55 protein-coding genes and 1 tRNA gene (1 of these 56 only partly in view) are annotated in these 56,592 nt (G+C 71.7%); 16 read left to right on the top strand and 40 right to left on the bottom strand.

Annotated features, from left to right (window positions below; all coding sequences use genetic code 11):
- Positions 1-1,446 carry the 5' portion of a chaperonin GroEL gene (gene groL / locus EUA98_RS09555; RefSeq protein WP_130102451.1) on the bottom strand. It extends 195 nt beyond the left edge of the window, so 1,446 of the gene's 1,641 nt are visible here — the first part of the coding sequence; the start codon lies at positions 1,444-1,446; its stop codon lies off the left edge, out of view.
- Between the two features lie 254 nt (positions 1,447-1,700).
- Between groL and EUA98_RS09550 the strand changes: the two genes are divergently transcribed.
- The gene (locus EUA98_RS09550; protein WP_130102450.1) at positions 1,701-3,233 is read left to right on the top strand and encodes a glycoside hydrolase family 15 protein; all 1,533 of its coding nucleotides are present in this window, start codon (positions 1,701-1,703) and stop codon (positions 3,231-3,233) included.
- Here EUA98_RS09550 and EUA98_RS09545 read toward each other — a convergent pair.
- On the bottom strand, positions 3,221-3,814 hold the full coding sequence (locus tag EUA98_RS09545) for a LytR C-terminal domain-containing protein (protein ID WP_130102449.1): 594 nt from the start codon (positions 3,812-3,814) through the stop codon (positions 3,221-3,223). The genes EUA98_RS09550 and EUA98_RS09545 overlap by 13 nt on opposite strands.
- Positions 3,815-3,845: 31 nt before the next feature.
- Positions 3,846-4,148, bottom strand: a complete 303-nt coding sequence (locus tag EUA98_RS09540; protein ID WP_130102448.1) for a DUF3263 domain-containing protein — start codon at positions 4,146-4,148, stop codon at positions 3,846-3,848.
- A 118-nt stretch (positions 4,149-4,266) separates the two neighbouring features.
- On the opposite strand from EUA98_RS09540, the gene EUA98_RS09535 reads away from it, so the two are divergent.
- Complete coding sequence (locus tag EUA98_RS09535; protein ID WP_130102447.1) at positions 4,267-4,965, top strand: uracil-DNA glycosylase; 699 nt, start codon at positions 4,267-4,269, stop codon at positions 4,963-4,965.
- A 47-nt stretch (positions 4,966-5,012) separates the two neighbouring features.
- Positions 5,013-5,879 carry an SGNH/GDSL hydrolase family protein gene (locus EUA98_RS09530; protein WP_242511373.1) on the top strand — a complete coding sequence of 289 codons (867 nt, stop codon included), beginning with the start codon at positions 5,013-5,015 and terminating at the stop codon, positions 5,877-5,879.
- 94 nt (positions 5,880-5,973) lie between these two features.
- Here EUA98_RS09530 and EUA98_RS09525 read toward each other — a convergent pair whose 3' ends face one another.
- The 6 genes from EUA98_RS09525 to EUA98_RS09500 all read right to left on the bottom strand — a co-directional run bounded on the left by EUA98_RS09525 (position 5,974) and on the right by EUA98_RS09500 (position 10,327).
- The gene (locus EUA98_RS09525; RefSeq protein WP_130102446.1) at positions 5,974-6,360 is read right to left on the bottom strand and encodes a hypothetical protein; all 387 of its coding nucleotides are present in this window, start codon (positions 6,358-6,360) and stop codon (positions 5,974-5,976) included.
- Between the two features lie 122 nt (positions 6,361-6,482).
- Positions 6,483-6,887 carry a hypothetical protein gene (locus EUA98_RS09520; protein ID WP_130102445.1) on the bottom strand — a complete coding sequence of 135 codons (405 nt, stop codon included), beginning with the start codon at positions 6,885-6,887 and terminating at the stop codon, positions 6,483-6,485.
- 129 nt (positions 6,888-7,016) lie between these two features.
- Complete coding sequence (locus EUA98_RS09515) at positions 7,017-7,835, bottom strand: hypothetical protein (protein ID WP_130102444.1); 819 nt, start codon at positions 7,833-7,835, stop codon at positions 7,017-7,019.
- The gene (locus EUA98_RS09510; RefSeq protein ID WP_242511372.1) at positions 7,832-8,197 is read right to left on the bottom strand and encodes a S24/S26 family peptidase; all 366 of its coding nucleotides are present in this window, start codon (positions 8,195-8,197) and stop codon (positions 7,832-7,834) included. Before EUA98_RS09510 ends, EUA98_RS09515 begins: the two co-directional genes overlap by 4 nt.
- Before the next feature lie 262 nt (positions 8,198-8,459).
- The gene (locus EUA98_RS09505; RefSeq protein WP_130102442.1) at positions 8,460-8,906 is read right to left on the bottom strand and encodes a hypothetical protein; all 447 of its coding nucleotides are present in this window, start codon (positions 8,904-8,906) and stop codon (positions 8,460-8,462) included.
- Positions 8,907-9,127: 221 nt separating this feature from the next.
- Positions 9,128-10,327: a sensor histidine kinase gene (locus tag EUA98_RS09500; RefSeq protein WP_130102441.1), complete on the bottom strand. Its 1,200-nt coding sequence runs from the start codon at positions 10,325-10,327 to the stop codon at positions 9,128-9,130.
- 144 nt (positions 10,328-10,471) lie between these two features.
- Between EUA98_RS09500 and EUA98_RS09495 the strand changes: the two genes are divergently transcribed.
- Complete coding sequence (locus EUA98_RS09495; RefSeq protein WP_242511371.1) at positions 10,472-11,140, top strand: response regulator transcription factor; 669 nt, start codon at positions 10,472-10,474, stop codon at positions 11,138-11,140.
- A 7-nt stretch (positions 11,141-11,147) separates the two neighbouring features.
- Here EUA98_RS09495 and EUA98_RS19725 read toward each other — a convergent pair whose 3' ends face one another.
- The 5 genes from EUA98_RS19725 to EUA98_RS09475 form a co-directional block, all read right to left on the bottom strand.
- Complete coding sequence (locus EUA98_RS19725; RefSeq protein ID WP_165372781.1) at positions 11,148-11,291, bottom strand: hypothetical protein; 144 nt, start codon at positions 11,289-11,291, stop codon at positions 11,148-11,150.
- A gap of 250 nt (positions 11,292-11,541) precedes the next feature.
- Positions 11,542-11,618 (bottom strand) — tRNA-Thr (locus EUA98_RS09490).
- Positions 11,619-11,691: 73 nt separating this feature from the next.
- Entirely contained in the window at positions 11,692-12,519 is an 828-nt protein-coding gene (locus tag EUA98_RS09485) for a DsbA family protein (RefSeq protein ID WP_130102439.1), read from the bottom strand.
- 49 nt (positions 12,520-12,568) lie between these two features.
- On the bottom strand, positions 12,569-13,081 hold the full coding sequence (locus EUA98_RS09480) for a hypothetical protein (protein ID WP_130102438.1): 513 nt from the start codon (positions 13,079-13,081) through the stop codon (positions 12,569-12,571).
- 48 nt (positions 13,082-13,129) lie between these two features.
- Positions 13,130-14,890 (bottom strand): serine/threonine-protein kinase, encoded by a 1,761-nt coding sequence (locus tag EUA98_RS09475; RefSeq protein ID WP_130102437.1) that lies wholly within the window; start codon positions 14,888-14,890, stop codon positions 13,130-13,132.
- A 93-nt stretch (positions 14,891-14,983) separates the two neighbouring features.
- Between EUA98_RS09475 and EUA98_RS09470 the strand changes: the two genes are divergently transcribed.
- The 5 genes from EUA98_RS09470 (at position 14,984) to EUA98_RS09450 (ending at position 21,195) form a co-directional block, all read left to right on the top strand.
- The gene (locus tag EUA98_RS09470; RefSeq protein ID WP_130102436.1) at positions 14,984-16,411 is read left to right on the top strand and encodes an alpha,alpha-trehalose-phosphate synthase (UDP-forming); all 1,428 of its coding nucleotides are present in this window, start codon (positions 14,984-14,986) and stop codon (positions 16,409-16,411) included.
- A complete protein-coding gene (gene otsB, locus EUA98_RS09465) occupies positions 16,408-17,205 on the top strand; it encodes a trehalose-phosphatase (RefSeq protein WP_130102435.1) in 798 nt (265 codons plus the stop codon). The genes EUA98_RS09470 and otsB overlap by 4 nt, the downstream gene beginning before the upstream one ends.
- 209 nt (positions 17,206-17,414) lie before the next feature.
- Complete coding sequence (locus EUA98_RS09460) at positions 17,415-18,542, top strand: ABC transporter ATP-binding protein (RefSeq protein ID WP_130102434.1); 1,128 nt, start codon at positions 17,415-17,417, stop codon at positions 18,540-18,542.
- Positions 18,543-18,644: 102 nt separating this feature from the next.
- On the top strand, positions 18,645-19,880 hold the full coding sequence (locus EUA98_RS09455) for a DUF4032 domain-containing protein (RefSeq protein ID WP_130102433.1): 1,236 nt from the start codon (positions 18,645-18,647) through the stop codon (positions 19,878-19,880).
- A gap of 58 nt (positions 19,881-19,938) precedes the next feature.
- The gene (locus tag EUA98_RS09450; RefSeq protein ID WP_130102432.1) at positions 19,939-21,195 is read left to right on the top strand and encodes an alpha/beta hydrolase family protein; all 1,257 of its coding nucleotides are present in this window, start codon (positions 19,939-19,941) and stop codon (positions 21,193-21,195) included.
- 20 nt (positions 21,196-21,215) lie between these two features.
- Here EUA98_RS09450 and rlmB read toward each other — a convergent pair whose 3' ends face one another.
- The 4 genes from rlmB to EUA98_RS09430 all read right to left on the bottom strand — a co-directional run bounded on the left by rlmB (position 21,216) and on the right by EUA98_RS09430 (position 25,747).
- Positions 21,216-22,250 carry a 23S rRNA (guanosine(2251)-2'-O)-methyltransferase RlmB gene (gene rlmB / locus EUA98_RS09445; protein ID WP_130102431.1) on the bottom strand — a complete coding sequence of 345 codons (1,035 nt, stop codon included), beginning with the start codon at positions 22,248-22,250 and terminating at the stop codon, positions 21,216-21,218.
- Positions 22,250-23,698 (bottom strand): cysteine--tRNA ligase, encoded by a 1,449-nt coding sequence (cysS, locus tag EUA98_RS09440; RefSeq protein ID WP_130102430.1) that lies wholly within the window; start codon positions 23,696-23,698, stop codon positions 22,250-22,252. The genes rlmB and cysS overlap by 1 nt, the downstream gene beginning before the upstream one ends.
- 126 nt (positions 23,699-23,824) lie before the next feature.
- Complete coding sequence (locus tag EUA98_RS09435; protein ID WP_130102469.1) at positions 23,825-25,054, bottom strand: alanine racemase; 1,230 nt, start codon at positions 25,052-25,054, stop codon at positions 23,825-23,827.
- Positions 25,055-25,123: 69 nt separating this feature from the next.
- A complete protein-coding gene (locus tag EUA98_RS09430) occupies positions 25,124-25,747 on the bottom strand; it encodes a TetR/AcrR family transcriptional regulator (protein WP_130102429.1) in 624 nt (207 codons plus the stop codon).
- Between the two features lie 97 nt (positions 25,748-25,844).
- Here EUA98_RS09430 and EUA98_RS09425 point away from each other — a divergent pair, with 97 nt between their 5' ends.
- Together EUA98_RS09425 and EUA98_RS09420 are read left to right on the top strand one after the other, a co-directional pair.
- Positions 25,845-27,215: a D-arabinono-1,4-lactone oxidase gene (locus EUA98_RS09425; RefSeq protein WP_130102428.1), complete on the top strand. Its 1,371-nt coding sequence runs from the start codon at positions 25,845-25,847 to the stop codon at positions 27,213-27,215.
- 56 nt (positions 27,216-27,271) lie between these two features.
- Positions 27,272-28,207 carry a quinone oxidoreductase family protein gene (locus EUA98_RS09420; RefSeq protein ID WP_130102427.1) on the top strand — a complete coding sequence of 312 codons (936 nt, stop codon included), beginning with the start codon at positions 27,272-27,274 and terminating at the stop codon, positions 28,205-28,207.
- 63 nt (positions 28,208-28,270) lie between these two features.
- Here the strand turns inward: EUA98_RS09420 and ispF are convergent, their stop codons facing one another.
- From ispF to EUA98_RS09405, 3 genes are all read right to left on the bottom strand, one after another.
- On the bottom strand, positions 28,271-28,765 hold the full coding sequence (gene ispF, locus EUA98_RS09415; protein ID WP_130102426.1) for a 2-C-methyl-D-erythritol 2,4-cyclodiphosphate synthase: 495 nt from the start codon (positions 28,763-28,765) through the stop codon (positions 28,271-28,273).
- Positions 28,762-29,583, bottom strand: coding sequence for a 2-C-methyl-D-erythritol 4-phosphate cytidylyltransferase (ispD, locus tag EUA98_RS09410; RefSeq protein ID WP_130102425.1), 822 nt, complete (start codon positions 29,581-29,583; stop codon positions 28,762-28,764). The genes ispF and ispD overlap by 4 nt, the downstream gene beginning before the upstream one ends.
- Before the next feature lie 79 nt (positions 29,584-29,662).
- The gene (locus EUA98_RS09405) at positions 29,663-30,145 is read right to left on the bottom strand and encodes a CarD family transcriptional regulator (RefSeq protein ID WP_130102424.1); all 483 of its coding nucleotides are present in this window, start codon (positions 30,143-30,145) and stop codon (positions 29,663-29,665) included.
- A gap of 231 nt (positions 30,146-30,376) precedes the next feature.
- Here EUA98_RS09405 and EUA98_RS09400 point away from each other — a divergent pair, with 231 nt between their 5' ends.
- Positions 30,377-30,871, top strand: coding sequence for a hypothetical protein (locus EUA98_RS09400; RefSeq protein WP_130102423.1), 495 nt, complete (start codon positions 30,377-30,379; stop codon positions 30,869-30,871).
- A gap of 46 nt (positions 30,872-30,917) precedes the next feature.
- Here EUA98_RS09400 and pstB read toward each other — a convergent pair whose 3' ends face one another.
- The 6 genes from pstB to EUA98_RS09370 form a co-directional block, all read right to left on the bottom strand.
- Positions 30,918-31,697 (bottom strand): phosphate ABC transporter ATP-binding protein PstB, encoded by a 780-nt coding sequence (gene pstB / locus EUA98_RS09395; protein WP_130102422.1) that lies wholly within the window; start codon positions 31,695-31,697, stop codon positions 30,918-30,920.
- A gap of 52 nt (positions 31,698-31,749) precedes the next feature.
- Positions 31,750-32,727 (bottom strand): phosphate ABC transporter permease PstA, encoded by a 978-nt coding sequence (pstA, locus tag EUA98_RS09390; RefSeq protein ID WP_130102421.1) that lies wholly within the window; start codon positions 32,725-32,727, stop codon positions 31,750-31,752.
- A 1-nt stretch (position 32,728) separates the two neighbouring features.
- Positions 32,729-33,727 (bottom strand): phosphate ABC transporter permease subunit PstC, encoded by a 999-nt coding sequence (gene pstC / locus EUA98_RS09385; protein WP_434063489.1) that lies wholly within the window; start codon positions 33,725-33,727, stop codon positions 32,729-32,731.
- Positions 33,728-33,866: 139 nt separating this feature from the next.
- On the bottom strand, positions 33,867-34,985 hold the full coding sequence (locus EUA98_RS09380; protein ID WP_242511370.1) for a phosphate ABC transporter substrate-binding protein PstS: 1,119 nt from the start codon (positions 34,983-34,985) through the stop codon (positions 33,867-33,869).
- A 199-nt stretch (positions 34,986-35,184) separates the two neighbouring features.
- Complete coding sequence (locus EUA98_RS09375; RefSeq protein ID WP_130102419.1) at positions 35,185-35,883, bottom strand: response regulator transcription factor; 699 nt, start codon at positions 35,881-35,883, stop codon at positions 35,185-35,187.
- Positions 35,880-37,061 carry a sensor histidine kinase gene (locus tag EUA98_RS09370; RefSeq protein WP_130102418.1) on the bottom strand — a complete coding sequence of 394 codons (1,182 nt, stop codon included), beginning with the start codon at positions 37,059-37,061 and terminating at the stop codon, positions 35,880-35,882. Before EUA98_RS09370 ends, EUA98_RS09375 begins: the two co-directional genes overlap by 4 nt.
- 142 nt (positions 37,062-37,203) lie before the next feature.
- Between EUA98_RS09370 and phoU the strand changes: the two genes are divergently transcribed.
- Both phoU and EUA98_RS09360 read left to right on the top strand, forming a co-directional pair.
- The gene (gene phoU / locus EUA98_RS09365) at positions 37,204-37,866 is read left to right on the top strand and encodes a phosphate signaling complex protein PhoU (RefSeq protein ID WP_130102417.1); all 663 of its coding nucleotides are present in this window, start codon (positions 37,204-37,206) and stop codon (positions 37,864-37,866) included.
- A 15-nt stretch (positions 37,867-37,881) separates the two neighbouring features.
- Positions 37,882-38,322, top strand: coding sequence for a VOC family protein (locus tag EUA98_RS09360; RefSeq protein WP_130102416.1), 441 nt, complete (start codon positions 37,882-37,884; stop codon positions 38,320-38,322).
- A 75-nt stretch (positions 38,323-38,397) separates the two neighbouring features.
- Here EUA98_RS09360 and EUA98_RS09355 read toward each other — a convergent pair whose 3' ends face one another.
- The 7 genes from EUA98_RS09355 to EUA98_RS09325 all read right to left on the bottom strand — a co-directional run bounded on the left by EUA98_RS09355 (position 38,398) and on the right by EUA98_RS09325 (position 48,135).
- On the bottom strand, positions 38,398-39,135 hold the full coding sequence (locus EUA98_RS09355) for a phosphoglyceromutase (RefSeq protein ID WP_130102415.1): 738 nt from the start codon (positions 39,133-39,135) through the stop codon (positions 38,398-38,400).
- 86 nt (positions 39,136-39,221) lie between these two features.
- Positions 39,222-40,460, bottom strand: coding sequence for a D-inositol-3-phosphate glycosyltransferase (gene mshA / locus EUA98_RS09350; protein ID WP_130102467.1), 1,239 nt, complete (start codon positions 40,458-40,460; stop codon positions 39,222-39,224).
- Between the two features lie 588 nt (positions 40,461-41,048).
- Complete coding sequence (locus EUA98_RS09345; RefSeq protein ID WP_130102414.1) at positions 41,049-42,446, bottom strand: lactonase family protein; 1,398 nt, start codon at positions 42,444-42,446, stop codon at positions 41,049-41,051.
- Positions 42,447-42,571: 125 nt separating this feature from the next.
- The gene (gene mmsB, locus EUA98_RS09340; RefSeq protein ID WP_130102413.1) at positions 42,572-43,804 is read right to left on the bottom strand and encodes a multiple monosaccharide ABC transporter permease; all 1,233 of its coding nucleotides are present in this window, start codon (positions 43,802-43,804) and stop codon (positions 42,572-42,574) included.
- Complete coding sequence (gene mmsA, locus EUA98_RS09335) at positions 43,801-45,321, bottom strand: multiple monosaccharide ABC transporter ATP-binding protein (RefSeq protein WP_305038283.1); 1,521 nt, start codon at positions 45,319-45,321, stop codon at positions 43,801-43,803. Before mmsA ends, mmsB begins: the two co-directional genes overlap by 4 nt.
- A gap of 138 nt (positions 45,322-45,459) precedes the next feature.
- Positions 45,460-46,599: a multiple monosaccharide ABC transporter substrate-binding protein gene (chvE, locus tag EUA98_RS09330; RefSeq protein ID WP_130102411.1), complete on the bottom strand. Its 1,140-nt coding sequence runs from the start codon at positions 46,597-46,599 to the stop codon at positions 45,460-45,462.
- A 231-nt stretch (positions 46,600-46,830) separates the two neighbouring features.
- Positions 46,831-48,135: an ROK family protein gene (locus EUA98_RS09325; RefSeq protein WP_130102410.1), complete on the bottom strand. Its 1,305-nt coding sequence runs from the start codon at positions 48,133-48,135 to the stop codon at positions 46,831-46,833.
- Between the two features lie 66 nt (positions 48,136-48,201).
- On the opposite strand from EUA98_RS09325, the gene xylA reads away from it, so the two are divergent.
- Complete coding sequence (gene xylA / locus EUA98_RS09320; protein WP_130102409.1) at positions 48,202-49,389, top strand: xylose isomerase; 1,188 nt, start codon at positions 48,202-48,204, stop codon at positions 49,387-49,389.
- Between the two features lie 111 nt (positions 49,390-49,500).
- A complete protein-coding gene (gene xylB, locus EUA98_RS09315; protein ID WP_130102408.1) occupies positions 49,501-50,964 on the top strand; it encodes a xylulokinase in 1,464 nt (487 codons plus the stop codon).
- A 131-nt stretch (positions 50,965-51,095) separates the two neighbouring features.
- On the opposite strand, the gene EUA98_RS09310 is transcribed toward xylB, so the two are convergent.
- The 6 genes from EUA98_RS09310 to EUA98_RS09290 form a co-directional block, all read right to left on the bottom strand.
- Positions 51,096-51,431 carry a histone-like nucleoid-structuring protein Lsr2 gene (locus tag EUA98_RS09310; protein ID WP_130102407.1) on the bottom strand — a complete coding sequence of 112 codons (336 nt, stop codon included), beginning with the start codon at positions 51,429-51,431 and terminating at the stop codon, positions 51,096-51,098.
- 155 nt (positions 51,432-51,586) lie between these two features.
- Positions 51,587-51,760, bottom strand: coding sequence for a hypothetical protein (locus EUA98_RS19720; RefSeq protein WP_165372780.1), 174 nt, complete (start codon positions 51,758-51,760; stop codon positions 51,587-51,589).
- Positions 51,761-51,781: 21 nt separating this feature from the next.
- On the bottom strand, positions 51,782-53,242 hold the full coding sequence (gene lysS / locus EUA98_RS09305; RefSeq protein ID WP_130102466.1) for a lysine--tRNA ligase: 1,461 nt from the start codon (positions 53,240-53,242) through the stop codon (positions 51,782-51,784).
- Positions 53,243-53,403: 161 nt separating this feature from the next.
- Positions 53,404-54,345, bottom strand: a complete 942-nt coding sequence (gene nadC, locus EUA98_RS09300; protein WP_242511369.1) for a carboxylating nicotinate-nucleotide diphosphorylase — start codon at positions 54,343-54,345, stop codon at positions 53,404-53,406.
- The gene (locus tag EUA98_RS09295; RefSeq protein WP_130102406.1) at positions 54,342-55,655 is read right to left on the bottom strand and encodes an MFS transporter; all 1,314 of its coding nucleotides are present in this window, start codon (positions 55,653-55,655) and stop codon (positions 54,342-54,344) included. Before EUA98_RS09295 ends, nadC begins: the two co-directional genes overlap by 4 nt.
- On the bottom strand, positions 55,652-56,329 hold the full coding sequence (locus tag EUA98_RS09290; RefSeq protein ID WP_130102405.1) for a helix-turn-helix domain-containing protein: 678 nt from the start codon (positions 56,327-56,329) through the stop codon (positions 55,652-55,654). Before EUA98_RS09290 ends, EUA98_RS09295 begins: the two co-directional genes overlap by 4 nt.
- Positions 56,330-56,592 lie beyond the last annotated feature (263 nt).

Genomic DNA, 56,592 nt, shown 5'->3' with positions numbered 1-56,592 from the left:
CGCGGCGTTCAGGCCGTGCCCGGTCGGCAGGTTGCGCACGCGCTCAGCCACGACGCCACCCTCGAGGCCGGCGTTGATCGCGATCTGCTTGAGCGGAGCGTCGATCGCCAGCGCCACGATGCGAGCACCGGTGGCCTCGTCGCCCTCGAGGGCGAGGATCTCCGGAAGCTCGAACGCGAGCTTGCCGGCCTGGATGAGAGCAACGCCACCACCGGCGACGATGCCCTCTTCGACGGCGGCCTTCGCGTTGCGAACGGCGTCCTCGATGCGGTGCTTGCGCTCCTTGAGCTCAACCTCGGTGGCCGCACCGGCCTTGATGACGGCGACGCCACCGGCCAGCTTGGCGAGGCGCTCCTGGAGCTTCTCGCGGTCGTAGTCCGAGTCCGAGTTCTCGATCTCGGCACGGATCTGGCTGACGCGACCGGCGATCTGGTCCGGCTCGCCGCCACCCTCGACGAGAGTGGTCTCGTCCTTGGTGATGACTGCCTTGCGGACGGTGCCGAGCACCTCGAGGCCGACGGTGTCGAGCTTGAGCCCGACGGTCTCGGAGACGACCTGGGCACCCGTGAGGATGGCCATGTCCTGCAGCATCGCCTTGCGGCGGTCGCCGAAGCCGGGCGCCTTGACGGCGACCGAGCGGAACGTCCCGCGGATCTTGTTCACGACGAGCGTGGCCAGGGCCTCACCGTCGACGTCCTCGGCGATGATGACCAGCGGCTTGCCGGACTGGATGACCTTCTCCAGGAGGGGCAGCAGGTCCTTGACGGAGCTGATCTTCGACTCGACGAGCAGGACGTACGCGTCCTCGAGGACGGCTTCCTGACGCTCCGGGTCGGTGACGAAGTAACCGGCGAGGAAGCCCTTGTCGAAGCGCATCCCCTCGGTCAGCTCGAGCTCCAGGCCGAGAGCGTTGGACTCCTCGACCGTGATGACGCCTTCCTTGCCGACCTTGTCCATCGCCTCGGCGATGAGGTCACCGATGGAGGAGTCGCCGGCCGAGATCCCCGCGGTCGCGGCGATCTCTTCCTTGGTCTCGATCTCCTTGGCGGCCTTGAGCAGCTCCGAGGTGACGGCCTCGACGGCCTTCTCGATGCCGCGCTTGAGCGCGATCGGGTTGGCGCCGGCGGCGACGTTGCGCAGGCCCTCGCGCACGAGCGCCTGGGCGAGAACGGTGGCGGTGGTGGTTCCGTCACCGGCGACGTCGTCGGTCTTCTTGGCGACCTCCTTGACGAGCTCGGCCCCGATCTTCTCGAGCGGGTCCTCCAGCTCGATCTCCTTGGCGATGCTCACACCATCGTTGGTGATGGTGGGCGCGCCCCACTTCTTCTCGAGGACGACGTTGCGGCCTTTCGGGCCGAGCGTGACCTTGACGGCGTCGGCGAGGGCATTCATGCCCCGCTCCATGCCGCGACGTGCCTCCTCGTCGAACGCAATGATCTTGGCCATCGGTGATGTACCTCCGCTGTGCTGGGGGTGGGGCCGGCTGATGCCCGCGACGGACGGCCCGCGCGACGACGGTCATGTCCCGTTGTCGCGCGCACCTCACCGGACGGCCCGATGATTCTGTCACTCTCATGCCGAGAGTGCTAAGTCCATGGTTAGCACTCGACCACGGCGAGTGCAAGGGAGGACCCCTCCCGAGCCCCGCTGGACGGCCACATTTCGCTGCGGGTGGACGCCTCGGGCTACGCTCGCACGTGATGACCGCACCGACGCGCGACCTCGTCGAGGCGACCGATCCCTCGACCCCGCTCAGGCCCGTCGGGCCCCAGCGCCCCGGGTCGGAAGCCCGACCCTCGGCTGCGGTCGCGGCCGCCCGGGCGGCGGCCCGACGGCGCGGGGCGGCCCGCTGGACGCGGCGCTCGGTGACCGCGATGGTGACGATCACCATGCTCGCCTACCCGTTCCTGCTCACCGACCCCCGGTCGCCCTGGGCGAACCTGGACCGCTCGGAGACCATCGCGCTGTACTCGGACGGCGTCTCGGGCAGCGGCTCCGTCCTGCCGACCCTCGTGCCGGCCGGGACCACCGCCGACTACCTGCCGGGCAGCCGGGTGCTCGACCCCGGACCGGCCGATCCGGACGCGCTCGCCGTGGCGGAGGCGGCCGCCGCGGAGTCGCGCGCGTGGCTCGCGTCGGGCACCGTCCCCGGCGGTGACGGCCCGTACGCCGACATGGCCGAGGGCGCCCTGCTGGACATGCGCGCGCTGCTGCTCAACGACGGCGCGTCCGTCGCCGGCTGGTCCGCCCGGTGGCGGTACGTCTGGCCGCGGGACGCCTCGTTCGTCGCCGTCGCGATGGCGACCACGGGCCACCCGGACGAGGCGATCGAGATCCTCTCGTTCCTCCAGCGGGTCCAGCACCGCAACGGCTCGTTCGAGGCCCGCTACCTGCCCGACGGTTCCGGCCCGCCCGACGATCGCGGCATCCAGGCGGACGGCACCGGCTGGGCCCTGTGGGCCACGCAGAGCGTGCTCGCGTCGATGCCCGACGCCGACCGCCTCGCCGCCGCCCGCGCGCTGCGCCCCCTGATCGACCGGTCGACCGAGCACCTGCTCGACCTCACCGACCGGCGCGACTCGCTCCCGCGTGCCTCGAGCGACTTCTGGGAGGTCGGGGAGTCGCGCCTGACGCTCGGGACCGCGGCCCCCATCCTCAGCGGCCTCGAGGCGGCCGCTCGCCTGAACGGCGCGCTCGGCCAGCGGCTCCCGGCCGAAGCCGCCGCGGAGCGCGCGAGCGATCTGCACGGCGCGATCGTGGACCGGTTCGGCCCCCGGTTCGCCCGCTACACCGACGGCCTCCAGCGGGACGCCGCCGGCGCCTTCCTGCTGCCGCCGTTCCAGCCGGAGCCGGTCCCCGGCGCCCTCGCGTCGTGGCGCGCCTCCGCGCGCGAGATGTCTCGCCCCGCGGGCGGGCTGGCCCCGGGCGCCGGCTGGAAGAAGGACGGCATCTCCTGGACCCCGCAGACCTCGCTCTACGGGCTCACGGCCGCGTGGGCGGGCGACACCGCGGCGGCGCGGTCCTGGCTGACCTGGCTCGACGCGCACCGCACGTCGTCGGGCGCGATCCCGGAGAAGGTGCTCGGCGACGGCTCTCCCGCCGCGGTCGCACCCTTGTCGTGGAGCGCGGCGTGCGTGGTGCTCGCCGTCGCGCAGCTGGACGAGGTCGAGGCGGCGCAGGCGCTCGCTCGGCCCGAGTCGCCGCTACGGCTGCCGGTGAGTCAGGGCCGGTAGTCGTTCTCGAGCACGATCTCGAGACCCTCGACCGTCTCGTCGAGCGCGATCGTGGTGATGCCCAGCACGTCGGCGGCCGCTTGCGCGGTGACCTCGAGCTCGGCCGATGCGAACAGCACGGTCGAGGAGTCGAGGGAGCCCCCGGTGTAGTTCTCCGAGGTGGCCGACTCCCAGCCCGCCTCGGTGAGTGCGGCCGCCGCGTCGCCGGCCAGCCCGCTCGTGGAGGTCGCGTTGAAGACCACGACGGGCGTGGCCAGGTCGGCGACGGGTGCGACCGTCTCAGCCGGGGTCTCGGCCGGCGTCTCGGCGGGGGTCTCCGCCGGAGTCTCTTCCTCGACGGGGGCCTCCTCGGCGACCGTGCCGTCGGTCACGCTCTCAGCCGCGGTCGTCGCGCCGTCACGCTCGCTCGACCAGTACGTCACCGCACCGTAGGCGAGCGTCGGGAACAGCACGATCACGAGGAGGAAGGGCCAGATCCGCTTCCATCTCGACCGTGTGGCCCGGTGCACGCCACGGGGTACGGATCCGCGCTCGACAGTGTCGAACTCGTCCGGAGGGTACGGGTACTCGCCCTTGGTCACGGCCGACAGATTAGCCGGTCCAGCAGTGAGCTCAGCCGTCGACGCCCAGGCGGCGAGCCGTACGGGCACGCTGACGCGACGCGCGCATCCGGCGAAGACGCTTCACGAGCATCGGATCGTGCTCGAGCGCGACCGGAGAGTCGATCAGGGCGTTGAGCACCTGGTAGTACCGGGTGGCGGACATGTCGAAGAGCTCGCGGACCGCCTGCTCCTTGGCCCCGGCGTACTTCCACCACTGCCGTTCGAAAGCCAGGACCTGCTGGTCGCGCTCGGAGAGTTCCCGTTCGAGCTCTGCCTCGGGCAGCTCGCGCACCGCCGTCGCTCTGGCTTCCATCGGTCCTCCTTCATCGAGCGGTCCTGACCACTGCGGCCCATCGTAGAGGCGAACCACACCGGTGTCATTCCCCTCGGCGCGCCGTCCCCCGGCGCGCCGGATCGGTAGCCTCGCGTGGGTGCCCCCGACTCCCCCGCGCCCGTCCGCCGCCGACTGGACGAGCGTCGTCGCCGCCGACTGGCGGGCGGAGCTGGCCCCCGTCGGCCCGCAGCTCGACGCGCTGGCCGGCTGGCTGGACACCGAGGCGGACGCCGGCCGCGCCTACCTGCCGCCGGCGCACAGCGTGCTGCGGGCGTTCGCGCGACCGCTCGCCGAGGTGCGCGTCCTCGTCGTCGGGCAGGATCCCTACCCGACGCCTGGGCACTCGATGGGGCTCGCGTTCTCGGTCGGGCCCGACGTGCACCCGCTGCCGCGCTCGCTCGCCAACATCTTCACCGAGCTGACGGCCGACGTCGGCGTCCCCGCGCCCGGCAGCGGGGATCTGAGCCCCTGGGCGGACCGCGGGGTCATGCTGCTCAACCGCGTCTTGACCGTCCAGGAGGGACGCAGCGCCGCCCACCGGCGTCGGGGCTGGGAAACGGTCACCGACCGCGCGATCGAGGCCCTGGTGGCCCGCGGCGGCCCGCTCGTGGCTGTCCTGTGGGGGCGGGACGCGCAGGCGCTGACCCCGGCCCTCGGTACGACCCCGGTGGTCGCCTCCGCGCATCCGAGCCCGCTGTCGGCCCGTCGGGGCTTCGTCGGGTCCAGGCCGTTCTCGCGGGTCAACGCGCTGCTCGTCGCGCAGGGCGCAGCCCCCATCGACTGGTCCTTGCCCTGATCCGTCATCGGCGAGCGCACCCCCGCCGCGGGGTCCATGCTGGGCGGGTGACCGACCTGAGCACCCCCGCCCCGACCTGGACCCGCTACGTCGCGATCGGCGACTCGTTCACCGAGGGCCTGTGGGACGTGAACCCCGACGACGACGCCCGCTGCCGCGGCTGGGCGGACATCCTCGCGGTGCGGCTGTCGAGCCGCCGCACCGCCGCCGGCGTCGACCCGCTCGAGTACGCCAACCTGGCGATCCGGGGCCGCCTGCTCGGCCCGATCCTCACCGATCAGCTCCCCACGGCGCTCGCGCTCGAGCCCAACCTGGTCTCGCTCGTCGGTGGCGGGAACGACATCCTGCGCCCCACGATCGACGTCGACCACCTCGCCGATCGCCTCGAGGCCGCGGTCGTCGAGCTGCGGGCATCGGGCGCCGACGTGCTGCTCTCCACCGGGATGAACCCGGTCGACAGCGCCCTGATGCGGCGCACCCGCCACCGGGTGGGGATCTTCAACTCCTACGTCTGGTCGATCGCGCGCCGTCATGACGCGCAGGTGCTGGACCTGTGGGGGATGCAGTCGTTGCGCGACTGGCGGATGTGGTCCGAGGACCGCATCCACCTCACGACCGAGGGTCACGCGCGGGTCGCGCAGGCGGCCCTGGTCGGACTGGGCCTCGAGCCCGACGACGCCGCCTGGGACGACCCGCTCACGCCGCTGCCGCCCGTGCCCCGGTTGGAGAAAGCGATGTCCGACGCCGTCTGGCTGCGCGAGCACGTCTACCCGTGGGCGACCCGCCGCCTGCGCCACCGCTCGTCCGGGGACCTGCGCACGCCCAAGCGCCCCGAGCTCGGGCCGGTCGAAGGGCCCTTCGCGGGCCCGACGCCGGTCGACGGCGGGTCACGGGCGACGGGGTCGGCCGGGTAGCTCGTTCGGCCGGGCGCGCAGCGAGATCTGCGCTCGGGCACGCTCGACGCTCGAGCCCGCTCAACGCTCGAGCGCGCTCAGCTCACCAGGACGCTCAGCTCTCGAGGACCACGTCGAACCGCTCTATGCGGTCGGTTGCCAGCGTCTCGGCGACCGGCAGCTCGAGGACGGTCAGTGGGGCCTGGATACGGGTAGCGGCCGCTGCGAGCGGCGACCCGTCTGCGGCGACGAACGTGAGCCGGATGATGCGACCCGCACACACGGGTGCGACGCCCGAGATCTCGGCGCCCGTGACCCCGCGCCCACCCAGGGCCGCCGCATGGCCGTAGGTGTAGTCCACGGACTCGAAGGTGCACGGGATCTCCTGGGCGCGTGCCTGCGCGCCCCGCCCGAGCTGTTCTTCGACCCCGAGCAGGCCGACGACGACGACGATCGCGACGATGAGCCAGCGCGGCAGGCTGAGCAAGTGGTAGATCGACACGGAGAGCTCCTCACGCCCCCCGCGACCAAGGCACCCGAATGGGGGACCTGTTCACCCGTTCGGCCGAGGCCGAGAATTGAACGAGAGAAGCGTACGCGAGGTAGCGGGGTGCCCCGATCGGCTCAGCCGACGACGGCCACCGAGACCCCGGCGACCTGGGACGCGTCGATCGCTGCCGGTTCCGCCAGTACGACGGCCGTGCGGGGCGTCGAGATGAGCGCGCTGGCCTTGGCGAGGAGCGCGCCGTCGTCCGCGGTGAAGCTCACCTGGACGGTGCGGCCCTCGCACTCGGCCCCCATCCCGGTGAGCTCGGCGCCCGTGACGCCGTAGCCGTCCAGGTCGGTCACGTAGTCCACGACGTAGCCGACTGTGAACTCACCGACCAGGCAGCCCGTGGTGCTCGAACCGTTCAGGCCGACCAGAAGTCCGCCGCCCTCACCCGCCGCAACGCTGCGGAAGCCGAGCGCGGCCAGCGCGACGAAGGCGCTCGAAAGAAGCCTCCGGCCCCAAATCTGTGTGCGATCCATCGCCACGGTGATCCCCTCATCCCCGCTGCTGCACTTCCTGTGCGTAAGCGGGGCACCTGAGGATCTGATCGGCCGTGGCGGCGGGGGTGTGAGAAGTCCTGGGTCCGACCCACCCGAACGAACGAACGATCATGCGCAGTTGAGAACGTCGCCGCCTGCCGACTGGAAGGCACGCATGTTGAGCTGCCGGGGGCTCCCATTGGTGACGCCGTCATGGTGAGGAAGATCGCCACCGATCCGCACGACAGGGAGGGCAGAGCAGGTCGAGCTGACGTGGAAGTTCGACCACGACGTGAGGCCGACGGGCACGAAGGGGAACACCGGATCAGCGAAGTTCATCGTCAGTTCCCACTGGATACTGTCGTCACCCGTGGTCGTGCTTGTCGTGGCGATCAGTACTGAGACGTCGGAGTATGGGGACCCCGGCCTCGGTGTGGTCGGGGTACCGACCAGGGCTGCAGTGCAGGTCTCACCAGCCGGCGCAGTCACCCAGCGCGTCCACCTGGGGTTGTTTCCCCAATGGACGATTCCGGTGACGGTACAGGTCACGGCGGGAAGGACAGCTTCCCAGGTGGCAGGGACCCCCCAAGAGCCGACTGTCACGAATGCCGTGAGACCTGCGCCGGCGCTGCTCAGCTTCCCCGGGAGCGTGATGGTCAGCGTTCCGCCGAGAGCGGGCACGATCCCGCCGCCAGAGAGCTCTTTCTGGCTGTTCGAATCCCATACCCAGAGTCGCAGGTTCGCGCTTCCACAGGCGGGAGCCAGGTCCTTGACCTGAACGGACGTACGACTCGCGCTCGTCAGCAGGACGACCGCGTCGTCGCACCGGGAGAACGACGCCGCGTGGAACGTCCTGCTGCCGACGATCGTGAGCTGCGCAGCGCTCGCGCCGTTGGGCGTCAGGAGGATCGCGACGACCAAGGCAAGAACGGCCGCGATTCGCCTCATTGCTCTGCCTCGACCGGGCGCGCGGACTCGTGGACGCCCACCCCGTTCTTGGGGTCGGGAGCCTCGCTGTCCGAGTGATCGTCCTCCCGTGCCGTCCTGGGCCAGAGCAGCAGGGCGAGGGCCAGTGCGATCACCGAGAGCCAGATGAGCGGGCTCGTCAGCGCGGCCGCAGCGCGTCCAACCTTGGGAAGATGAAGCTTCGCTGTCCCGAGGATCTCGGCGCCCTTCGGGGTGAACTGATCGACGAAGTCGTTGTTGTCACCCTTCATCTCCCAGCCTGCTGCCGCATCTCCACCGACGGCACGGTGGATGATGCGGGCACCGCCGATCGATTCCGGTTGATAGACGACGACGTCGCCCACGCTCGGCTCCCCGCACCGTGACACCACCAGGTCGCCCGTGTAGTAGATCGGCTCCATCGAGTGCCCGGTCACGATCGTCAGGGTCGTACAGCCCCCCAGGCTCGTCGGCCAGAGAAGCCATCCCGCAACCAGAGCCCCCACGATGAGCAGCACGTTCGAGGCAACGCCGAGCACCCGACGCCACGAACGGGCGTCGGGTGCTCGGCGCACCGCGGAGGGCGCGTGGGTCTCGGAGATGGTCAGCTCTGAAGTGGCGGAGCGGTCAGCTGTAGATGGTCAGCGCTACAGACTTGATGGTGTCGACCGACGTCGCCGTGAGGCCGGAAATGTTCACGGAAAGAGCGCTCTTCGCGGGAGCCACGACGGTCGCGACCGTTCCGCCCTGCTCCGGAGTGATCACCAGGACGTCCGAACCGTTGAGCACGGAGAGCTTGTAGTTCTTCCCGCTGCAGGCCGCATCGATGCCCGTGATGTCGATCGACTCGGACTTGTACACCTTTCCGGTGCGCACCGGCGCAGCGAAGGTGACGCTGATCGGGGAGGTCTGGCAGTCGGCGTTCACGATGGTGGCTACGCCCGCCTGAAGCGTCCCGGTCGTCGGGCCGGTCAGGTTCAGCTGCGCTGCGGAGGCCAGCGACAGCCCAGCGATGCCAACGACGGCCAGCCCGATCGCGAGGCCCTTGCGGGTGGTCGAGAGCTTCTTCGCCATGGTGTTCTCCTGGGATGTGAGTATCGGAACCGCGGGGTTCTCGCGCCAGCGCGGAACCTCCCCAGCCCGAGTTGTACGAGCCGTGGCGAATAGTAGGGACGCCACTTGCTGTCACACCGTCCTGACTTGGGTGCTAGCACCCATACGTCAGTGGGAGTCCGAATTGGGCACATTGGAACTCCCGCAAAGGGGACGAACCCCGCACCCGGTCTCGACGGTCGTCAGCGACCATCACTCGAACGGGTTAACCCGAGCGGCCCTGTGACAGGGGCCATGACGGGGAACGAGGCCGCGATGACTGAGCCGGTTCCCAGGTCGGACCGCATCTCGAGGCGGCCGCCGGCGAGCGAGAGCCGGTCGGCGAGCCGGGCCGTCCCCGACCGCGGGACCGCCCCGACGTCGAAGCCGCACCCGTTGTCATGCACCTCAACGATCAAGTCGCCCGCACGCTCGGCGAGCCGCACCTCGATCCGCGTCGCCGCGCCGTGCCGCAGCGCGTTGGTGACCGCCTCCTCCACGACCCGGACCGCGAGCAGCCGCTCGCCCTGGGCGAGCAGGGGCGAGGCGGGGTCGTCGAGGCGCCGGACGGCGTCGGAGACGACGAGGTTCGTCGCGATCGACGCGGGCAGGCGCACGAGCAAGCTCCGGACCGCAGGCACCATGCCGACCTCGAGCCCGTCGGGGTAGAGCATCCGGCTCATCTCGCGGACGTCGCCCTGCCGGATCCGGTCGAGCGTCAGGCTGATCTCACGCAGGCTGGCGACGTCGCCGGCCGTGGCGGGGCCGGCGGCGAGCCGGTCGACAAGGGCGTCGATCCGGGCGGTGACCAGCACGAGCCGCTGCTGGAGGCTGCCGTGCAGACCCTCCGCGACCTCCCGGCGCACCCGGATCTCCTCGCCCTGCAACGCGCTCACCGCAAGCTTGAACTGGATCGCATCGAGAGCGGTGGCGCGCGCCTGCCGACGGACCCGCTGCCGCGAGATCAGGAAGCCCATCCCGAGGAGGTTCGCCGCCATCGCGATGAGGAACCCGCTCGCGAACTCGGCCAGCCGGGTGCCGGGCGTCGCGACCGCATAGACCCCCAGGAGGGTGTGCGCCGCGACGCGTGCGCCGGCTGCGACGACGGCCGCGGCGGTCACCGTGATCCCGCGCGCCCACCGGCCGCGTCGAAGCTCGGGGCGCAGGGCGACCAGCACGGCGAGGTCGACGGCGCCCAGGATGATGTTGGCGAGCAGGCGGCCGCCGAACTGCGACCCGGGGTCCCGCGACACGTGGCCGTACAGCCAGGTCGAGTCGGCTGCCGCGCCGATCGCGAACAGCACGCCGATGAGCCCACTGCCGGCGAGCAGGGCCCGGTAGTCCGCACGCGTGTCGCGGCGGCGATCGGCCTCGGCGTCCGAGATCGGCGGCACGGTCCTCATCTCCCCTGGATCGCCCGGACGATGCACGCGCGCCCGGACGAACCGAGTGTGCCAGCCCGACGGGACACCTCTGGCATCGGGGCAGATCGCCCGGCGGCTCCCAAAGTCCCCCGGTGGCACCGCCGACCGGCGATACTCGTGCAGGTGGCCAGTCACAGCGCGTCCGTCGTTCGCATCGGGATCGTCGAGGACCAGCCGCTGTTCCGCAACATGCTCGAGCTCACGCTCGGTGCCGAGCCCGGCGTCCGCGTCGTGGCGGCGGTCGGCACGGTCGCCGACGCCAACCGGCTGCTGCGGCCCGGGACGATCGACGTCGTCGTCATGGACATCGACCTGCCCGACGGCAACGGGATCTCGCTCGGCGTGACGATGCGCCGGCAGCAACCCGGACTGGGCATCCTGCTGCTCTCCGCGCACGACGCGATGGACCTGCTGCTCGACCTGCCGGCCGACGTGGCCTCGGGCTGGAGCTACCTGTCGAAGACGTCGTCGACCAGCTCCGCAGTGCTCGCGGCGGCGATCCGCGCGTCGGCCCGGGGTGAGACCACGCTCGACCCGGCCCTGATCGACCGGATGACACCGCGCGCCGGCTCCGCCGTCGAACGGCTCACGGACCGTCAGTACGTCGTGCTTCGCCACCTCGCCGAGGGCCTGTCGAACGCCGGCATCGGCGAACGCCTGGGCATCACCGAGAAGTCGGTGCAGAACCACATCAACGCGATCTACCAGTGCCTGCGGATCGACTCCGATCCCGCACGGAACCCCCGCGTCAGCGCCGCGCTGCGGCTGATCGAGGAGACCGGACGGTCCTGACGGTCGCCTACTCGACGAGCCGCGGCCTGGTCCGCCGCACGCCGTCGGCGATCTGCTGGGCCTGGGCCGAGACGAGGGCGGCGTAGTCCTCGTAGAGGTCCGAGACCCGGTCGTTCGGGGCGTCCGACTCCCAGGAGGTCAGCCAAGCCACCTTGGCCAACCGGATGTCGTCGTTCGTGATGTCAATGCGAAGTTCGCGGTCTGGAGACATGGCCTACCCCAAGGGAGTCGCGACGGCCCCTTCCTGACCGGTCCTTCAGGTTCTCATTGCGGACATCAGGGACATACACCCGTCTGGGTGATAGCACCCAGACGTCCCCGTATCCCATCGAGGCGATGAGCATCGGCGAACCGTGCACAGGCGCGGGTGAAACCCCACCCGAACGCGGCCCGACCGCCCGTGGAGCCTCCTATCGGATTCGAACCGATGACCCCCTGTTTACAAGACAGGTGCTCTGGCCAACTGAGCTAAGGAGGCGTGCGCCGCGACGGTCGGTGAAGCCGGTCCGGGGGTGCCGGAACAGCCTACCGATCGCCGCGGCGGGCAGACGTCAGCCCATCGCTGCGCGGATGGCTTCCTCGAGCGGACCGGCGGTGTAGATGTCGAGCGTGTCGGCGGTCTTCTCGCCGTTGATCATGATCGTCGGGGTCCCGCTCACACCATCGATCTGGCCCTGCGCCGTGGCGGCGGCGACCCACGTCGTGAACGCGCCGCCGTCGGCGACGATCTGGTCCGCGATGTCCTGCGGCACGCCGACCTCGACCGCCAGCGCCGCGATCTCCTCGTCGCTCAGCCCTGCGGTGTTCTCGGCGGGCTGGTTCGCGAAGAGTGCCTCGTGGAGCGCAACGAAGTGCTCCGGGTCGGCGTCGGCCACGAACGCCACGGCCTGGGCCGCGCGCGTGGAGTACTCGGTGCCGGACGAGAGCCGGTCGAGGATCGAGATGGGGTGGTACGCCACGGTGATCTCGCCGGCGCTCGCCATCTTGTCGAGCGTGGCCGCGTTGGCGTCCTCGAAGCGCGCGCAGTACGGGCACAGGTAGTCGAAGTACACGGCAACGGTCGGGGCGTCGGCGCCCGACGTCGATCCGGCCGTCCCGTCGGCGCCGACCGGGATGGCGCCGTTGTCGAGCGCGCCCGCCGGGGCGGTGATGCCCTGGAGCGGGTTCTCCTCGTCGAGGTCCGAGGCGGTGGGCTTCGCCTGGCTGAGGATCATGGCGACGACGATGGCGAGGACGGCGACGGCGGCGACGAGCCCGGAGATCGCGAGCAGTCGGCTGCGCTTGGCCTTCTTCTGCTGGGCGGCCCGCATGTCGAGGGCCTTCTGGCGGGAGGCGTCCCGCTGCTGCGCTTTGGACTCGCGCGGCGTGTTGCTGGGCATGGCTTCAGTTCCTTCGGTCGGGTCTGGGGGTGGCCGAGGCGGCCGTGGATCAGGCGGCGCAGAGCACCGGCGGACCACGGTCGGGGTGGGCCACGTCACCGATCCGGCGGCGCACGACGTCGAGCTCGTGCCCGACGACGCCGAACGCCGCCACCCAGGGGGCGCGGGGGCTTTCCGGCAGCGCCCGCCAGGCCGAGCGGAGCACCCGGCGCAGGCCCGACGCCGCCCGGGCGAGCAGGGCGGACAGGCTCACCCCGCAGACGGCCGCGAGCAGGTGGACGAGCAGCGTCGGCATCGCGACCGAGAAGACCACGAGCGCGCTGTTCGCCGCCGACCCACCGACGGCGAGGGTGCCCTCCGGGCAGTCGACCGAGGTGCGCATGAGCGCGAGCCGCAGCCCGAGCCAGCCGACGGGCCCCTCCCCGGGCACGCAGGAGTGCAGGGCGAACTGCGCCGGGCCGGCCAGCGCGACACCGAGGCCGACGACCGACGCGAGCGCGCCTGCGGCAACGAGCGGCGGCAGGGCTCGACCCCGTCGCACGTCACCCCGCCGCAGCCTCATGCGCACAGGGTACGACGCGGACCTTGCGCTGACCCCGGCCCCGCCACGTCAGGGCAGCTCGGGCCCGCCCGGCAGCGGCCACCAGGTCACGTCCTGGCCGGTCACGACGAGCGCCACGAGAGCACCGGCGCCGACGAGCGCGAGCACGACCAGGACCACCGCGCCGGCGTTCCCCGGGGCGAGCGCCGCCAGGGTGCGGCGGGCCCCGATCCGGGTGAGCCGGGACGTCGGGCCGAACCAGACGAGCGCGAGACCCCCGAGCATGGCGGCCGCGAGCGCCGCGGAGTACACCCAGGGCTCGTTGCCCCCGCCGGGCGCCGTCCCGCCACCGATGCCCTGCGAACCGATCACCAGGCGGTCCGACCCGAGCAGCCACCACAGCACGCCCCCGACGATCACGATCACGCTCGCCCCGAGCAGCAGCGACGGCACCAGCCCGACGAGCGCGCGGAGCAGATGCCAGGGGCTCGCCGCGACGGCCCGCGCAGCGTCGGCGCGGCCCACCCCGCCGCGTCGCTCACGGCGCGTGTGGAGGGCGGCGACCGCCGATCCGACGGTCCGGAAGAGCACGATGGCGAGCCCGGCCACGACGGCCGTCACGCCGGGGTAGAGCGCGGCGCCGGCGATGACGAGGAGGGCCAGCGCGAGCACCGACCCGACCCGGAGGCGAGGCTGCGGGGCGACGTAGCCGGGCGGTGGCTCGAGCGGGCCGGCCGGGCCGTAGCCCGGCTCGCCGTAGCCCGACCCGCCGTGATCCTGCTCGTCATCACGGGGCGGCCCGTACCCGGCGCCCGGCAGGACGCTGGGCGGCGGGTTCTCGCCGTACCCCGCGTCCGGCACGGCCGCTGCGTCGTCCTGGCGGGGGACGGCGCCGAACGCGCGCGTCCTGCCGTCGTTCGCGACGTCGGGCACGACGAAGGCGGCCGTCGCAGCCGTCGGAGGACCCGGCGGGACGGCACCGACCGTCCGGGTGAGCACCTGGGTCGAGGGCAACGGGTCGCCCTGCTCGGCGGCCTCGGTGAGGTCGGCCACGACGTCGTCGGGCAGGGCCCGCAGGCTCGGATCGGGATCCAGCGCCGCGCTCAGGGCGCCCGCCGTGAGCGGGCCGAGCCCGATCACGTCGACGTCGCCCGCCCGCGACCGCGCGAGCACGGCCTCCATCGGGCGGATGCCGAACGGCGCCCGGCCGGTCGCCGCGAACGCGAGCACCGCGGCCCAGCCCCACCAGTCCGTCACCGCGCTCGGCTCGGCGTCGGCGAGCAGCTCGGGGGCGAGGTAGCCGGGCGTGCCGACGACGAGGTTGCCGGACGTGAGCTGGGCGTCGTCGGTCGCCTGGGCGATGCCGAAGTCGATCAGGACGGGCCCGCCGTCGGTCACCAGGACGTTGCTCGGCTTGAGGTCGCGGTGCACGACGCCGGCCGCGTGGACCGCCTCGAGCACGTCGCGGAGCCCGGTGGCGAGCCGCGCGAGCTCGGGCGCCGGGACCGGGCCATGGGCCCGCACGTGCTCCTCGAGGTTGTGGCCGTCGACGAGCTCGGTCACGACGAAGGCCTCGGTGGAGTCGATCTCGGCGTCCAGCACCGCGGCGACCGCCGGGTGACGCAGGCGCTGCAGGGCCGCGACCTCACGGCGCAACCGGTCCCGGGCCACCGGGTCCACGTCGATGTGCGGGTGCAGCAGCTTCAGCGCGACCGTCTTCCCGCCGCCGTCGACGGCGCGGTAGACCGTCCCCATCCCGCCCGAGCCGAGCGGTGCGACGATCCGGTATCCGCCGACCTCCGACCCCGGCGCCAGGCCCATCCGTTCCATGGGAGCACGCTAGCCGCCGCACGGCCGGGGCCCGCGTCGGCGCCCCGGTACGGCCGTTCGGGATAGCCTCAAGGAAACGTCAAGGGGTGATGTGTGAGCGAGGCAGAGTACGACTTGGTCGTCGTGGCCAACCGACTTCCGGTGGACATCTCCATCTCGGACGAGGGCGAGCTGAGCTGGACACGGTCGCCCGGTGGGCTGGTCACGGCGCTCGCGCCCGTCATGCAGGGGGCCGCCGGTGCGTGGGTCGGCTGGTCGGGCGCGCCCGACCTCGCGCCCGACCCGTTCGACGTCGACGACGTCCACCTCGTGCCGGTCGCGCTGTCCGAGTCGGACATCGAGCTGTACTACGAGGGCTTCGCCAACGACACCCTCTGGCCGCTCTATCACGACGTGATCGAGAAGCCCACCTACCACCGGCTGTGGTGGGACGCGTACCGACAGGTGAACCGGCGCTTCGCCGAGGCGGCCGCCGCGCAGGCCGCGCCCGGCGCGATCGTCTGGGTGCACGACTACCAGCTCCAGCTGGTCCCCGCACTCCTGCGTGAGCTGCGCCCGGACCTGCGGATCGGGTTCTTCAACCACATCCCGTTCCCCGCGCTCGAGATCTTCGCGCAGCTGCCGTGGCGCAGCCAGGTGGTCCACGGGCTGCTCGGTGCGGACCTGATCGGCTTCCAGCGCACGAGCGACGCCGCGAACTTCGTGCGCTCGGTGCGTCGGTTCACGGACCTGACCACGCGCGGCGAGGTCATCACCATGACCGAGGAGGACGGCGGGCGGCGCCACGTGCGCGCAGCGGCCTTCCCGATCTCCATCGACTCCGGACACTTCGACGACCTGGCCCGCAGCCCCGCGGTCGCCAAGCGCGCGCTCGAGATCCGCGAGGAGGTCGGCAGCCCGGACGTGCTCCTCCTCGGCGTCGACCGCCTCGACTACACCAAGGGCATCCGACACCGGATCAAGGCCTTCGGTGAGCTGCTCCAGGACGGCCGCCTCACCGTGCCGAAGGTGACCTTGATCCAGGTCGCGAGCCCGAGCCGCGAGAACGTGGGCGCCTACCAGCAGCTGCGCGAGGACGTCGAGCTGCTGGTCGGCCGGATCAACGGCGAGTACGGGCACCTCGGCTGCCAGCCGATCCGGTACCTGCACCACTCCTACCCGCCCGAGGAGATGGCCGCGCTGTACCTCGCGGCCGACGTCATGCTCGTGACCGCCCTGCGCGACGGCATGAACCTTGTCGCGAAGGAGTACGTCGCGGCGCGCTCCGACGAGCGCGGGGTGCTGGTGCTGTCCGAGTTCACCGGCGCCGCCGACGAGCTCGCCGGGTCGGTGTTCGTCAACCCGCACGACATCGACGGGATGAAGGACCGGATCGTGTCGGCCGTCGAGATGGACTACCGCGAGCAGCGCAAGCGCATGCGCCGGCTGCGCCGCCGGGTCCTGGCCGACGACGTCGAGAAGTGGTCCCAGTCGTTCCTCGCGGTCCTGGGCGCCGTCCCGCAGAACCCGGTGCACCGATGACGGCCGCGCCCGCCACGGCCGACGGCGAGCTCGGCGCCGCGCTCGCGGCCCTCGCCGACGACCCGGAGCGCCGCCCGCTGCTCGTCGCGCTCGACTTCGACGGCACGCTCGCGCCGCTCGTCGACGACCCGGACGACTCCCGGATGCTGCCCGCCGCCGCGGACGCCCTGGCCCGCCTCGCCCGGACCCCGGGGGTGCTGCTCGCCCTCGTCTCGGGCCGCTCCGTGGTCGACCTGCACCGCCGCGCCGGTGCGCCGGTGGGCACCGTCCTGATCGGCAGTCATGGGAACGAGCGCGGTCGGGTCGGCACCTACGGCCTCGAACGCGACGCGATCCGCCTCGACCCCGACCAGGCCGAGCTGCTCGTCGCCGTCGGCGCCGGGCTGACCGCCGCGGCCCGCGGTCGGGACGGCGTCTGGGTCCAGCACAAGCCGGCCGCCGCGGTGCTGCACACCCGGATGGCCGCGCCCGACGTCGCTCGGGCCGCGACGGCGCAGGGCCTCGCCCTGGCCGACTCGCTCGGCATCGCCGCGTTGCACGGCAAGGACGTCGTCGAGATCGCCGTCGTCCTGGCCTCCAAGGGCGACGCCCTGGCCGCCCTGCGGACCGAGCTGGGCGCCGCCGTCGTGCTCTACGCGGGTGACGACACGACCGACGAGCACGCTTTCGCCACGCTCGGGCCGACCGACCTGGCCGTCAAGGTCGGGCCGGGGGCGACCGTCGCCCGGCTGCACACCGCCGACCCGCGCACGTTCTGCGCGCACCTCGCCGAGTTCGCCCGCGCGCTGGACTGAACCGGTCACGATCCGGCCCCTCGCGGCTCCGCGGCGTGACGTCCCGGCCCAGGCCCTCTCGCCATGTGCCAGAATGACGACCGAACCCCGAGCTTTTGTCGGGTGCGGCCATCCGCACCCGCTCGCGGGTTCGTGTCAGCGCAGACACTCTGGCACCGCTCACTACGGATCGTCCGGCACGTACCTGCCGGTGAGGGGAAATATCCATCATGGCAACAGTCACGTTCGATAAGGCCACCCGCATCTACCCGGGCACCGAGCGCCCGGCCGTGGACGCACTGGACCTGGCAGTCGAGGACGGCGAGTTCCTCGTCCTCGTCGGTCCGTCTGGTTGCGGAAAGTCCACGTCGCTCCGCATGCTCGCCGGGCTGGAAGACGTCAACGCCGGTCGGATCCTGATCGGTGACCGCGACGTCACCGATGTGCAGCCCAAGGACCGCGACATCGCGATGGTGTTCCAGAACTACGCGCTGTACCCGCACATGACCGTCGCGGACAACATGGGCTTCGCCCTGAAGATCGCCGGCAAGCCGAAGGCCGAGATCCGTTCTCGCGTCGAAGAGGCCGCCAAGATCCTCGACCTCACCGAGTACCTCGACCGCAAGCCGAAGGCCCTCTCCGGTGGCCAGCGTCAGCGCGTCGCGATGGGCCGCGCGATCGTGCGCCAGCCCCAGGTGTTCCTCATGGACGAGCCGCTGTCGAACCTCGACGCCAAGCTTCGCGTCCAGACCCGCACGCAGATCGCCTCGCTCCAGCGCCGCCTCGGCGTCACGACGGTCTACGTCACGCACGACCAGACCGAGGCCCTGACCATGGGCGACCGCATCGCGGTCCTCAAGGACGGGCTCCTCCAGCAGGTCGGCACGCCGCGCGACATGTACGACACCCCGGCGAACGTGTTCGTCGCCGGCTTCATCGGCTCCCCCGCGATGAACCTCGGCACGTTCTCGCTCGCCGAGGGGTACGCCCAGCTCGGCAGCACCAAGATCTCGGTGCCCCGCACCGCGGTCACGGCGCTCGGCGCGGACGACAACGCCAAGATCACCATCGGGTTCCGGCCCGAGTCGCTCGACGTCGTGCCGGCCGGCACCCCGGACTCGATCCCGGTGCTCGTCAACATCGTCGAGGAGCTCGGCTCCGACGCGTTCGTCTATGGCGAGCTGACCGGCGAGCTCGGCAGCAAGGGCCTCCTGCACTCCGGTGCCGGCGAGGACCAGGTCATCGTGCGCGTCGACCCGCGCAAGGTCCCGGCCAAGGGTGAGACGATCCACGTGACGATCCGCACCGGTGAGCAGCACCTGTTCCACGCCGGTTCGGGCTTGCGCATCGACGCCTGATCCACGACGCGAGGGGCGGTCCGGCCAAGCGGCGGACCGCCCCTCGCTGTTTGCCGGGCCAGCTGCCCGGGTGCTCATCTAGACGAGGAATCTGAAACTGTGATGGCCCAGAACCTGCAGATCACTGCGGCAGCGCCCGACCCGGCGCTGCTGGACCTCCCCTGGGACGTCCCGCTCGAGGAGTGGCCGGCCGACGTGCTCGCCGCGCTGCCCCGCGGGATCTCGCGGCACGTCGTGCGGTTCGTCAAGCTCTCCGGACGCGTGATCGCGGTCAAGGAGATCGGCGAGAGCGTCGCCTACCGGGAGTACGAGCTGCTGCGTCAGCTGCGCCGCCTGGACGCGCCGAGCGTCGAGCCCGTGGGCGTCATCACCGGGCGCCGATCGCCCGACGGCGAGCCTCTCGAGGCCGTCCTGATCACGCAGCACCTGCAGTTCTCCCTGCCCTACCGCGCGCTGTTCAGCAACACCCTGCAGCCGGACACCGCGACCCGGCTCATCGACGCCCTGGCCGTGCTCCTCGTGCGCCTGCACCTGTCCGGGTTCTACTGGGGCGACGTGTCCCTGTCGAACACCCTCTTCCGGCGGGACGCCGAGTCGTTCGCCGCCTACCTCGTCGACGCCGAGACCGGCGACCTGCACAACAAGCTCACCGACGGCCAGCGCTCGTACGACCTCGAGATCGCGCGCGTCAACATCATCGGCGAGCTGATGGACCTGGTGGCCGGGGAGTTCCTCGACGAAGAAGAAGACACCGTCGCGATCGGCGCCATGCTGGTCGAGCGCTACGAGGAGCTGTGGACCGCCCTGACGGACGAGGAGTCCTTCACCGCCGACGCCCGGTGGCGGGTCGCCGCCCGGATCGAGCGGCTGAACGACCTGGGCTTCGACGTCGGCGAGCTCGACATCATGACCGACATCGACGGCACGACCGTGCGGATCCAGCCCAAGGTCGTCGACGCCGGTCACCACTCCCGCCGGCTCATGCGCCTGACCGGGCTCGACGTCCAGGAGAACCAGGCGCGCCGCCTGCTCAACGACCTCGACGCGCACGCCGCCGCGACCGACCGGCAGAACGACGAGGAGTCCTTCGTCGCCCACGACTGGCTGACCCAGGTGTTCGAGCCCGCGGTGCGTGCCGTGCCGCGGGAGCTGCGCCGCAAGCTCGAGCCGGCGCAGGTCTTCCACGAGCTGCTCGACCACCGCTGGTTCATCTCGAAGGAGCGCGGGCGCGACGTGCCGCTCGCCGAGGCCGTCGACAGCTACGTCACCGACGTCCTGCGCCACCGCCCGGACGAGCTGGCCGTGCTGGGCGCCAGCGGCCTGGCCGACGACGCCTGACCCCTCCCCGACCCCTCTTCCGGTCGCGAGACCGGCGCTCGTCGGGCACGGTCGATGGATGAACTCCACCTCACCGACGAACCCGGCCACGCGAGCGTCCGTCCCCACGCTCTTCGCCGACCCCGACTTCCAGGTCGCGGGCCGCTCTGCCCTCGGAAAATCGGCCCAGGGCGCCATCGACCTCGGCCTGACCTTCCTGACGTTGTCCCGCATCACCGACGGCGACCCGTCCAGCTGGTATCAGGAGTGGCGCGACCTGGCCGACAACCAGCGATCGCGCGCCGAGCAGGCGCACGACGACGGCCACTTCCAGACGGCCGGCGCCCACTTCCTCGCCGCCTCGGACGCGTACTCCCGCGCCCTCGCGTTCGTCGACGGCATGCCCGACGACGGCGTGCTCGGCCCCACCTTCCGGGCCGGACGTGACAGCTGGGACGCGTTCATCGCGAGCACCCGCGGCCGGCACGTCGCCGTGGCGGTCCCCTACGAGGGCGGCACCCTGCCCGGGTACCTCCTGCGGCCGGACGCCACGGGGGCGCCCCGGCCCACGATGGTCGTGGCCAACGGCAGCGACGGGTCGTTGCCCGGGCTGTGGGCGGAGGGGATCCGGTCGGGTCTCGAGCGCGGCTGGAACGTGTTCGTCTTCGACGGTCCCGGGCAGCAGTCGATGCTGTTCGAGCGCGGTGTCCCGTTCCGCCCCGACTGGGAGAAGGTGCTCACCCCGGTCGTCGACTCGCTCGTGGCGCGCGACGACGTCGACGGTGAATCGCTGCTCGCCTACGCCATCAGTCAGGGCGGGTACTGGCTAGGGCGTGCGCTCGCGTTCGAGCACCGGTTCGTCGCGGCCGCGCTCGACGGCGGGGTCGTGGACGTCTCCCGGACCTGGAACGCTAACCTGCCGCCCGAGATGCTCGCGCTGCTCCACGGCGGGCAGAAGGAGACCTTCGACCAGTACATGGGCCAGGGGCCGTCCGACCCGGCCCTCGAACGGCAGTTCGCGTTCCGCGCCCGGCCCTACGGCGCGTTCGACTCGGCGTTCGACCTGTTCACGGCCGTCGGCACGTACACTCTCGGCGCCGACCTCGTGGCACAGATCACGACCCCGACGCTCGTGACGGACCCCGACGACGAGGACTTCTTTCCCGGCCAGTCCCGCGAGATGTACGACCTGCTGCGCGCACCCAAGCAGCTGGCGCGATTCACCCGCGAAGACGGCGCCGAGCACCACTGCCAGCCGCTCGGCCGGACGCTGACCGGCCTGACGGTCAACGACTTCTTCGCCGACCACCTCGCGACGAGCCCGCACGTGGTCTGACAGTGGCGTCGGCGTTCGGGTCAGGACTCCAGCGCGGCGGCGGTGCGGATGCGGGCGACCTCGTAGAGGGCGATCCCGGCGGCGACCCCGGCGTTGAGCGACTCGACGGACGAGCCGATCGGGATGGACGCCAGGGCGTCGCAGTTCTCGCGCACGAGGCGCGACAGGCCCTTGCCCTCGGAACCGATCACGAGCACGAGCCCGTCGGTCGCGAACGGCAGGTCGTTGATCGCGACGTCGCCCTCGCCCGCCAGCCCGACGACGAAGCACCCGGCCTGCCGGTACGCCTGCAGCGTGCGCACGAGGTTGGTCGCCCGGGCGACCGGCACGCGCGCGGCCGCTCCCGACGAGACCTTCCAGGCGGCCGCCGTCACGCCGGCCGAGCGCCGCTCGGGCACGAGCACGCCGTGCGCGCCGAACGCGCCCGCGGAGCGGAGCACTGCGCCGAGGTTGCGCGGGTCGGTGACCCCGTCGAGCGCGACGATCAGCGGCTTCGTCCGGTGGTCGGACGCGTCGTCGAGCAGGTCGTCCGGGTCCGCGTACACGTACGGCGGGACCTGGATGGCGACGCCCTGGTGGATCGCGCCGTCGGTGAGCCGGTCGAGCTCGGCCTTGGAGACCTCGAGCAGCGGGTACCCGCGGCCAGCAGCGGTGTCGAGGATCTCCCGCGTGCGGTCGTCGGTCTCGATGCGCGTGCCGTAGTAGACGGTGGTCACCGGGATGCCGGCGCGCAGCGCCTCGACGACGGAGTTGCGTCCGCAGACGATCTCGTGGGTCGCGCTGGAGCCCTTGCCGCCACGCCCGCCGGAGGCAGACCGTGATGCGCGCACGGGAGCCGCGCCGCCGGAGCGGCCCGAGCCGGCGACCGGGCCGGTGGCGCGCCGGGTCGCGGCGGCCACCCGCTTGGCGGCCGGGTGGTGCGGCCGCTCGGTGGCCTTCGGCGTCGGGCCGCGGCCCTGCAGGGCCGCCCGGCCCTTCCCGCCGGTGCCGCCGCTGGCCCCCTTCTTCGATCCAGCCTTGCGCGTCGCGCCGCGACGTTCGGAGTTTCCAGCCATCAGTTCTCGTCCTCCCGGGTAGCGGCCAGCGACCATCGCGCCCCAGCCGGTGAATCCTCGACAACCACGCCGGCCGCCGAGAGGCGGTCCCGGATGGCGTCAGACGTCGCGAAGTCTCGCGCCGCCCGTGCTTCTGTTCGTGCAGCAAGCTCGGCAGTGACGACCGCGCCGAGCGCCCGGGCATACCGGTCGTCGTCGCCGCGCGTGGCCCACTGCGGTGCACCCGGATCGAGCCCGAGCACGTCCAACATGCCGCGCAGCGCGATCAGCGCCTCGCGCGCAGTCCCGAGATCCCCGGCGGCCAGCGCCGTGTTCCCCGCCCGCAGCCGTTCATGCACGACGGCGAGCGCCGCGGGGACATTGAGATCGTCGTCCATGGCGCTGGTGAAGTCGGCCGGCAGGTCAGCCTTCGCCACCTCGTCGTCGTCCACCACACCGATCGCCTCCACGGCCCGGGTGACGAAACCGGCGAGCCGGTCCCACGTCGCCTCAGACTCGCGCAGGGTGTCTTCGGTCCACTCGAGCATCGAGCGGTACTGGACCGCCGTGAGCGCGTAGCGCAGCACGACGGCAGGAGTGTGAGCGAGCACCTCGGCGACCAGCATGCCGTTGCCGAGGGACTTGCTCATCTTGGCCCCGCTCTGCGTGACCCAGCCGTTGTGCAGCCAGTACCGGGCGAAGCCGAAGCCCGCGGCACGGGACTGCGCCTGCTCGTTCTCGTGGTGCGGGAAGCGCAGGTCGAGGCCGCCGCCGTGGATGTCGAACTCGTCGCCCAGGTAGCGCTGCGCCATCGCCGAGCACTCCAGGTGCCAGCCGGGACGGCCCCGGCCGAACGGCGTCGGCCACGACGCCGTCGCCGGCTCGCCCTGCTTCGGTGCCTTCCAGAGCGCGAAGTCGCGCGGGTCCCGCTTGCGCTCGTCGGCGCCGTCGGCCGCGATCGTGTCGGACGCCGGGACCATGTCGTCCACGCGCTGGTTGGTCAGCGCGCCGTACTCCGGGAACGAGCGGACGTCGAAGTAGAGGTCTCCCTCGCCGGCGAGGTATGCGTGCCCGGTGGCGACCAGCCGCTCCATCAGCGCGACCATCTCGGACACGTGCCCGGTCGCCCGCGGCTCGTAGCTCGGCGGGAGCACGCCGACGGCGTCGTAGGCGTGCGTGAAGGCCCGCTCGTTCTGCATCGCCCAGGCCCACCAGGGCACGCCGGCGTCGGCGGACTTGGCGAGGATCTTGTCGTCGATGTCGGTGACGTTGCGCACGAGCGTGACGTGGCTGCCGGAACGCTTCAGCCAGCGCACGAGCACGTCGAACGCGACGGCGGACCGCAGGTGACCGATGTGCGGCGGAGCCTGGACGGTCGCCCCGCACAGGTAGATCGAGACCTCGCCCGGGACCAACGGGACGAACTCACGCACCGACCGCGTGGCGGAATCAAACAGATGAAGGCTCACCCACCCACTTTACCGGCCCACGACCCCGCCCCGAACGCCCGCGGCCCTCACCGCGGTGGGGCCGGTGCACCGGGTCGGCGAGGCGGGTCAGTGAGGCGGGTCGGCGAGGCAGGTCGGCGAGGCAGGTCAGTGCGGTGGCGGGGATTCGCCGCGGTAGGTGGCGGTCGCGGTGGTGGTGCCGTCCGGGTGCAGCACCTGGATCTCGGGGACGTGCTCCATCAGCTCCCCCGCCTTCGCGTGCCGGAACCAGACCCGGTCGCCGATCGCGGGACCCCGCGTGGCGTCGGCGGGCGGTGCGCCGGCCGCCCGCCGCGGCCGGACCCGAGGCGGCGTCGGCCGGCCGGTCACGCGCAGCGGGGTCTGCACCTCCCCGGCGCCCTCGCGTCGGGTGAGTCGCAGGCGGGGGTCGATCGGTACCGGGAGCCGCGAGCGGCCCGCCGGGCCGGAGGCCACGAACCCGCCGCCGAACGCCGTGACGTACCCGGGCGCGGGACGGCGCACGACGTCGAGCCCGAAGTACGCCGCCGGTCGCGCCGCGAACGACCGGTAGTGGTCGAACAGGGCGGGAGCGAAGAGCCCGGAGCCCGCACTCACCTCGGTCACCACGGGGTCGCTCACGGTCGACTCGATCGAGCCGGTCCCGCCGGAGTTGACCAGGGCGAGCGGGCCGCCGATCGCCTGCTGCACCGCGTCCACGACGCGCCCGCGGCGCACGGCGAGGTCGGCCACCGACGCGCGCTTGACGAGCCGGGCGGCCCAGCTGGTGTCCGGCAGCCCGGCGACCTGCGCCTCGTAGAACATCACGCCGCGCACGACGACGCCGTCGCGCCTCGCCACGAGCGTGGCGAGCGCCGCCGCCTGGGCAGGCTCGTGCACCGGCGACCGCCGCACCCCCAGGTGCACTGCCCGGGGACCGACCCCGACCCGGAGGGAGGCGTCCACGTCGAGACACAGCAGCACCCGCTGACCGCCCGTCTGCGCCGCACGCGCCGCGAGCGCGACCTGGGCCACGTCGTCGACCATGAGCGTGATCGCCGCCGCGGCGACCGGATCCGCGGCCAGCCGGGCGAGCGAGCCGGTGTCGACCGTGGGGTAGGAGACCAGCACGTCGCGGGCACCGTGGCCGACCAGCCACAGCGCCTCGCGCAACGTGAACGCGAGCAGACCGGCAAAACCGGGGCGAGCCAGCACGCGGTCGAGCACCCACCGCACACGCACCGACTTGCTCGCCACGCGCACCGGGACGCCACCCGCTCGTCGGACCAGGTCGGCCGCGTTCGCGTCCAGCGCGGCGAGGTCGACGACGACGATCGGTGCGGGCAGTCCCGCGGTGGCGGCCGAGAGGCGGTCGCTCATCGTCGGCGTCGCCCGGTCCGTCGTCCTCACGCGGGGGACCTCAACCGGCGGTCCTCACCGGGAGGGGGCTCATCTCGTGGCGACCCGGTCCGTGACACCGGGCGGCACGGCGTGCGTCGCGATGTAGTCGGCGAACGACCGGAGCGCGAACTCGGCGGCGTCGTCGTCGGCGTCCACCAGCCAGGCGAGAGTGACGCCGTCCATCGCCGCGACGCAGAACCTGGCGAGCAGCGGGACTGGCACTGCCCACCGGACGCCGGCCACGGTCGCGGTCTCCTCGAGCATGGCCTTGGCGACGAGCAGGTTGCGCTCGAGCTGCGCGGTAGCCACGCCCCGCAGCTCCGGGTTGCGCAGCCCTGAGGTGGTGAGCTCGAACCCCAGCAGGTGAGCGCCGCGGTTCTCCCGGATCGCGGCCCACGCACCGGTGAGCGCGGCACCGACCGCGGTCCGCACATCGGGCTGGGCGGTCCGATCGAGCTCGACCCGATCGGCATTCTGGGCGGTGATCATCTCGCCGACCTCGCGCAGGAGCTCGTTCTTGTCCTCGAAGCAGTAGTGCACGACGCCCAGCGAGACCCCCGCCTCCGTCGCGATCGCGCGCACCGTGGCCGCCTCGATCCCCTCCCGGGTGGCGACGGCGAGCGCGGCCTGGACGAGCTGGGTGCGGCGTTCGACCATGGAGCGGCGTTCCATGGATCACCTCCTGCTCGACCGGACCGACGAACCGTTCGTGGGAAAAGAGTCCCACGCCTTCCCCCCGCACCGTCGGACTTCGCGCCACGCTGGTGCCATGTCCCCCGCCACCCGCGCCGCCGCCCGTGCCGCCACCCACCGCGCGACCTGGGAGAACTGGGCCCGGACCGAACGCGCCCACCCCGCAGCGTTCGCCGCCCCGCGCGACCTGACCGAGCTCGTCGCCACCGTGCGGGCCGCGGCCGACCGCGGTCTGCGGCTGCGGGTCGTGGGCGCCGGCCACTCGTTCACCGGGGTCGCCGTGACCGACGGCGTGCTCGTCCGCCTCGACCACCTCGCGTCGGTCGAGCGCATCGTGACCACTCAGGACGGCGGCGCGCACGTGACCGTCGGGGCCGGGATCCGGCTCCGCGACCTGAACGCCGCCCTGGCCGCGCGCGGGCTCGCCCTGCCGAACCTGGGCGACATCGACCGCCAGACGATCGCAGGTGCGATCTCGACCGGCACCCACGGCACGGGCGCCCGCCTGGCCGGCCTCGCGGGTCAGGTGCGCGGGTTGCGGATCGTCACGGCCGCGGGAGAGGTGCTCGAAGCCTCCCCGTCCGAGCATCCGGAGCTGTTCGAGGCAGCACGCCTCGGGCTGGGTGCGGTGGGCGTCCTGGCCGCGGTGACCATCGAGGCCGTGCCCGCGTTCACGCTCGAGGCCTGGGAGGAGCCCTGGGCGCTCGGGCGCGTGCTCGAGGCGCTCGCCGGACCCGACGGGCTGGTCGACGGGAACGACCACTTCGAGTTCTTCTGGTTCCCGCACACCCAGCGGACGCTGACCAAGCGCAACAACCGGGTGGTGGGCGACCAGCCGCGCACCGGCCCGGGCCGCCTGCGCCGCTGGGTGGACGACGAGCTGCTCTCCAACGTGGTGTTCGAGGCCACGAACCGGCTCACGGCACGGGTTCCGCGACTGACCCCAGGCGTGAACGCCGTCGCCGCCCGGACCCTGACGGCCCGGCGCTACCGCGCGCCGTCCACAGAGGTCTTCGTCTCCCCCCGGCGGGTCCGCTTCCGCGAGATGGAGTACGCGATTCCCCGCGCCGACCTCCCGGCGGTGCTCGCCGAGCTCGACAGGTGGATCGAGGCCTCGGGCGAGCGGGTCTCGTTCCCGGTCGAGGTGCGGTTCGCCGCGGCCGACGACGTCTGGCTCTCCACCGCCCAGGGCCGCCAGACCGCATACGTCGCGGTGCACCAGTACGCGCGCGTCCCCTACGCGCGGCTCTTCGCCGCGGCGGAGCAGATCGCGACGGCGGCCGGTGGCCGCCCGCACTGGGGGAAGCTCCACACGCTCGACGCCGCCCAGCTCACCGCGTCGTACCCCCGCCTCGACGACTTCCGTGCGGTGCGCGCCGCGCAGGACCCGGGCGGGATGTTCGCCAACCGGTACCTCGACCGCGTCCTCGGACCGACTCACCCCTGAGGTCCGACCGCGCGCTTCCCTCGCCGCGCAGCGGCTCCCTGGGCCATGATCGGAGTATGTCCCGCTCAGTGGTGGCGACCGCGTACGGCGGCCCCGAGGTCCTGTCCATCGTGTCGACCGACCCCGGTGAGCCCGGCGAGGGCGAGGTCCTGCTCAAGGTCGAGGCGGCCGGCGTCAACCCGATCGACTGGAAGTCGTACACCGGCACCTACGGCACGGACCCGTCGAAGCTGCCGATCCGACTGGGCCAGGAGGCAGCCGGCACCGTGCTGCGGGTCGGGCCCGGGGTCGAGGGGATCGTGCCGGGTGACGACGTCATCGCCTACCGCGCGCCCGGCGCGTACTCCGAGCAGCTCGTCGTGCGCGCCACCGCGACGGTCCACAAGCCCGCCCTCCTGACCTGGGAGAAGGCGGGCGGTCTCCTGCTCGCCGGGGTGACCGCGATGCACACCGTCGTCGCGACGCGGATCGGCCCCGGGGACACCGTCCTGGTGCACGGCGCCGCCGGCGGCGTCGGCTCGATGGTGGTGCAGATCGCGCGCGCCCGCGGCGCCCGGGTGGTCGGGACCGCGAGCCTGGTCAACCACGAGTACCTCATGGATATCGGGGCGATCCCGGTCGTGTACGGGCCGGGGCTCGCGGCGCGGGTGCGTGAGCACGCACGGTCCGGCGTCACCGCGGCGATCGACACCGTCGGCACCGCGGAAGCGCTCGACACGTCGGTCGCCCTCGTGCCCGACCGGCAACGCATCGCGACAATCGCGAACTTCGCGCACGGCGCCGTGCTGCGGGTGCTGCTGCTCGGCAGCGGACCGGGGGCCGACCCGGGCACCGAGATCCGGGCCAAGGCGCGCCAGCAGCTGGTCGACCTCGTCGTCGCCGGCAGGCTCGATGTGCGGCTCGCCGGGACCTACCACTTCGCTGACGCCGCCAAGGCGCACCGTGCCGGCATCGCCGGGCACGCGCGCGGCAAGATGATCCTGCGTCCCTGACCTGGTCGGCTGGCTCGACCGGTGCGGGCGAGATCAGCTCAGCGGCGATCAGCTCAGCGGCGATCAGCTCAGGGCGATCAACGCGGTGGCGATCGCCGCGAGGCCCTCGCCGCGACCCGTGAGGCCGAGGCCGTCCGTCGTGGTCGCCGAGAGGGTCACGGGTGCGCCCGCGGCCGCCGACAGGGCCGCCTCGGCCTCGGCCCGCCGGGCTCCGACCTTCGGCCGGTTGCCGATCAGCTGGACCGCGACGTTGCCGATCGTGAAGCCCGCGGCCCGGACCCGCCGGGCGGCCTCGGCCAGGAGGACGCTGCCGGCAGCCCCGGCCCAGGCCGGTTCGGACGTGCCGAAGTTCGAGCCGAGGTCACCGAGCCCCGCCGCGGAGAAGAGCGCGTCGGCCGCGGCGTGCGCCACGACGTCAGCGTCCGAGTGTCCCTCGAGCGCGCGTTCCCCGGGCCAGGTCAGGCCCGCCAAGGCCAGCACCCGCGGGCTGTCGGGCGCAGCGAAGGCGTGGACGTCGATCCCGATGCCGGTGCGCGGCAGGACCGGTCCCGCGGTCATGGCCGGTCTCCGAGGTGGCGAACGGCATGGGCGCCGGTCTGGTCGTCGGCGGGATCGACGCCGCTCTGGTCAGCGGCGCGGGCGTCCGCCAGGACGATCTCCGCGAGCCTGAGGTCACGCGACGTGGTGATCTTCGCCGCGTCCGGGTCGCCCGTCACGACGTGCACGGCCTCACCCAGCGCTGCCACGAGCGACGCGTCGTCGGTCGCCGCGCGCGTCTCGTCGTCGGCGCGGTGCGCCCCGGCGGCGTGCGCGCGCACCAGCAGGGCTCGATCGAAGCCCTGCGGAGTCTGGACGATCCGGAGCGCGTCGCGGTCCGGGTTGTCGACGACCTCGAGGACGCTGCCGGCCAGGGGGCGTCCGTCGAGCGCACCGCCACCGGCAGGGGCCACCTCGATGATCGTGTCGGTCACCCGGGCTCCCGGGACGACCGCTCGCAGTCCGGACCGGACGGCGGCCTCGACCCGCGCGATGAGCGACGACGGAGCGAGCGCGCGGGCGGCGTCGTGCACGAGGACGACGCTGATCTCGGGCGGAAGCTGTGCGAGCGCCGCGGCCACCGACGCCTGTCGGCTGGCCCCGCCCACGACCAGGCTCACGGGGATGCCGAGCTGCGCACCGTCGAGCACCGCCTGGAAATCGGCGACGGAATCGGCCGGCGCGGTGACCACCAGCAGGTCGACGGCCCCCGAGCCGACCAGGCGCCGCGCGGCGTGCACGACGAGCGGCACCCCGGCCAGCGGCACGAGCGCCTTGGGGAGCAGGTGACCGAGCCGGCTGCCGCTGCCGGCAGCCGTGAGGATCGCTGCCGTGCTCACGACGGTGAACCGGTGCCGCAAAGCGGTCGGGCGCCGCTCCCAGCGAGGGAGCGACGCCCGACCGAAGATCCGTGCGTGATCAAGAAGCGAGAACCTCGTCGAGGATGGCCGAGGCCTTGTCTTCCTCGGTGTGCTCCGCAAGAGCGAGCTCCGAGACGAGGATCTGGCGAGCCTTGGCGAGCATGCGCTTCTCGCCGGCGGAGAGCCCACGATCGGCGTCGCGGCGCGACAGGTCGCGGACGACCTCCGCCACCTTGATGACGTCACCGGAGGCGAGCTTCTCGAGGTTCGCCTTGTAGCGGCGCGACCAGTTCGTCGGCTCCTCGGTGTACGGAGCGCGAAGGACGTCGAACACCTTCTCGAGCCCCTCCTGGCCGACCACGTCACGCACGCCGACGAGGTCGATGTTCTCTGCGGGAACCTCGATGGTGAGGTCGCCCTGGGCCACCTTGAGCTTGAGGTATACCTTGTCTTCACCGCGGATCGTGCGAGTTTTGATCTCTTCGATCAACGCGGCGCCGTGGTGCGGGTAGACAACAGTCTCCCCAACAGTGAAAGTCATCTGGTGGTGTCCCCTTTCGCGGGAATTCATCCTACCACGCCGCGTTGCGGCCCGACGGGCTTTTCACGTCGATGGGCGATACGTCATCGCAGGTCAGACGCTCGATCCCGCCGTGAAGCGGTCCACCCACTAGGCTAGCGCGGACCCGCCCGAATGGCGCGTGGAGCGGAGAGTTCCGCCCCCGCCCGCCCGCCGTGCCCCCGCCCCGCAGAGCCGTCTCGAGGAGTCCACGTGGCCAGCGTCCGCCCGTCCACCCCCGCACGATCCTGGTCCCGGCTGCTCGGCGTCGGGATCGTCGCGCTCCTCCCCCTGACGGTCGCCGCCTGCTCCCCGATCGTGACGACCAAGCCCTACTCCCCGTCGGACGGGATCCGGGTCGAGCTGGGCTCGTCGCTGAGCGCAGCGAACCTGCTGATCATCTCCGCCGCCGAGGGTGAGCCCGGGGTGCTGATCGGCGGGCTGACCAACAGCACCGACAAGGCGACGACCGTGACGCTCAGCCCGCAGGGCGCGAGCGAGGCGACCGTACGGGTGCCGGCCGGCGCCACGGTCCTGCTGGGCGGCGGGGACGACCCGCCGCTCGAGCTCGACACCGTCGATGTCGCGCCCGGCCAGGTCCTGCCGGTGACGCTCTCGACGCCCGACGGCGGGAGCGAGGCCGTGTCGATCCCCGTGCTCGACGGCACGCTGCCCCAGTACGCCGACCTGGTGCCCACCGCCGGTTGAACGGCCTGAGCGGGTTGAACCGCTGGAGCGGCTGGAGCGGACCGACTCAGCCGAAGCGGCCCGAGATGTAGTCCTCAGTCGCCTTCTCGCGCGGCGAGGAGAACATCGTGGACGTCGCGTCGACCTCGATCAGCCGGCCCGGCAGACCCGACCCGGCGATGTTGAAGAACGCGGTCCGGTCCGAGACGCGCGCGGCCTGCTGCATGTTGTGCGTCACGATCACGATCGTGTAGTTGTCCTTGAGCTCCGAGATCAGATCCTCGATCGCGAGCGTCGAGATCGGGTCGAGCGCCGAGCACGGCTCGTCCATGAGCAGGACCTGCGGACGGACCGCGATCGCACGGGCGATGCACAGGCGCTGCTGCTGACCACCCGACAGCGACGACCCCGGCCGGGTCAGCCGGTCCTTGACCTCGTTCCACAGGTTGGAGCCGCGCAGCGACGACTCGACCAGGTCCTGCGCGTCACCCTTCGAGATCCGGCGGTTGTTCAGGCGGACGCCCGCGAGCACGTTCTCCGCGATCGACATCGTCGGGAACGGGTTCGGGCGCTGGAACACCATGCCGATCGAGCGGCGCACCGCGACCGGGTCGACGCCCTCGCCGTACAGGTCGACCCCGTCCATGGCGACCTTGCCCTCGACCCGCGCGCCCGGGATGACCTCGTGCATCCGGTTGAGCGTGCGCAGGAAGGTCGACTTCCCGCAGCCCGACGGGCCGATGAAGGCCGTCACAGAGTTCGGCTCGATGTCGACCGAGACATCGGCTACGGCGAGGAAGTCGCTGTAGTAGATGTTGAGGTCCTTCACGTCGATGCGCTTGGCCACGATGTCGTCCTTTGTCTCTCAGGTCGGGATGCTCGCCGGGGTCCGAACCCGGTCAGCGAGCGGTCTTGGGGGCGAACACGCGGGTGAGCAGCCGAGCGGCGAGGTTGAGCAGCATCACGATGAGGATCAGCGTCAGCGCCGCGGCCCAGGCCCGGTCGTAGTTGATGGTCGGGATGCAGATCGCGGCCGGGTCGTTGCAGGGCACCAGGCCCTGGCTGTACTGGCGGTAGACGTACACCGGGAGCGTCATCATGCGGCCGTCGAACACGTTGAAGTTGATCGAGTCGATGACTCCCACCGTGATCAGCAGGGGAGCCGTCTCACCGATGACGCGGGCGACGGCGAGCATGATGCCCGTGCCGATCCCGGCGATCGCGGTCCGCAGCACGACCTTGACGACGGTGAGCCACTTCGGCACCCCGAGGGCCAGCGCCGCCTCGCGCAGCTCGTTCGGCACGAGCCGGAGCATCTCTTCGCAGGAGCGCACCACCACCGGGATCATCAGCACCGACAGCGCCACGGCGCCGACGACACCGAAGCGGACGCCCGGCCCGAAGACCACGGCGAACAGCGCGTAGGCGAAGAGCCCGGCGACGACCGAGGGGATGCCGGTCATCACGTCGACGAAGAACGTCACGGTGTGCGCAAGCGCTCCTCGGCCGTACTCGACGAGATAGATCGCCGCGAGCAGGCCGATCGGCACCGAGATCAGCGCGGCCAGTGCCGTGATCTCGAGCGTGCCCATGATGGCGTGGTAGATCCCGCCGGCATCCATCCCGCCGAAGACGCCCCGCATGGAGACCGAGAGGAAGTTCAGGTTGAACCGGTCGAGGCCGTTGGAGAGCACGGTCCACGACACGGAGATCAGCGGGATCAGCGCGATCACGAACGACGCGACGACCAGTCCGGTCATCACCTTGTCGGTCACCCTGCGGCGGGTGTCCATGCCGGCCAGCAGCGCGCGGGTGTCGGCGGTGGAGTCCGGGGTCAGGTCCGGCGGGCCGGCGGGGGTGGGGGTCAGCGTGGTCATGTCAGTTCGCCCCCGAGAAGTCCTTGCGGCGCGCGACGATCGCGCGTGCGGCCATGTTCACCACGAGGGTGATCACGAAGAGTGCGAGCCCGGTCGCGATCAGCGTGCTGACGCCCAGCGGGTCGGCCTCGGGGAACTGCAGCGCGATGTTCGCGGCGATGGTCTGCTGCTGGCCGACCTTGAGGAGCGCGAGCGAGTACAGCGCTCCGGGCGACAGGATCATCAGCACCGCCATGGTCTCTCCGAGCGCGCGCCCGAGGCCGAGCATCGCGGCGGAGATGATCCCGGGGCGACCGAACGGCAGCACGGCCATCCGCACCATCTCCCAGCGGGTCGCACCGAGGGCGAGGGCCGCCTCCTCGTGCAGGACCGGCGCCTGGAGGAAGACCTCACGGCACACGGCCGTGATGATCGGCAGGATCATCACGGCCAGCACCAGGCTGACACTGAGGATCACGCGCGGCGGATCGGACGCGGGCCCGGCGAAGGGCGGGAACCAGCCGAAGTTGTCGGCCAGCCAGGCCCAGGCGGGCTGCAGCTTCGGGATCAGCCAGAGGCCGCCCCAGAGCCCGTAGACGACGCTCGGGATCGCCGCGAGCAGGTCGATCACGTAGCCCAGGGTGTTCGCGAGCCGGCGCGGCGCGTAGTGCGAGATGAACAGCGCGATGCCGACCGAGAGCGGCATCGAGATGATGAGCGCGATCGCCGCTGCGAGCAGCGTCCCCCAGACCAGCGGGCCGATGAACTGCAGCAGGCTCTGCCCCTCCGGGAACCAGTTGATCTTCTCGGAGAGCTCGCCCGACCGGGCCGACATTGCGGGCCAGGCCCGGATGATGAGGAAGACGGCGACGGCGGCGAGGACCGCCAGGATCAGCGCACCGGCGCCGGTGGCGGTCCATCGGAACGCTCGTCCGGCAAAGCCCTCCATCGACTTCCGACGCACGACCGGTTCGGCCGGCGGCGTCGGCGCCGATCGCGTGCTGCTCGTGCTGGTTGTCACAAGGTCTCCGAGGACGGCGCAGACAAGGTCAGATGTTCAGGAACACTCGAGGTTACGGCGCTCGGGTGCAAGACCCCAACCGGTGGCCGCCCCGCCCCTGTCGGGAGTGGTGCGGCCACCGGTCGGCAAGGTCGCTGGATCAGGCGGCGGCCTTGATGGTGTCGATCGCGGCCTGGACCTCAGCGGCAAGCTCAGCCGAGATCGGAGCCGAGCCGGCGGCGCTGGCCGAGGCGGTCTGCCCCTCGTCGCTGACGACGTAGCTGAGGAAAGCCTTGACGAGCGCGGCGTCGTTCGCATCCGCGTAGACCGTGCAGGCGATCTCGTAGGTCGTCAGGACCAGCGGGTAGGCGTCAGCCTCGGTCGTGTTGCGGTCGATCTTGATCGCGATGTCGGTCGGGATGCGACCTTCGACGCGAGGTGAGGCGTCGACGGCGATGGCCGCGCCCTCCGGGGAGTGCCCGACCCACGCGTCGCCGACCTTGATCTTCGCGGTGCCGAGCTCGCCCACCTTGGAGGAGTCCGCGTACGTGATCGTGCCGTTGCCACCCTGGACGGTCTGGATGACGCCCGAGGTGCCCTGGGCCGACTGCCCACCGGCCACCGGGAACACGCCGTCAGCCTTGTAGGGCCACGCATCCGGTGCCGTGCTGGCGAGGTAGTCCGTGAAGTTCTTGGTGGTACCCGAGTCGTCCGAGCGGTTGACCGGCGAGATCGCCAGGTCCGGGAGCGTCACGCCGGGGTTGTCCGCAGCGATCTCGGCAGCGTTCCAGTTGGTGATCTTCTGGTCGAAGATGCCCGCGATGACGGCCGGGGAGAGGTTGAGCTCCTTGACGCCCTCGAGGTTGAAGACGACCGCGATCGGGCTGATGTAGGTCGGCAGGTTGATGGCCTGGCCGCCGACGCACGTCTCCTTGGAGGTCTCGATCTCCTCGTCGGAGAGCGCGGCGTCCGAACCGGCGAACTGGACCCCACCCTCGAGGAACTGGGTGCGGCCACCACCGGAACCGACCGGGTCGTAGTTGACGTTGACGCTCGGGTTCGTCGCCTGGAACCCGGCTCGCCAGGCTTCCATCGCCGACTCCTGCGCGCTGGAGCCGGCGGCGTTCAGGTCGCCGCTCAGGTCGGACGCAGCGGCCGTGTCGGTGCCGGCAGTTGCCGCATCGCCGGTGGCGTTGTCCGAACCGCACGCTGCGAGCGAGATGGCGAGGGCACCGGTGAGGGCGACCGCCCCGACGCGGCGGTGGAGGGAGAGCTTCACGTTGGTTCGTCCTGTCGTCGAAGGGCGGCGCATCGGTTGTGCGCTGCTGCTCCTGACCGTAGGGATCTCAGGTGACCAGGTGGGCGGACGAAGATGAACGGAGAGTGAACGATGGTCGACGGAAGCCGGTCGGTGCCGCGACGCACGTCACATCCCGCGAGCCGATCCCGCGCGTCACGACGCGAGCCGATCCCGCGCGTCACGACGCGACGTCGTCCATCAGCTTGTAGCCCAGCCCACGGATGGTCAGCAGCAGCTGCGGGCTCGCCGGGTGCGGTTCGATCTTGGCGCGCAGGCGCTTGACGTGGACGTCGAGGGTCTTGGTGTCGCCCACGTAGTCCGAGCCCCACACCCGATCGATCAGCTGGGTGCGGGTGAGGACGCGGCCCGCGTTGCGCAGCAGCAGCTCGAGCAGCTCGAACTCCTTGAGCGGCAGCGGCACCCGCGCGCCATCCACCTCGACGGTGTGCCGGTCGACGTCCATCCGGATCCGGCCGACCTCGATCGCGCCGTCGTCACCGTCCTCCTCGACCACGCCGTGGCGGCGGCGGAGCACCGCGCGCACGCGGGCGACGAGCTCGCGGTACGAGTACGGCTTGGTCACGTAGTCGTCGGCGCCGATCTCGAGGCCGACCACCTTGTCGATCTCGTTGTCCTTCGCCGTCAGCATGATCACCGGGACGTCACCGCGCACCCGCAGCTGTCGGCAGACCTCGATGCCCGACAGGCCGGGCAGCATCAGGTCGAGCAGCACGAGGTCCGCCCCGCCGCGGTCGTACTCCACCAGCGCCTCCGGCCCGGTCGCCGCGGTCGCGACCTCGAAACCGTCCTTGGCCAGCTGGTAGGACAGCGGGTCGCGGTAGGACTCCTCGTCCTCCACGAGCAGGATGCGCGTCACGCATCCACCTCCTCAGATCGGGTGCCGGATTCCCCGGCAGGGGTGAGCTGGCCGGGCGGCGGGAGCTGCGCGGCGGGCAGGCGGAGGGTGAACGTCGAGCCACGACCGGGCTGCGACCAGATCGAGACGTCGCCCCCGTGGTCGGCGGCCACATGCTTGACGATGCTCAGGCCGAGACCGGTACCGCCCGTGTCGCGCGAGCGGGCCGGGTCGACCCGGTAGAACCGTTCGAAGACCCGCTCCTGGTCGGCCTTGCCGATGCCGATGCCCTGGTCGACGACGGCGATCTCGACGAGATCTCCGGTGCGCTGCAGCCCGACGCCGACATGGGTCCCGGCACCGGAGTACGCGACCGCGTTGTCGAGCAGGTTGCGCACCGCGGTCACCAGCAGGGCGTGACCGCCGTAGACGGTCAGGCCGGTGGTTCCGCCGGCATCGATCGTGATCTGCTTCGCCGCCGCCGTCGTGCGAGCCCGGTCGACCGCCTCGGCGACGACCTCGTCGACGTCGACCAGGTTCATCGCGCCGAGCGCCCCGGCCTGCAGCCGGGAGAGCTCGATGATCTCGTGCACCAGGGCCGACAGCCGGGCCGACTCCCGCTGCATCCGGCCGGCGAACCGGCGGACGGCCTCGGGGTCGTCGGCGGCGGCCTCGACGGTCTCGGCGAGCAGCGCGAGCGCTCCGACCGGGGTCTTGAGCTCGTGCGAGACGTTCACCACGAAGTCCCGGCGGATGGCCTCGACCCGCCGGGCCTCCGTCCGGTCCTCCACGAGCACCAGGAGGCGGTGGGGCCCGATCTGCGCGACGCGGACCTGCACCATGATCGTGCCGCGCCCCACCGGGCCGCGCGGGAGCTCGAGCTCCTCGTCGCGGATCACGCCTCGATGTCGGACGTCGTCGATGAGGTCGAGGACGGGCAGGGGCGCGATGCGGCCGTCCCGCACGATCCCGAAGGCGTAGGCCGGCGCGCTGGCCCGGAGCACGACCCCGTCGTCGTCGACCACGACCACGGCCGACCGGAGCACGGCGAGCACTCGGACGAGACTCTCGTCGAGCACCGGTTCCGGCTGCGGGGGGATGGTGTGCTGCACCCGCTCGCTGTACTTGAAGGAGAGCGCAGCGGCGACCCCGACGAGCAGGCCCAGCAGGCCGGCCACCACGATGTCGATTTCGTTCACGCGGTCAGACTACGGTTCCCCTTGGGGACTCGTACGCCATCCGGGGCACCCCACCGCGTGGCCCCCCCACTGTTCATCTGTGGTCCGGGCTACGTTCATCCGGGGCTGACAGCCTGAGCGTCGCCATAGAGAAGAGGTACGCATGCGCAAGATATTCAATGCCGAGCTCACCCAGCTCGGTTCCGACCTGGCCGAGATGAGCCGTCTGGTCGAGGTGGCGATCAGCAACGCCGGGACCGCCCTGATGACCGGGGACCTCCGGATGGCCGAGGCCGTCATCGTCGCGGACGAGGCGATCGACTCCCTGGAGCGGGAGCTGGACACCAGGTGCGTGCACCTGCTCGCCCAGCAGGCGCCCGTCGCCACGGACCTGCGCGTCATCGTGACCGCGCTGCGGATGGCTTCGACCCTCGAACGGATGGGGGACCTGGCCCGGCACGTCGCGCAGATCTCACGCCGCAGCTATCCGCGCCTCGCCGTCCCGGAGCCGCTGTCGGGCACGTTCTCGGAGATGAACGCGGCCGCCGTCCGGGTCGCCCAGCGGACCACGACGCTGCTCGAGACGCACGACCTCGATCTCGCGACCAGCATCGAGAGCGACGACGACCTGCTCGACCACCTCCACGAGGACACGTTCACCGCGCTGCTCGGCGGCACGTGGACCGGAAGCTCGCAGGAGACCGTCGACACGACCCTGCTCAGCCGGTACTACGAGCGGTTCGGGGACCACGGCGTCTCCATCGCCCGCCGGATGGTGTACCTCGTCACCGGCGAGTTCCTCGAGGACGGCAGCCCGGTCCACTGACCCAAGGAGGCAGGCGTGGTCACCTCGCCCGGTGAGCCGGTCCGTCAGCTCCGGCTCGTGCTCACGGTCGACGACGTCGCGGCCGCGGTCGCGTTCTACTCGGACGCGCTCGGCCTGCCCGAGTCCGCGGCGTTCGCGGACCCGGAGGGCCGGGTCGTCATCCTCGAGGCGGGACGCGCGACCCTCGAGATCGCGGACGCACCGCACGCCGCGTTCGTCGACCGCGTCGAGGGGGTCGATCCCGGCCGCGCGGTCGACCGGATCCGGGTCGCGTTCGAGGTCACCGATGCCGCCGGGGCGACCCGGCGGCTCGAGGCGGCCGGTGCCCGCGTGGTCGCCGAGCCCGTCCGCACCCCGTGGGACTCGCTCAATGCCCGGCTCGACGGACCCGAGGGGCTCGCCCTGACGGTCTTCGAGGAGCTGGACGACCCGACCCGCCCGGACGGGCCCGCCTGAACGCCCGAGCGCCGACGTCCTGGGCAGGACGTCGGCGCTCGGTTCAGCAGCAGGTCAGGGGCGTTCTCGGCAGGCCTACTTGCCCTGGTTGGCGACGGCGGCGATCGACGCGGCGGCCGCGTCGGCGTCGAGGTACCGGCCACCGGCGACGGTCGGCTTGAAGTTCTCGTCGAGCTCGTACACCAGCGGGATGCCGGTCGGCACGTTGAGGCCCGAGATGGTCTCGTCGTCGATCCCGTCGAGGTGCTTGATGATCGCGCGCAGCGAGTTGCCGTGCGCGGCGACCAGGACGATCTTGCCGGCCTCGAGGTCCGGGATGATGTCGGACTCCCAGTACGGCAGCGCACGCGTGAGGACGTCCTTGAGGCACTCCGACTTCGGGGTCGGCTCGCCGGCGTAGCGCACGTCGGCGTCCTGCGAGAACTCCGAGCCGGCCGCGAGCTCGGGCGGCGGCACGTCGTACGAACGACGCCAGAGCATGAACTGCTCCTCGCCGAACTCGGCCCGCACCTGCTTCTTGTCCTTGCCCTGCAGGGCGCCGTAGTGGCGCTCGTTCAGGCGCCAGCTGCGCTTGACCGGGATCCAGTGCCGGTCAGCGGCATCGAGGGCGAGGTTCGCCGTCGTGATCGCGCGACGCAGCAGCGACGTGTGCACGACGTCGGGCAGGATGCCTGCCTCGGTCAGCAGCGAGCCGCCGCGAATCGCCTCGGCGATCCCCTTCTCGGAGAGGTTGACGTCCACCCAGCCGGTGAACAGGTTCTTTGCGTTCCACTCGCTCTCGCCGTGGCGGAGCAGTACAAGGGTGTAGGTCATGCGATGCATCCTGCCGCACACGGCCGACGGGTGCACGGGACCAACGGTCCGTGGACGCGGCTGGACGGGACCGGGCCCGGGCAGGCTCAGCCGCGGCGGCGCTGGGCTGCGAGGGCGTAGACCTTGAGCACCTGCTCGGCCGCGGCGTCCCAGCCCAGGCCTGCCCCGGCCCGCCGCGCGCCGCGTGCGAGCACGAGTCGGCCGGCGTCGTCCGCGAGCAGGTCCGCGAGCGCATCGGCCCAGTCGGCCGGGTCGTGCGAGGGCACGAGTCGGCCGGTGACGCCGTCCTGCACCACGCTGCGCAGCCCGCCGATCGCCGCGGCCACGACGGGTGTGCCGCTCGCCTGCGCCTCAGCGGCCACCAGCCCGAACGACTCGCTGCGCGAGGGCATCGCGACGAGATCGACCGCCCGGAACCAGTCCGCGAGCTCGGCGCGGGGCACCGGCGGGCGGAACAGGACCTGCTGCCCGACGCCGCTCACCGTGGCCAGGCCCCGCAGCTCGCGCAGGGCGGTGGGCCGCCCGCTCGGGCCGCCGAGCACGACGAGCACCGGCACGGGGCGGCCCGTCGCGGCGAGGACGGCCAGGGCGCGGACGAGCACGTCGGGCGCCTTGAGCGCCTGGATGCGGCCGGCGAACAGCACGATCGGGACGCCGGTGGGCAGGCCGAGTCGCTCGCGGAGCCGGTCGACGCCGTCGGCGCTCGGGCTGGCCGGGTGGAACAGGTCGAGGTCGACACCGGGGGCGACGACGTGCAGCGACGCCGGGTCGGCGCCGTACAGGTCGACGAGGTCGCCGGCCTCCTGCGCGGTGTTCGCGACGAGCGCGTCCGCTGCGGCGACCACCTGCTCCTCGCCGATCACGCGACCGGCCGGCTCGGGCGTGTCACCGGGGGCGAGCGCGGCGTTCTTGACCTTCGCGAGGGTGTGCATGGTGTGCACGAGCGGGACGTCCCAGCGGTCGGCGGCCAACCAGCCGACCTGGCCCGAGAGCCAGTAGTGCGAGTGGACGACGTCGTAGTAGCTGGCCGCACGACCGGCCTCGGTGCGCAGCACCCCGGCGGTGAAGGCGCACAGCTGGCCGGGCAGGTCGTTCTTGTCCAGCCCCTCGAACGGGCCGGCCGGGATGTGCCGCACGAGGACGCGCGCATCGCCGCCGTCGAGCTCGACGAGGTCCGGCTGGAGCGACGACGTCGCCCGCGTGAAGATCTCCACCCGGGCGCCGGCGCGGGCCAGCGCCCGGGACAGGTCCGTGACGTAGACGTTCAGCCCGCCGGCGTCGCCGGTTCCCGGCTGGTCGAGCGGGGAGGTGTGCACCGAGAGCATGGCCACGCGGGGCTGCTCAATGCTCACGGTCACTCGCTCGTCTCGGTTCAGAACTCACGTGTCTTGCAGAACACCGGTCTCTCGGAACTCGCCGGCTCTCGGGGGCAGGCGCGCCGCGTGTCGCCGCGTGCGCCGGTCTTCACGTCCGCGCGAATGTCTCCCGCGAATGCCTCCGGCGTCGGGCGCAGAATGTCGGGCACTCGAACCTCCCGAACGGCTCCACAAGCTCCCGAGCGACTCCACAGGCACAACACTCCCGCACCCGCAGTTCATCCCGCCCCGCCCCTCTCACCTGTCTGCCCACCCCCCCACCGGACCCTTCGCGCCGCGAGTGCGGGCGATCAGTCCCTGCCGAGAGCTCCCGAAAAGCGGTTCGGCCGCACTCGCCGCCCACGGACCCCGTGGCTGGGAGCCGATCAGACGTTGCCCGCGAGTGCGGGCGATCAGTCCCCGCCGAGAGCTCCCGAACAGCGGTTCGGCCGCACTCGCCGCCCTCGGTCCCAGGGCGAGCCCGAACAGGTCCGGTTTCCAGAGGATCTGGTGCGGATCGGGCGCAGATTTCCCGGGAAACCGTCGGCGCGGGGACGGTCAGATCGCCGGGACGACGCAGGCCGGTGCCGGGATCGGGATCGAAGCCGATCCGACCGGGGCGGTGAGGGTGGTGGGGCCGGTGGGCGCGGTGGGTCGGTGGAGGGCGGTGATGGTGTCGGAGTGCTGGTTGGCGACCAGGGGGACGCCGTCGACCACCGCGAAGTGCCGCGGCCAGGAACCACCGGCCGGGACCTCGGCGACCGGCGCCAGCAGCCCGGTGCGCGGGTCGACCTCAAATTCCGCCAGCACGTCCGCACCTCGCACAGACACGAGCAGACGGTCCGCGCCGAGCACCACGTGCGCCGGCAGCGACACCGTGGGCGCGGCGGCGGACGACGGCACCGGCACCGGCACCACGCTCGCGGCGTCGGCCGCCTCCGGCACCACGCTCGCGGCGTCGCCCCGCTCCGGCACCACGGTCGCGGCGTCGCCCCGCTCCGGCACCACGGTGTGTCGGTCGCTGTCCGGCTCCGGCAGGTCGGCCGGGTGGTCGCGGGGCGACGAGCCGCAGGCGGGCAGGGTCTGGATCAGGGTCGCCGTCGCGCTCTCGCCGTCCCAGCGGAGCACGCGCACGGTCACGTCGAGCTCGCCGACCAGGTAGATCACGCCGTCCGGACGGTCGACCTCGGTCGTCGGGCTCGTCCGCACGGCGAGGTGTCGCGGGCCCGTGCCGGGTGGCAGGGTCGCCGCGATGCCGTCCGGGGTCAGCCGTCCGTCGATCGCGATGCGGTAGCGGCGCAGCTCGTCGGTGCCGAGGTCGGCCACGAGCAGGTGCGCGCCGCCGGGGGCGAACGCCGCGGAGTGCGCGTGCGGGGCCTCCTGGCGGTCGGCGTCGGGCCCGGAACCGGAGTGCGTGAGCACCTGGACGGGACCGCCGGCGGCGATCGTGGCGCGCGCGAAGCTGCCGTCGACGTCCAGCGGCAGCACCCCGACCGAGCCTGAGCTGTAGTTCGTGACGTACAGGGTGCGCATGTCCGGGGCGAGCAGGAGGTGACAGGGGTCGGCGCCGCCGGACGACACCACCGCGAGCGCGCCGAGCCGCCCGTCGGGTCCCGCTGCGAAGGCGGTGACGGTGCCCGCCGCCTGCTCGCCGACCGCGTACAGCACGCGTCCGCCGGGGTGGGTCGCCAGGAACGACGGCGCGGGGGTCGTCGCGGCGAGGACCGGGCCGGCGGCGGTGGGGCCCGGGAGCGCGACGCCGAGCGCGCCGAGCGCGACCCGCCAGATGCCCTCGCCGAGCCCGGCGGGCGTGCCCGCACCGGCCTCGGGGTAGGTGCCGATCCACACCGTCCTCGGGCTGCTGGTTTGCGGGGTGCTCGGCTGCGGGGTGCTCGGCTGCGGGGTGCTCGGCTGCGGGGTCGTCGGCTGCGGGGTCGTGAACGGCGGCGTGGTCACGGTCGCCGATCCTACGACCGCCGACCCCGGCGCGGCCACGTGTGAGACCTCGTGCGGGCGATCCCCCGCCACGGGTCTGACACGCGACCGGGCGCGAGGCCGGCCGCCGTCGGGCAAGGTCTGCGTCAGCGGCCGCCGACGCGGCGCTTGTTGACCAGGTCGAACGCGACGGCGAGCAGGAGCACGAGGCCCTTGATCGCCTGCTGCCAGGCCGGGTCGACCGCCATGATCGACAGGCCCATGTTGAGCACGCCCATGATGAGCGCACCGATGATCGCGCCCGAGATCCGGCCGATGCCGCCGGTGACCGCGGTGCCACCGATGAAGCAGGCCGCGATCGCGTCGAGCTCGTAGTTCATCCCGGCGGCTGCGACTGCGGCCCCGGCCCGGGACGTGGTCACGATGGCGGCGATGCCGGCCAGGACGCCCATGTTCACGAAGATCATGAAGTTGACCTTGCGGGTGTTCACGCCGGAGAGGATCGCCGCGTGCAGGTTGCCGCCGATCGCATAGACGTGCCGGCCGAAGACTGTCCGGCCCATCACGAAGCTGTAGGCGATGATGAGCGCGCCGACGATGAGCAGCACGATCGGGGAGCCGCCGCGGCTGCCCGACAGGATCCAGGTGAGCCCACCGATGAGCGCCGAGAAGATCACCAGCTTGGCGACCATGGCCCCGAGCGGCTCGGTGCGGAGCCCGTGCTTGAGGAGCGTGCGCCGCGTCCGGATCTGGCTGAGGACGAGGGCGGCGATCGTGACAGCACCCAGGACCAGCGTGACGACGTCTCGGTTCGCCACGAAGCCGAGCGCGTTCGGCAGCGATCCGTTCGAGATCTTCACGAAGCCCTCCGGGAACCCGGCGACCGTGACCCCGACGATGATGACCGCCAGACCGCGGAAGATGAGCATGCCCGCCAGCGTGACGATGAAGGCCGGTATCCCGACGTAGGCCACCCAGTACCCCTGCCAGGCGCCGACGAGCGCGCCGAGCGCGATGCCGGCGAGGACCGCCAGGAACCACGGCAACCCCATATCCTTCATCAGGAGGGCGACGACCCCACCGATGAACGCGACCACCGACCCGACCGACAGGTCGATGTGACCGGCGACGATCACGATGACCATCCCGATGGCGAGAATCATCACGTACGCGTTCTGCTGGACCAGGCTTGCCACGTTGTTCGGCAGCAGGAGCTTGCCGTCCGTGAGGACCTGGAACAGCAGCACGATGACGATCAGCGCGCCGATGATCCCGTACTGACGGAGGCTGCCGCCCAAGGACTTCTTCAGCATGTTCGCCGTGCTGGAGCCCGACGGGCTGCCGGTCGGCGCGGTGGTGGTCGTCCCGCTGGTGCTCATCGGACTGCTTCCTTCTCCATGGTCATGAGGTGCATGAGCGACTCCTGGTTGGCCTCGGCCCGGGTGAGCTCGCCGGTGATCCGTCCCGTCGACAGCGCGTAGATCCGGTCGCAGATGCCGAGGAGCTCCGGAAGCTCCGACGAGATGAAGATGACGGCCTTCCCCGAGTCGGCGAGGGCGTTGATGATCGTGTAGATCTCGTACTTCGCGCCGACGTCGATCCCGCGGGTCGGCTCGTCCAGGATCAGCACGTCGGGGTCGGTGAAGACCCACTTGGACAGCACGACCTTCTGCTGGTTGCCACCCGAGAGGGTGCCGGTGATGACGTCGACCGACGGCGCCTTGATGTTCATGTCGGTGCGGAACTTCCCGGCGATGCGCGACTCTCCGCTGGCGTCCATGACGCCCCACCGGGCGACCTTGCCGAGCGCCGAGGCGGTGATGTTGCGCTTGATGTCGGAGAGCAGATTGAGGCCGTACTTCTTGCGGTCCTCGGTCGCGTAGGCGATGCCGTGGCGGATGGCCTGACCCACGCTGTGGGTCTGGATCTCCTTGCCGTCCTTGATCAGCCGGCCGCTGATGTGGGCACCGTAGGTCCGCCCGAAGATGCTCATCGCGAGCTCCGTCCGGCCGGCTCCCATCAGCCCCGCAAGGCCGATGATCTCGCCGCGTCGGACGTGAAGGTTGGCGTGGTCGACCACGACGCGGGTCGTGTCGATCGGGTGGTGCACGGTCCAGTCCTCGACCCGGAACACCTCCGCACCGATGTTCGGCGTCCGCTCGGGGAACCGGTGGTCGAGCGAGCGCCCGACCATCGCACGGATGATCTGCTCCTCGCTGACCGGCGTGGCACCGCGCATGTCGAGCGTCTCGATCGTCTGGCCGTCGCGGATGACCGTGGTCCGGTCGGCGATGGCGGCGATCTCGTTCAGCTTGTGGGAGATGATGATCGACGTGATCCCATGGCCCTTGAGGCTGCGGATGAGGTCGAGCAGGTGCGCACTGTCCTCGTCGTTCAGGGCCGCCGTCGGCTCGTCGAGGATGAGCAGCTTGACCCGCTTGGACAGCGCTTTGGCGATCTCCACGAGCTGCTGCTTGCCGACCCCGATGTCGACGATCTTCGTGTCCGGGCTCTCGTCCAGGCCCACCCGGGCGAGCAGCTTTGCTGCTTCCGAGTTGGTCGCGTTCCAGTCGATGACACCGCGCGTCTGCTGCTCGTTGCCGAGGAAGATGTTCTCGGCGATCGAGAGGTAGGGACTCAGCGCGAGCTCCTGGTGGATGATCACGATCCCGCGATGCTCGCTGTCCCGGATGTTGCGGAACTCGCAGGGCTCGCCCTCGAAAAGGACGTCGCCCTCGTAGGACCCGTGCGGGTAGACCCCGGACAGGACGTTCATCAGAGTCGACTTGCCGGCCCCGTTCTCCCCGCAGATCGCGTGCACCTCCCCGCGAGAGACCTCCAGGGTCACGTCCTGCAGGGCCTTGACGCCAGGGAACGTCTTGGTGATGCTCCGCATCTCCAGAATGGTGTTCTGACTCGACATGTCATCTCGCAGTCGTCGGCTCGGGTGGGGACGGCGGGGGCCCGCGATCGGGTCTCTGCGGCGTGATCCGCTGCAGAGACCCGATCGCCGACCCGACGCGCGGATCAGGAACTACAAGCCGAGATCGCTGGCCTCGTAGAAGCCCGAGTCCACGAGCAGGGGCTGGACCGTCTCCTTGACGACGACGACCGGCGGCAGCAGGTAGGTCGGGACGACCTTGTTGCCGTTGTCGTAGGTCTCGGTGTCGTTGACCTCGACCTCCTCGCCCTTGACCATCTGGTCGACCATCTTGGCGACCTGGTCACCGAGGGTGCGAGTGTCCTTCCAGACCGTCATGGCCTGCTTGTCGGCCAGCATGTTCATCACGTTGGCCTGGTCGCCGTCCTGTCCCGTCACCAGCGGCCAGTCCGCACCGACCGTGTAGCCGGAGCCTTCGAGCGCCTGCTCGATACCCAGCGCGAGCGAGTCGTTCGGGGAGAGCACGACGTCGACCTTGCCGGTCGCGTAGAACGAGTTGAGCCGGTTCTGCATCTCCGACTGCGCGGTGTCGGACGACCAGCCCTGGACACCGATGCTCGCCCACTCGTCGTTGCTCGCCGGGGCCTTGCCGGACGCGACGACCAGCTTGCCGGACTCGACGTAAGGGCTCAGGACGTCCCAGGCGCCGGAGAAGAAGAACTTCGCGTTGTTGTCGTCCGGCGAACCGGCGAACGGCTCGAGGTTGAACGGGCCTGCGGCGTTCTTCAGGTCGAGGGCCTCCTCGATGAACTGCCCCTGGAGCTGGCCGACCTCGTAGTTGTCGAACGTCGCGTAGTAGTCGACGTTGTCGGTGCCGTTGATCAGGCGGTCGTACGCCACGATCTTGATCCCGCGGCCCGCAGCGTCGGCAAGCACGGGCGCGAGCGCCGTGCCGTCGATCGAGGCGACCACGATGACCGCGGGGTCCTGGTTGATGATGTTCTGGAGCTGGGTGATCTGCTGGTCGACCTTGTTGTCGGCGTACTGCAGCGTGGTCTCGTAGCCGGCCTCCTGGAGGAGCTCCTCGAGGTGGGCGCCGTCCTTGTTCCAGCGCTCGAGGCTCTTCGTCGGCATCGCGATGCCGATCAGCTCTCCGCCTGCCGCCGCTTCCTCCCCGGCAGTGGTCTCGTCGTCGCCCGCAGTCGTGCGCTCGCTGCTGCAGGCCGTCATGCCGACCACCATGAACGCGAGCCCTGCTACGGCCGCGACGACCTTGGTTCGTTTGAGTGACATCGTTGTCTGCCCCTTCGCATCATCGACCGGACCACCCGGCCGGCACAGCAGGTGCCTCGTCGCACCCTCTCGGGGGAGGCTCGAGAACCCTCGCGGGGCCAAGGCCCCGGTCTCCCCCACCGATCTCGTTCGACGAGATCGATTTGTTGTCGACTCGAACTTATAGCCGCCTGCGGACCGTCGCAACCACTCGACCCGTTGTCAGCATCACGATCGGGTAACGAACAAATCTCAGTCCGCGGCCACCGGCAACCAGGACCCGGGGTCGGCCACGACCGTCTCGACGACCGCGAGGGCGGCACCGGTCATCGCGGGATACTCGCCCGCGATCGACTCCGTGACGCGCAGCGGCGCCCACGGCGCGAAGATCACGCCGTGCGCGAGCTGGTCGGCGACGGTCGCGTGCACGTACGGGTACAGCGGTGCAAACGTCCCGCCCAGCACGACCTCGTCGACGTCGACCACGTTGGCGACGTTGGCGAGCGCGACCCCGAGCGCCTCCGCGCCGCGCCGCAGGGAGCCGAGCGCCGACGGGTCGCCGGCCGCGGCCGCGTCGGCCAGGTGCGAGATGGGCAGCGACAGGTCGATCCCGGCACCGGCCATCAGGGCGTCCTGGCCCGCGAGGCTCTCGAGCGTGCCCCCGGCTGCCCCTCGCTCCCCGAACGGGTCGACGACCATGTGGCCGATCTCCCCGCTCCACCCGTGCCGACCGCGGAAGATCTCGCCGTTGAGCACGATCGCGCCGCCGATGCCGACCTCACCCGAGACATAGACGAAGCTCGCCGGCCCGCCGGCCCGCCGGACGTGCGCCTCGGCGCGGGCCGCGAGGTTCGCCTCGTTCGCGAGGTGCGGCGGGAAGCCGGCGAGCACCGGGTGCGAGGTCATCAGCGCGACCACGTCGACGTCGCGCCAGCCCAGGTTCGGCGCGACCCGCAGCGGCCCGGTGATCCGGTCGACGAGGCCGGGCAGCGCGAGCGCGGTCCCTGCGATCCGGACGCCGTCGGCGATCAGGGCCGCGATCGTCCGGTCGGCGATGCGGGCGAGCCGGTCGAGCACGACGACGGGATCGCTGCGCCGGAAGTCACCGAGCTCGATCCGCTCGATGAGCACGCGACCGGCGATGTCGACCGCGCGGACGCCGATGTAGTCGACGTTGACCTCCATGCCCACTCCCGCCACGGTCCCCCGCGCCGGGACGAGCGGCACGGCCGGCCGGCCGGCCCGGACCGCAGCGGGCGGGTCGAGCTCACGCACGAGATCCGCCTCGATCAGCAGGTCGACGAGCCCGGACACGGTGGCGCGCGCCAGGCCGGTGGCGGCGGCGATGCCCGCGCGGGACACTGGGGTCTGCGCGTCGAGCACCTGGCGCAGCGCGAGGCTGAGGTTGTGCTCGCGAAGACCCGCCTGTCGGGCAGCGCGGCCACCCCCCGAGACCTGCCGCGTGCGGGTAGGTGCGGGGCTCGGGCCAGCGTCCGGCGCGGACCCACCGGACCTGATCTGGTGCGCGGTCCGCGGGGAGAAGTCGTCGTCGGCCATGGCTTGACCCTAGCCCGAAGGCCGGATAAGTTCATGCATACAACAAATCTCGACGAGGAGAGTTCGATGACCCCCACGCCCACCCCCGCAGACAAGTTCTCCTTCGGTCTCTGGACCGTCGGCTGGGAGGCCCGCGACCAGTTCGGCGAGGCCACCCGACCGTGGCTCGACCCGGTCGAGTCCGTGCACCAGCTGGCCAAGCTCGGCGCGAGCTACGTGACGTTCCACGACGACGACGTCGTCCCGTTCGGCTCCGACGCCGCGACCCGCGACAAGATCCTCGCCCGCTTCAAGGCTGCCCTGGACGAGACCGGCGTCAAGGTCGAGATGATCACGACCAACACGTTCACCCACCCGATCTTCAAGGACGGCGCGTTCACCTCGAACGACCGCCGGGTGCGCCGCTACGGCCTGCGCAAGGTCGTCCGCAACGTCGACCTGGCCGCCGAGCTCGGCGCCGAGACGTTCGTCATGTGGGGCGGCCGCGAGGGCGCCGAGTACGACAGCGCCAAGGACCTCAAGGCCGCGCACGACCGCTACCGCGAGGGCATCGACACCGTCGCCGCGTACATCAAGGAGCAGGGATACGGGCTGAAGATCGCCATCGAGCCCAAGCCGAACGAGCCCCGCGGCGACATCATCCTGCCGACGGTCGGCAGCGCGCTGGCCTTCATCGCCGAGCTCGAGCACGGTGACATCGTCGGGGTGAACCCGGAGACCGGGCACGAGCAGATGGCCGGCCTGAACTACACGTCGAGCATCGCGCAGGCGCTGTGGGCCGACAAGCTCTTCCACATCGACCTCAACGGGCAGAAGTCCATCAAGTACGACCAGGACCTCGTGTTCGGCCACGGCGACCTGTTCTCCGCGTTCGGGACCGTCGACCTCCTGGTCAACGGGTTCCCCAGCGGCGGCCCGCGCTACGACGGCCCGGTCCACTTCGACTACAAGCCCTCGCGCACCGAGAGCTTCACGGGCGTGTGGGACTCCGCGGCCGCGAACATGAGCGCCTACCTGCTCCTCAAGGAGCGGGCGCTCGCGTTCCGCGCCGACCCCGAGGTCCAGGCGGCTCTCGAGGAGGCCGGCGTGTTCGACCTCGCCGTCCCGACCCTCGCCGAGGGCGAGACCCTGGCCGACCTGGTCGCGGACACCTCGGCGTACGAGGACCTCGACATCGACGCCGTGGCCGAGCGGGGCTTCGGCTTCATCCGGCTCAACCAGCTGGCCCTCGAGCACGCCCTGGGTGCCCGCTGACCGTTGTTCTCCACCGGCGGTGTCAGACCCCGCGTGAGCCCCGGCCCGCGCGGGGTCTGACACCGCTTTTCTCGTTCTCTCGCCGTGACTGATGTGGAAGGAACTGCAGCAATGACGCTGGTCGCCGGAGTGGACTCGTCCACCCAGTCGTGCAAGGTCGTGATCCGGGACGCCGAGACCGGTGCGCTCGTCCGCTCGGGTCGGGCAGCCCACCCCGATGGCACCGAGGTGGAGCCGGAGCGCTGGTGGGAGGCGCTGCAGGCGGCAGTGGCCGACGCCGGCGGGCTCGCCGACGTCGCCGCCCTCGCCGTGGGCGGGCAGCAGCACGGCATGGTGACCCTGGACCCGGACGGGGCCGTCGTGCGCCCCGCGCTGCTGTGGAACGACACCCGGTCCGCGGGCGCGGCGCGTGACCTCGTGCTCGAGCTCGGCGACGGTGACCCGGAGGCCGGCGCGGCCGCGTGGGCCAAGGCCATCGGCTCCGTCCCGGTCGCCTCGCTCACGGTGACCAAGCTGCGCTGGCTGCGCGACGCCGAGCCGCAGAACGCGGCCCGGGTCGCGGCGGTCGCCCTGCCGCACGACTGGCTGACCTGGCGGCTCGCCGGCCACGGACCGGGTGCGGGCGCGGCGACGGATGCCGCGGCCGATGCGGCGGCGCTCGCCGCCCTGACGACCGATCGGTCGGACGCGTCCGGGACCGGGTACTGGTCACCGATCACCGACGGGTACCGGACCGATCTGCTCACCCTCGCCCTCGGGCACGACGCCGTCCTCCCCCGGGTGATCGGTCCCGGTGAGCGGGCCGGGACGACTCCGGCCGGGGCGGTCCTGGGCGCAGGTGCGGGTGACAACGCCGCGGCCGCCCTCGGGATGGGCATGGTCGAGGGGGACGTCGCGGTGTCTCTCGGCACCTCCGGGGTGGTCTCGGCGATCTCGGCGACCTCGACGGCAGACCCGAGCGGACTCGTCACCGGGTTCGCGGACGCCACGGGCGCCTTCCTCCCGCTCGCCTGCACGCTCAACGCCTCCCGGGTGCTCGACGCCGCCGCCCGGATGCTCGGCGTCGACCACGACGAGCTCAGCACGCTGGCACTGTCCGCCCCGGCGGGCGCCGACGGGCTCGTGCTCGTCCCGTACCTCGAGGGCGAGCGCACCCCCAACCGGCCGGAGGCGACCGGTGCCCTGCACGGGATGCGGTTGGCCAACACCACGCCGGCGCACCTGGCCCGCGCGGCGGTGGAGGGCATGCTCTGCGGCCTGGCCGACGGCCTCGAGGCGCTGCGGGCCCAGGGCGTGCCCGTGCGCCGCGTGTTCCTCATCGGCGGCGGGGCGAAGTCCGAGGCCGTCCGTCAGATCGCCCCAGCGGTGCTGGGGGTCGACGTGCTGGTCCCGCCGGCCGGGGAGTACGTGGCGGACGGCGCCGCACGGCAGGCCGCATGGGCGCTCGCGGGCACGGTCCGACCGCCCGAATGGGCCTCGTCGTCGGATGTCCTGACGTTCACCGCCCAGCCCACCCCGCACGTGCGCGACCAGTACGCGGCCGTCCGCGAGCTCACCGCCACCCGTCCGGCCTGACCTGCGGATGGGCCGAAAAAAGCCCGCAACGCCTGAGCGCTGACGTCCGGTCGGGACGTCAGCGCTCAGGCGTTGCGGGTGGGGCTACCCGCTGGCCGAAGTCAGGGGGGACCGCTCACTGCCGGCAGAGCTCAGTGCGCAGCCTCGTAGGCAGCCTTGATGCCGGCCGAGATACGTCCACGCTCGGACACGTTGTGGCCGTTCGCCCGAGCCCACTCGCGAATCGCGGTGGCGTCGCTCGCCCCGCCGGACCGGCGCACGCCGCTGCGTGCCGGGCGACCAGCCGTGCGGCCGCTGAGCTTGCGCGCGTGGCCGACCCACTGGCCGAATCCCTCGCGCAGCTCCCGGGCGTGCTCCGCCGTCAGGTCGATCTCGTAAGAGACGCCATCGAGGGAAAAGGTGACGGTCTCGTCGGCAGTTCCGCCATCGATATCGTCTACAAGTAGAACCTGGACCTTCTGAGCCATCGGATTACCCCTTAATGCTGGATGAAAAACACGTGGCATGCAAAAGCATGACACCTCGACAATCCCCCGTCAAAGTGTAGGCCCCAAGTCCTGTGGATAAGACCAGCCTTTGGTGCGACCAAAGCGCCGCGCGCGAAGGGTGATCTCAGCGCCGATTACTTCGGCGCGTCCCCGGAGTTGCGCGCGATGCGCTCCTCTGCGTCCATCCGCGCAAGTGCCGCACGCTCGGTCCGGTCGGCATTAACAAGTGCCCGGATCGCAAGGTAGAACAGGAAGCCCACGCCCGCAGAGGGGACGAGCGCAGCAACGGCAGTGAGGAACGGGCTCACGCTTTCACCTTTTCGGCTCAGTCAGGCGAGCGGCTTGACCAACGGGAACAAGATCGTCTCACGGACACCAAGGCCGGTCAGTGCCATCAACAACCGGTCTATGCCGAGACCCATGCCACCTGCGGGCGGCATGGCGTACTCCATTGCTGTGAGAAAGTCCTCGTCGACCGCCATCGCCTCGTCGTCGCCGGCCGCGGCCATCAGGGCCTGGGCCTCGAGGCGCTGGCGCTGGATGACGGGGTCGACCAGCTCGGAGTAGGCGGTCGCCAGCTCGAAGCCGCGCACGTACAGGTCCCACTTCTCGACCTTGCCCGCCTCGGTTCGGTGCGCCCGGGTCAGCGGGGAGGTCTCGACGGGGAAGTCGCGCACGAACGTGGGTGCGTAGAGGTGATCCCCCACCAGGTGCTCCCAGACGGCCTCCACGAGCTTCCCGTGATTGGCCTTCTGCGGGTCGACGGCGATGCCGAAGCGATCGGCGTACTTGTGGAGCTCCTCGACCGAGGTCGACGGCGTGATCTCTTCCCCGAGCGCAGCGGAAAGGGAGTCGTACAACCGCAGCTGGGCCCATTCACCACCGAGCTCGTAGTCCTCGCCGCTCGGCAGCGTGATCGTCGTCGTACCGAGGGCGTCCATCGCGGCGGTCTGCACCAGATCGCGGGTGAGCTCGGCCATCGTGTCGTAATCGCCGTACGCCTCATAGGCCTCGAGCGAGGCGAATTCGGGAGAGTGCGTCGAGTCGACGCCCTCATTGCGGAAGTTCCGGTTGATCTCATAGACCCGCTCGACCCCACCGACGACCGCCCGCTTGAGGAACAGCTCCGGCGCGATCCGCAGGTACAGCTCCAGGTCAAAGGCATTCATGTGGGTCGTGAAGGGGCGCGCGGAGGCACCGCCGGCAATCGTGTGCAGCATCGGCGTCTCGACCTCGAGGTACGCGCGGCGGTGCAGATTCTCACGAACCGAGCGCACGACGGCGGCCCGCAATCGCACCATGTCGCGCGCGGCCGGGCGGGCAATGAGATCGACATACCGCTGGCGGACACGGCTTTCCTCGGAGAGGTCCTTGAACAGGACCGGCAACGGCCGCAATGCCTTCGACGCCAGCTGCCACTCGTCGGCGAAGACCGACAGCTCGCCGCGACGCGAGCTGATGACCTTTCCGTGCGCGAACAGGTGATCGCCGAGATCGACGTCGGCCTTGAACGCGGCAAGGGACTCCGCGCCGATCGAGGCCAGGCTGAGCATGATCTGGAGGCGCTCGCCCTCGCCGTCCTGCAGGCTGACGAAGCAGAGCTTGCCGGTGTTGCGCAGGAAGACCACGCGGCCGGCGACCCCGACGACGTCGTCCGTCTCCTGGCCCGACTCGAGGTCGGGGTGCTCCGCGCGCACCTGGGCGATCGTGTGCGTGCGCGGGACGGACACGGGGTAGGCCTGCTGACCGGCGGCGAGGAGCCGCTCCCGCTTGTCCAGCCGCACCTGCATCTGCTCGGGCAGGGAGGCCGTGTCCGCCCCAGCTTCCGGGTCCGGCGAGACGGGACTGGCGTTGCTGGCTGGCGAAGTCACCGGTCGATACTACCGACCGGCGGCGTTGGCAAGCCCGCCAGCCCCGACGGGCGGGCGATTTCCCGCCACCGGGGGCGGGATCAGGACCGCGCGACGAGGTCGAGCGCGAGGTCGAGGATCGGCGAGGAATGGGTGAGGGCGCCGACGGAGAGGTAGTCGACACCGGTCCCGGCGACCTCGGCGGCCCGGTCGAGCGTGAGGTTGCCGGTCGCCTCGAGCTCGACCGGGCCGGTCTCGACCTGACGCGCGCGCACGGCGGCGACCACGCGGGTCAGGAGCGGTGTCGGCATGTTGTCGAGCAGCAGGAACCGCGCGCCCGCGTCCAGCGCCTCGAGCGCCTGGTCGAGGGTGTCCGCCTCGACCTGCACGAGGACGTCGGGGAAGTGCGCGCGCACGGCGGCGACCGCCGCGGCGACCGATCCGGCGGCGACGACGTGGTTGTCCTTGACCATCGCGACGTCGTACAGGCCCATCCGCTTGTTGGTACCGCCGCCGCAGCGCACGGCGTACTTCTCGAGCGCCCGCAGACCGGGGGTGGTCTTGCGGGTGTCGAGGACGGTGGCCCCGGAGCCGGCCAGCGCATCGGCCCACCGCCGGGTGTGGGTCGCGACGCCGGACGCGCGGCTCGCCAGGTTCAACAGGGTGCGTTCGGCCACGAGGAGCACCTGGACCGGGCCGCGCAGGACGGCGAGGAGCTCACCGGCCGCGACCCGGGCGCCGTCGGGCACCAGGAGCTCGACGGTCGCGTCGGGCAGGGCCAGGCGGTCCGCGACCTGGTCGAGCACGTCGGCGACGACCACCAGGCCCGCGACGACGCCGGCCTCGCGCGCCACGAGGTGCGCGACGCCGGTCTCGTCCACCGGCACGGTGGCCTGCGTGGTCACGTCCCGGCCGGGGGCGGCGCCGAGGTCCTCGTCGAGCGCACGTGCGACGGCGCCGCGTATCCAGGCCGGGTCCAGGCCGACGGTCGTCGGGGTCGTCGTCGGGTCGTCAATGGCGCGGGTCGTGCGTGGATCGGTCACCGGACCACGGTATCGGCGTCGGGGTCGGGCACGGGCAGGAGGCGACGGTCCAGCCCCGCCCAGACGGACCCGACGAACGGGGCCAGCGTGACCAGGAGGTAGGTGGCACCGAGGAGGAGGAGGCTCGGCACGAGACCCAGCCCTTCGACCAGGAACCCGGTCGCGAGCGCCCCGACGGGCATCGCTGCCCAGCAGCCGGCGTCGACCACCCCGAACACGCGCGCCCGCATCGACGGGGGCACCTGCTCGAGCAGCACGGTGTCGAGGATCGGGTTGATCGAGCCCGCGGCGAGGCCTGCGAGCACGGCCGCGAGCAGGCACCATCCGAGTCCCGGCCGCAACGCGAGCACGATGAGCTGCGGCCCGCCGGCCAGGAGGAAGCCGACCGCGAAGACCATCCGGCGCGGTACCCGGGACCCGAGGGCGCTGAACAGCAGCGCGCCGACGAACATGCCGAGCCCGCTCGCGCCGATCAGCAGGCCGAGCGACGTGGCCCCGGCCAGCTCACGTTCGGCATAGACCGGCAGGATCACGCTCGACCGACCGATGTCGAGCGCGTTCGTCACCAGCACGAGGAGGACCACAGCGCGCAGGAGCGGGTTGCCCCACAGGACGCGCACGCCCTCGCCCAGGGCGCGCCAGTAGCCCGGCTGGGGGTCGGCGTGCCCGGGGGGCGGGGACGGGGCGTCGTCGTCGTTCGGCCGCAGCCTCGCGGGCACCCCGACGGCGACCACGACGGCGGAGGCGAGGAACGCCGCGGCGTTCACGACGAGCACGAGCAGCGGCCCCCACCACGCGACCAGCAGTCCGGCCACCGGGGCCCCGACCAGCATCGCGCCGCGGGAGGCGGCACCCCACCAGCCGAGGGCGCGCTCGAGCGGCACGCCCGCGAGCGAGGCAGCCTCGGGCACGAGTGCGGTGCGGGCTGACTTGCCGGGCGTGTCGAGCAGGCCCGTCGCGAACACGAGCGCGAGGAGCACCCCGAACGGCAGACCGACGGTGACGTGCAGCAGCGGGATGGCCCCGACGGTCACCGCACCGACCACGTCGGAGAGCACGGACGATCGCCGGTAGCCGAACCGGTCCACGAGGACTCCGCCGAACGCGCCGCCGACGACGACCGGCAGCGTGGTCGCGACGGCAAGGACGCCCGCCATCGCGGGGCTGCCCGTCTCGGCGAGCACGTAGAGGGGCAGCGCGACGAACGTGACCACGTTCCCGGCCGCCGCGAGGGTATGGGCCACGAGCAGGCCGGCGAGGGCACGGGGCGCCGTCGGCCGGCGGCGCGCGCTCGGGTTGCCTACGCTCACCGGGCGCCATCTGTCTGCTGCGCCGGGGTGGTGTCGTGGTGCGCCTGGGGTGCGTCCGGGTTCGGCGGGGGCATCGGCGCCTGGTTGGTCGGATCCGGCTGACGGAAGGCGTGCCCGATGATCAGGACGGACCGGGCGTCGGGCCGGGCGGCGTCGCTGCGCGCGTGCCACCGCTCGAAGAGCGCTTCGAGGTCCGCCCGCAGCTCAGCCAGCTCCTGAACGGTCAGGTCGAGACGGTCGTCTCCCTGGAAGCTGGCCGCGACCCACTCCCGCGGCAGGTCCGCCTCGGCGGTGAGAGCGGCTTCGAGCTGCTCGACGTAGCCGCGTAGGACGGTGCGGCGCAGCACGTCGAGCGCCGCCCACCGCTCGGGGTCGCCCAGGACGTCGGCGGGCTCCCAGCTGGTGAGCTCCGCGCCCGCGCGCCACCATCGTTCGCGCGCGTCGTGCGCGAGCTCGGGCGCTTCGACGACGAGGCCGTGCTCGGCGAGCGTGCGCAGGTGGTAGCTGGCAGACCCCGCGGCGATGCCGAAGGTCCGGGCGAGCGCACCGACCGGCTGGGGACCGTGCGACCGGAGCGCGGCGAGGAGCCGAAGCCGCAGCGGGTGGGCCAGGGCGCGCATCGCGCGCGGGTCGTCGACCTGGGTGACGGTGGGGCGGGACGGGTCCGGGCTCATGCAAGCCAGCGTAGATGCACAACAGTCGTTGTACAAGTCTTCTTGCGGAGTTCAGTGCGGAGTGCCCGACGGCGGCCATCGGCGGCCGGCTGGGTGCGTCCCCGGGCCGACTGGCGTGTGTTGTGGCTGGTCAGGTGGGGGGTGTGGATGGCGGGGCGGGGATGTCGGACCCTGCCCGTACCGTAGTACACATGTAGTGTGTCGCTTAGCGTGGATATGATGAGCGTGTGGAGATACCAAAATGCGGGGATAAGCGCCACACG

The organism is Pengzhenrongella frigida (assembly GCF_004168625.1).
GTDB classification, from domain to species: domain Bacteria; phylum Actinomycetota; class Actinomycetes; order Actinomycetales; family Cellulomonadaceae; genus Pengzhenrongella; species Pengzhenrongella frigida.
The sequence above is the reverse complement of the archived record's forward strand: the minus strand, read 5'-3'. Positions and strand labels throughout refer to the sequence as shown.

Coding starts and splice junctions, on each gene's coding strand:
- EUA98_RS09550 (WP_130102450.1), top strand. CDS start 1,701: ATGACCGCACCGACGCGCGACCTCGTCGAGGCGACCGATCCCTCGACC.
- EUA98_RS09540 (WP_130102448.1), bottom strand. CDS start 4,148: ATGGAAGCCAGAGCGACGGCGGTGCGCGAGCTGCCCGAGGCAGAGCTC.
- EUA98_RS09520 (WP_130102445.1), bottom strand. CDS start 6,887: ATGGATCGCACACAGATTTGGGGCCGGAGGCTTCTTTCGAGCGCCTTC.
- EUA98_RS09515 (WP_130102444.1), bottom strand. CDS start 7,835: ATGAGGCGAATCGCGGCCGTTCTTGCCTTGGTCGTCGCGATCCTCCTG.
- EUA98_RS09505 (WP_130102442.1), bottom strand. CDS start 8,906: ATGGCGAAGAAGCTCTCGACCACCCGCAAGGGCCTCGCGATCGGGCTG.
- EUA98_RS09500 (WP_130102441.1), bottom strand. CDS start 10,327: ATGAGGACCGTGCCGCCGATCTCGGACGCCGAGGCCGATCGCCGCCGC.
- EUA98_RS09485 (WP_130102439.1), bottom strand. CDS start 12,519: ATGCCCAGCAACACGCCGCGCGAGTCCAAAGCGCAGCAGCGGGACGCC.
- EUA98_RS09480 (WP_130102438.1), bottom strand. CDS start 13,081: ATGAGGCTGCGGCGGGGTGACGTGCGACGGGGTCGAGCCCTGCCGCCG.
- EUA98_RS09475 (WP_130102437.1), bottom strand. CDS start 14,890: ATGGAACGGATGGGCCTGGCGCCGGGGTCGGAGGTCGGCGGATACCGG.
- otsB (WP_130102435.1), top strand. CDS start 16,408: ATGACGGCCGCGCCCGCCACGGCCGACGGCGAGCTCGGCGCCGCGCTC.
- EUA98_RS09460 (WP_130102434.1), top strand. CDS start 17,415: ATGGCAACAGTCACGTTCGATAAGGCCACCCGCATCTACCCGGGCACC.
- EUA98_RS09455 (WP_130102433.1), top strand. CDS start 18,645: ATGGCCCAGAACCTGCAGATCACTGCGGCAGCGCCCGACCCGGCGCTG.
- EUA98_RS09450 (WP_130102432.1), top strand. CDS start 19,939: ATGAACTCCACCTCACCGACGAACCCGGCCACGCGAGCGTCCGTCCCC.
- rlmB (WP_130102431.1), bottom strand. CDS start 22,250: ATGGCTGGAAACTCCGAACGTCGCGGCGCGACGCGCAAGGCTGGATCG.
- EUA98_RS09435 (WP_130102469.1), bottom strand. CDS start 25,054: ATGAGCGACCGCCTCTCGGCCGCCACCGCGGGACTGCCCGCACCGATC.
- EUA98_RS09430 (WP_130102429.1), bottom strand. CDS start 25,747: ATGGAACGCCGCTCCATGGTCGAACGCCGCACCCAGCTCGTCCAGGCC.
- EUA98_RS09425 (WP_130102428.1), top strand. CDS start 25,845: ATGTCCCCCGCCACCCGCGCCGCCGCCCGTGCCGCCACCCACCGCGCG.
- EUA98_RS09420 (WP_130102427.1), top strand. CDS start 27,272: ATGTCCCGCTCAGTGGTGGCGACCGCGTACGGCGGCCCCGAGGTCCTG.
- ispF (WP_130102426.1), bottom strand. CDS start 28,765: ATGACCGCGGGACCGGTCCTGCCGCGCACCGGCATCGGGATCGACGTC.
- EUA98_RS09405 (WP_130102424.1), bottom strand. CDS start 30,145: ATGACTTTCACTGTTGGGGAGACTGTTGTCTACCCGCACCACGGCGCC.
- pstA (WP_130102421.1), bottom strand. CDS start 32,727: ATGACCACGCTGACCCCCACCCCCGCCGGCCCGCCGGACCTGACCCCG.
- phoU (WP_130102417.1), top strand. CDS start 37,204: ATGCGCAAGATATTCAATGCCGAGCTCACCCAGCTCGGTTCCGACCTG.
- EUA98_RS09355 (WP_130102415.1), bottom strand. CDS start 39,135: ATGACCTACACCCTTGTACTGCTCCGCCACGGCGAGAGCGAGTGGAAC.
- mshA (WP_130102467.1), bottom strand. CDS start 40,460: ATGCTCTCGGTGCACACCTCCCCGCTCGACCAGCCGGGAACCGGCGAC.
- mmsB (WP_130102413.1), bottom strand. CDS start 43,804: ATGAGCACCAGCGGGACGACCACCACCGCGCCGACCGGCAGCCCGTCG.
- mmsA (WP_305038283.1), bottom strand. CDS start 45,321: ATGCGGAGCATCACCAAGACGTTCCCTGGCGTCAAGGCCCTGCAGGAC.
- chvE (WP_130102411.1), bottom strand. CDS start 46,599: ATGTCACTCAAACGAACCAAGGTCGTCGCGGCCGTAGCAGGGCTCGCG.
- EUA98_RS09325 (WP_130102410.1), bottom strand. CDS start 48,135: ATGGCCGACGACGACTTCTCCCCGCGGACCGCGCACCAGATCAGGTCC.
- xylA (WP_130102409.1), top strand. CDS start 48,202: ATGACCCCCACGCCCACCCCCGCAGACAAGTTCTCCTTCGGTCTCTGG.
- xylB (WP_130102408.1), top strand. CDS start 49,501: ATGACGCTGGTCGCCGGAGTGGACTCGTCCACCCAGTCGTGCAAGGTC.
- EUA98_RS09310 (WP_130102407.1), bottom strand. CDS start 51,431: ATGGCTCAGAAGGTCCAGGTTCTACTTGTAGACGATATCGATGGCGGA.
- lysS (WP_130102466.1), bottom strand. CDS start 53,242: ATGCAGGTGCGGCTGGACAAGCGGGAGCGGCTCCTCGCCGCCGGTCAG.
- EUA98_RS09290 (WP_130102405.1), bottom strand. CDS start 56,329: ATGAGCCCGGACCCGTCCCGCCCCACCGTCACCCAGGTCGACGACCCG.